We start from the raw sequence: 57,671 nt of genomic DNA on the forward strand, positions 1-57,671 counted from the left end.
ACGTTATCACCTCAGAATTTTGAAAATATTTTCAAGTTTTGAAAATATAATCTTATTGTACAAAATTGTTCGTAATGGCGTCAAACTATTGTTCTGATGTAAGCGTTTACTATAAAATCGATGGTAAATTGATCCATAATCATTTGAATAGAGAGATATTCAATTATCATAAGTGAATTATTTTGGAAATTTAGAAAAGGGGAACTTTATATGAATGCTATAAAGCGATTTGGAAGTGCAATGATTGTACCTGTATTGATGTTTGCATTTTTTGGTATTGTACTCGGTTTAGCAACATTATTTAAAAATCCTTCAATAATGGGGAGTATTGCTGAAGAAGGTACAAATTGGTTCAAAATATGGTCAGTGATAGAGTCTGGTGGTTGGACAATATTTAATCACATGGAAGTGGTATTTGTTGTTGGCTTGCCATTATCTTTAGCTAAAAAAGCACCTGGACATGCAGCACTGTCAGCATTAATGGGATACTTAATGTTTAATACCTTTATCAATGCCATATTAACGCAATGGCCGCATACATTCGGAGCAAATTTAGAAAAGGGTGTAGAAAATGTAACGGGATTAAAAGCGATTGCTGGTATAGAAACATTAGACACGAATATCCTAGGCGGTATTATTATTTCAAGCATTGTCACATGGATACATAATAGATATTATAGTAAAAAATTACCTGAAATGCTTGGTGTATTTCAAGGTTTGACATTTGTAGTAACGATTTCATTTTTTGTCATGTTGCCAATTGCTTTAATTACTTGCATCATATGGCCAACGGTACAAAATGGTATTTCTTCACTGCAAGGATTTATTATTGGCTCGGGTTATATAGGTGTGTGGTTGTATCATTTTTTAGAAAGAGTATTGATACCAACTGGATTACATCACTTTATATATGCACCAATAGAAGTAGGTCCTGTTGTTGTGAATCATGGATTGAAAGCAGAATGGTTCGAACATGTAAATGAATTTGCTAAAAGTAAAGAACCATTAAAAGAATTATTCCCATATGGCTTTATGTTACAAGGTAACGGAAAAGTCTTTGGTTCAATTGGTATTGCTTTAGCAATGTATGCAACGACGCCAAAAGAAAATAGAAAGAAAATTGCAGCATTACTAATTCCAGCAACATTGACAGCGATTGTTGTAGGCATCACTGAACCATTAGAGTTTACATTTTTATTTATTGCACCTTATTTATTCGTTTTACATGCAATTTTAGCAGCAACGATGGATACGTTAATGTATGGTTTCGGATTAGTAGGTAACTTTGGTGGAGGATTATTAGATTTCTTTGCTACGAATTGGATACCTTTAGCCCAAAATCACTGGTTAACTTATATTATTCAAATTGCAATAGGTTTCGGTTTTACAGCGATTTATTTCTTCTTGTTCAAGTTTTTAATTATAAAATTTGATATTCCACTTCCTGGACGTAAAAAAGACGATAAGGATATGAAATTATATAATAAAGATGACTATAAAAATAAAGACGGTAAAGCACAAGTTGCTAAAAAAACTGAGTCAGCAAACGAGTTTGAAGCTAAAGCAATCTATTATTTAGAAGGTCTAGGTGGCAAAGAAAATATTAAAGACGTTACAAATTGTACGACACGTTTAAGATTGACAGTGAATGATGTCAATAAAGTTGAGGATAGTGATTACTTTACGCATAAACAAATGGCACATGGCTTAGTGAAAAGTGGGAAAAATGTGCAAGTCGTAGTAGGTATGTCTGTACCTCAAGTCAGAGAAGCATTTGAAAATTTAGTATTTGAAGAAAAAACTAAATAATAACCAGATTGCATATAAAACTTATGCACAAAAAAGGACTAATCCATATGATAATCATTAATGGATTAGTCCAATTTTTTATCAATAACGCATCAATTAATTTTTGCATGCTTGTTAGTAGACATGGTATACACGGCGCGAAGATGGGTCTTACATTCTATTTTGTTTATAAGTGTCCACATAAAAAAACGTCATTTCTATACAATTACAATAAGAATAGACGTTTATGATTGGATGCTAGATTCTTGTATACATGATTTATGTTGATTAAATATCGTGAAATGGTAGCTAAATCAATTTTACTGTATATGTGAGTGATGTCGTACATTAATGTTTTTAAGAAATTCTCGTTTTATGCATTAAACGTGGTTGGTAGGTAGCACTGTAAACATCAATGTTGTGTGTTGCGATAGCATGAATTAATTTAGAGAATACTGTAGGCGAACAAGAAACGTTGATGGTATTTCGATTGAAGGTATAAACAATTGTTTCAGTGTGATTGAGTAAATTCATAATGTCGATAACTTTGTCTTTAATAAATGCATCATGAAGGCCGTCAACAGCGATTTCGAAACGCTTAGATGATAATAGTAAATGATCCAAGTCTAGTAGGTCTTGTGCATGATTATTTTCTAAAATTTGATAGATTAAATAATTGTGGAAGCTAAGAAAACTAATCAAATATGGTAGTTGTTGCTTAGGTAAATTCACTTCTAAAGCATATAAATGATTTTTTTTGAAAATAGTAAATTTGAACGATTTACAAAAGTGGACTTGTTTCAAAAGTTTTAACAAATTTTTGCGGATATGACGTTTATTTAAACCACTGATGTTTAAAACAAACGTTTCAGTTTTATCTAAAAACATATTATACCTCCATATCTATATAAAGTGACATACGTATATTAAAATTAATATTTAGTGCCCTTAAAATTATACATGTTTTAAATTCTATTAAATTGTACCACTCTTTTTAAAAGAAGACACTAGGTCTTTAGAACGAAGTATAAAATTTTTGGAAATTCCTAGGGTTTTAAAGTCAAAATATTTAGAAAATTCTGTTGTTTAGATGTTCAAAATATGATACATTCTTCTTTATTAATACAGAGAGGGAAGTGTTTTAGATGTTATCAAAAGTAAGTAAGTTTGCAACGAATACGTTCTTAGTATGGATGCTTATTGTAGCTGTTATTGGTTTTATATTTCCAATGCAACTTTCTACTTTAAGTAATTGGGTACCTTATTTACTAGGAATTGTTATGCTAGGTATGGGATTAACCATAGACCCCAAAGATTTTAAAATCATATTTCAAGCACCTAGATCTGTAATCATTGGTGTGGTTTTGCAGTATACGATTATGCCTTTAAGTGCATTTTTAATTGTTAAACTGTTTCATTTGCCTCCAGAAATTGCAATTGGTGTGATTTTAGTTGGATGTTGTCCAGGTGGTACATCTAGTAACGTTATGAGTTACTTAGCAAATGCAAATGTTGCATTGTCAGTAGCTATCACAAGTGTTTCAACATTACTAGCACCATTTTTAACACCAGCTTTAATATATTTATTTGCGCATGAATGGTTACAAGTTTCATTTATCAGTATGTTTTGGTCAGTCGTTCAAGTGATTTTAATACCAATAATCATTGGGTTTGTACTGCAAAAACTGTTCAAGACATTTGCTGACAAGACTGCCACTGCATTACCAATCGTTTCCGTTGTAGCTATTTCATTAATACTTGCATCTGTAGTTGGTAGTAGTAAAGCACAAATTTTAGCCACAGGATTGCTTATTTTTGCGGTTGTCATTCTTCATAATTTGATTGGCTATATACTTGGTTATACATTTGCCAAAATCCTAAAATTAGACCGACCGGACAAAAAGGAAGTATCGATAGAGGTAGGTATGCAAAATTCAGGGCTAGCAGTTTCTTTAGCTACAGTACATTTTAACCCATTATCTGCAGTTCCGGGAGCCGTGTTCAGCTTAATACATAATATTACAGGTCCAATACTTGCAAAATACTGGAATAAAAGGTAAGTATCATTGATTTTAAGATAAAATTAATATGAAGTTCTAAACTAAGAGGAAAACATTAATTTTTTCGTGTTTTTCTCTTAGTTTATATTATCTCTGTCTTTGATAGGCTAGAGAAGTATAAAATATGATACACTGACAATAATTTGATTCAATTTTGTTAAATTATAGGAGGGGAAATGTATGTATCGTGCTGTGATATTTGATTTTGATGGTACAATTATAGATACAGAAAAGCACTTGTTTGAAATAATAAATAAACATTTAAATCATTATGGTTTGGAAGAAGTTAGTTTAGATTTTTATCGTCAATCTATTGGGGGATTGGCTTCAGAATTGCATCAGTATCTAGAAGACCAACTAGGACAAGAACGTAAAGAAAAAATATATCAAGAGCATAATGAAACGAGTATAAATTTACCGATAGTTACACATATGAAACAACTTATGGATTATTGTAAAGTGCGCCATATACCCATGGCTATTGCGACAAGTAGTTTTAGAAACGATATTCAACCAACGTTTGATCAATTAGGATTAGATGCGTATATTGATGTTGTTGTTGGACGAGAGGATGTAGAAGAAATAAAGCCAAGTCCCGAACTATATTTAACAGCAGTTCAAAGATTAAACTATAATCCTGTTAATTGTTTAGCTATAGAAGACTCAGTCAATGGGGCAACTGCAGCGGTGAATGCTGGTTTAGATGTTATTGTAAATACGAATGATATGACGGAAAAACAAGATTTTAGTAACATAGTATATTTAGATAAAGACATATCAGGTACAGCTATCATTGAAAAATATTTTGAAAAAAGTAGAGGCTAACGTATGAATGGTTATTTAATTTTATTTTTTTTAGGAGGCCCAATTGTTTTAGCAATAGGAAATTTAGTTTTAGGACCTATTTTTAATAAAAAAGTCCCCTTAAAAATACAATTCCGGTCATTTATGGTTGGAAGTCTTATTTACTTATTGGGAGCTTTGGCCTTATATTATCTTATTTTACAAAATCAATTTTAATTTAAAACCCCTTATTTTGACATTGGAAAATGCTTCAATAAGGGGTTTTATAATATCGAAATGAAAAATGATAGTCTATTTTAAAAATTGAAGTATTAGTGTCACAATAACTAATACGAGTAATATAGAATCAATACCTACCATAATTGCAAAACGTGGATTTTTTTCTCCAGCAGCTTTAGATTTTTTTACAGCTTTTAAATTAGGGATTAAACTTACACTTAGTAAAATGATAACAACAATACCAATGAAAATACTCATGATTTATCACCACCATTTTTATGAGTATCGATATATTCCCAGATATACCCTGCAATGATACCAATAATCAATCCGGTTATGATACCGATTTTTAAAGCAGAAAACATAGCGCTGATTATGATTGCAATTAGTAGTGAAATAGGTAATGTAATACCAAATTTATATTTTCGCTCTGGTGAATTTACAATAGTAAAAATTAAGTAATATAGTATCCCAAATACAACAATCGTTAGTAAACTTTTTAGCATTAAATTTCCGGCAGAAACATCACTATCGCTAAAATAATTGATTAGGAAAAATAATATACCAAATATAATTGAAACTGTGATTGTACGTTTCAATAGATGTTTATTCATATTGAACTCCTTTATAATAAAATCTATTGAGCATTATATCATATAAAATTAGGAACTATAACTTCATGAACGTTAGACTCTAGCTCATCATTACAATAACGCAAGTTGTAGTCAATGTACTTTACTTTTTTGATATTGCTTATGGTCGTTTAAATAAGCATAGAACAAGCCTATTACTAAACCGCCTCCGATATAATTGCCGATACCTGCCCCCAGCAAATTGATTAAAGCAGGCATGGCTGAAAGTACATCACTTTGGTAAACGACTCCACCTGCGAATAATACGGTAAAACAACGTGTTCGTAACCCATAAATGCGAAAATGGATACACCAAACATCATGACAAACATTTTTGCCAAAACATCATCAATTTGCATAGCTATGACAAGCGATATATTTATAAAGAAATTAGCAAAAATACCTTTTATAAGAATGGCAACAAAACCTGCCGTTAGTGTTTTATGATCAATTGTAGCTTCTAATTGTTGCATCATCTCAGGTGTCATAATGTCTGAGGAACGAATCAATAAGAAGAACACCAATCCACCTAAGGCATTACCAATAAAACAGAGTACAAATATTTTAAAAACGCGGATTGGCGAAATGACGCGATAATACAGTCCAACTGTAAAATACATAAAGTTACTCGTTAATAATTCGGAATTTGTAAAAAGTATTAACACTAAAGCAAAACTAAATGCAATTGCCCCGACTAAATTTGCAACGCCCATTGGAATATCAGAGGCTAATGAAGCTTTAATGAGCAATACAAAAACTGTAATCACACCTAAAATAAAACCAGCCATTATGGCACGTAATAGATAACGTTTTAAATAAAAACTTTGTAAAATATCTTTGGCACGAATTGTCTCTACGACATGATGAACCCACGCTTTACCATAAAAAACTTTATCCCATTTAATATTTTTTTCGTTCAAAACTTTATCCTCACTTTCTATTAATTAAAAATAGTATACTATGTTACAGTATTTTTGTGAAATAATTCACAAAATAATCACAATTAAATAGTGACACTCAATTAACTAAAGATAGTATTTAATTGCTCTCTATCATATTGAAATGAAAATTTACATTGCGTTTTCTCTAAAAGTAATCTAAAATAAAAACATATGTAAGGGCTTACATAAATGAAAAATAATTGTTTTAATTTTTAGAATTTATAGTATAATAGCGTCATAATAAGTGAATTATTTTCACTTATATTTGAATGAGATGGGGTTTGAATGATGAATGAGAATAACGAATTACAAAGGGGACTAGGTGCACGTCAAATGCGGATGATAGCACTTGGTGGAACGATTGGTGTCGGACTCTTTATGGGGGCGACAAGTACGATTAAATGGACAGGGCCTTCAGTAATATTTGCCTATTTAATAGCTGGGCTGTTTTTATTTTTAGTGATGAGAGCTATGGGGGAAATGGTATATTTACACCCGACTTCAGGTTCTTTTGCAAACTTTGCAAGTGATTACATAAATCCAGTTGCTGGTTATCTGACAGCATGGAGTAATATTTTCCAATGGGTTGTTGTAGGTATGAGTGAGGTTATCGCCGTTGGAGAATATATGAATTATTGGTTTCCTGATTTACCACAATGGATACCAGGTATTATAGTTGTATTATTGTTGGCTGGTGCTAACTTAGTATCAGTTAAAGCTTTTGGTGAATTTGAATTTTGGTTTGCAATGATAAAAGTAGTAACTATTATCTTGATGATTATCGCAGGGTTCGGTTTGATTTTCTTTGGACTTGGTAATGGTGGAGAGGCTATAGGTCTTTCTAATTTATGGTCACATGGTGGCTTTATGCCTAATGGTTGGATTGGTTTCTTCTTCGCACTTTCTATTGTAATTGGTTCTTATCAAGGTGTTGAATTAATCGGTATTACTGCTGGTGAAACGAAAGATCCACAAAAAAATATTAAAAGTGCGGTTAATGGTGTTATATGGCGTATATTAATTTTCTATATCGGAGCCATTTTCGTTATTGTAACTGTTTATCCTTGGGATGAATTAGGAAACATTGGCAGTCCATTTGTTGCAACATTTGCAAAAGTGGGTATTACATTTGCTGCTGGACTCATTAACTTTGTAGTTTTGACTGCAGCGATGTCAGGATGTAATTCTGGTATATTTAGCGCTAGTCGAATGACGTTGAACTTATCTCAAAAGGGCATGTTACCTAAATTTTTCCGTAAAGTTATGAAAAATGGTGTTCCTATTTGGACGGTTACTGCAATAGCAATTGGTATTTTAGTTGGTGCGTTATTAAATGTTATTTTGCCTTTATTTATTAAAGGGGCAGATAGTATTTTTGTTTACGTATACAGTGCCTCGATTTTACCAGGTATGGTACCGTGGTTTATGATATTAATTAGTCATTTAAGATTCAGAAAAAATCACAGCGAAGAACTCAAAAATCATCCTTTTAAAATGCCAGGCGGCGCAATAACAAATTATATTACAATGGCGTTCTTTATCATGGTGTTAATCGGCATGCTATTTAATAAAGAAACAGTTGTTTCAGTTGTTATTGGTATCGTGTTCTTAGGTTTTATGACATTGTTCTATTATCTAAAAGGCTATCATAAATTAAGTGATGATCAGCAACTTTAAAAAATATAATAACACATCAATTTGTCAGCAATATTAAGTAGTCATAAATGATACATTTTTTTGTATCATTTATGACTTTTTTTTGTATATCCGTCATTATGTTGGTACACTTACATAAATGCTTTTACAAAAATTTAACAATAGAAAAATACTCACTCAAAACTCGTGCTTTAGAATAAAGTTGAGGTCATAATACATATCTAAAGGAGTTATTATATGAAAATACTTAATAAACTAGCTACTGCTACGATTGCAGGGACAATCATTGCCGGTTCATCATTAGGGAGTGTACAAGGGACTTATGCTGCAGGGAAAAAAGATGAGTCTAAAGATTCAAATCAGAATGCTGATGTAGCTTATATGGGTAATACAAAAAATCCTAAAAACGTTATCTTTTTAGTCGGTGACGGTATGGGACCTTCGTATAATTCTGCTTATCGTTATTTTGCAGATAATCCAGATACTAAAGAAATGGATCAGACCGCTTTTGATAAATATCTAATAGGGAGTCAACGTACAAACCCTAATGATCCAAAAGAAAATGTTACTGATTCAGCAGCTGGTGCAACAGCATTTAGTTCAGGACAAAAAACGTATAATGGAGCTATAGGCGTCGATGCTAATAAAAATAATGTTAAAACAGTATTAGAACAAGCTAAAGAAAATGGTAAATCAACTGGTCTCGTATCTACGGCTGAAATTACAGATGCTACGCCTGCTGCATACGCATCACACGTTGATGATCGTGATAAAAAGGATGAAATTGCTAAACAATTTTACAATGATAAAATTAATGGCAAGCATAAAGTCGATGTACTACTAGGTGGTGGTGCTGAGTATTTTGGGAAAGACAATGGCAATTTAAAAAACAAATTTAAAAAAGATGGTTACGATGTGGTTACAAATAAAAACGAACTACAAAATTCCAAAAGTAAACAAGTATTAGGATTATTTGCAGATAATGATATGCCATTACAGATAGACGCACCAGACAAAAATCCAAAATTAGTGGATATGACTGATAGTGCCGTAAATAAATTAAAACAAAACGACAAAGGATTCTTTTTAATGGTTGAGGGCGCTTCTATAGATAAATCAGGGCATCCAAATGATGTAACTGGGGTAATGTCAGAAATGTCTGGATTTGAAAAATCATTTGAATATGCTATGAATTATGCAAAAGAAAATCCAGATACACTTGTGGTAGCTACTGCAGATCATTCTACAGGTGGTATGTCTATTGCGAAAGGTAAAGATTACGTTTGGAACCCAGATGCCATTCACCAAATGAAACATTCAGGTAAATATATGACTGAAGAAATTAGCAAAGGCAAAAATGTGGAGAAAGTCATTAAAGATGGTTACGGTTTTGAAGTCTCAGAAGATCAAATGAATAAAATAAAAGATGAAGCTAAAAAACTTAAAGATCTTAAAAAAGATGAAAAAGCATATGAAAGTCAATTACAAAAGGTTCAAGATGCTGTACAAAAACCAATTAATGACAAATCAAATACTGGTTGGACTACTAATGGTCATACAGGAGAAGATGTAAATACTTATGCATATGGCCCTGGTAGTGATAAATTTAAAGGAAATATTGATAATACTGATAATGCCAAAAATATTTTCGACTTTTTTCAAAACGATGTAAAGTAAGCAACTAGCAAATAAATAGTGTTAGCGATAGATTAAAAACGAGAACGACATAGAAATNNNATTTCTATGTCGTTCTCGTTTATGATGTTATTTAAAAAGTGATGGCAGCAATGATTTAGTGTTTAAACTGGATTTTAGACAAATGTTTACGATAATTATCAAGTGCCATTTTAGACTGTGTGATTGAGTCTAACGAACGTTGATAATTTAAAGCAATAAATCGATAATAAAGAATATCTACCGTAAAAAGTTGTGCAAACAATGATGTTGTTGCGGCCATGCGTAGTTCATTCTCATCAGTTTGACCATAAATTAAAGTATAATCAGATATTTTAGCTACAGGATTATTATTCGAGCTTGAAATCGTGATGATAGGTATATTATAGTCAGTTGCAACTTTTGCCATAGATTGCATTTCACTATGACTACCTTGGTTGGTTACAAAAATAATACAATCTTGTTCATCATGAGTAGCCATGGTAGTCATTAATAAATGCGTTTCTTGTATTAAGCGCACATTTAAACCAATCCGAGATAATTTTTGATATAAATCTGTAACAATAACGAGTGATGCCCCATAACCAAATAAAAATATGGTACGCGCATGTTTTAATGTGTCACAGATGTCATCGATGTGATGTTGTTCAATTTGTGAAGCAACACAACTCATTGTATCTGTTGCTCGGGCTAACATTTTAGACTTGATAATATCGACGGATTCATTATCAATTAATTCCATATGATTATTGTTGATTGCATCTTCAGGCAAATAACGTGAAATTGTAATTTTAAGTTCTTGAAACCCTTTTTCTGTTATTTTCTTGCTAAAACGTACAATGGATGCTGTACTTGTATTAATTTCATTTGAAAGGTCTTGGACAGACATATTAATGATACGATGAGGTTCGTTTAAAATAAAATCAGCAATTTTTTTTTCACTTTTTGTAAAAGTTTCATATATATTATCAATTTTATAAAGTACGTTGGTCATAGTTTAACCACCTAAGTTATCAGATTCTCTCATTGATTTTGTTGTACCTAAAAAGAAGGTGAAGAGGAAACCACCGATGTAAGCAGCGATTAATCCTGCAATGTATCCTAAGTACATATGATCTGAAATCAAAGGTAACAATGAAATACCACTTGGTCCAATAGCGGTAGCACCGATGTGTCCAATACCACCAATCACTGCACCACCAATACCGCCACCAATACATGCGGTAAAGAATGGTCTACCAAGAGGTAACGTGACCCCATAAATCAAGGGCTCGCCAATACCAAGGAAACCGACAGGCAGTGCACCTTTAATTGCATTTCTCAAAGTAGTATTTTTCTTACATCTTACCCAAAGCGCTAATGCAGCACCAACTTGCCCTGCACCTGCCATAGCAGCAATTGGTAGTAAGTAAGTAGCACCAGATTGATTAATCATCTCAATATGAATAGGCGTAAATATATGATGTAATCCTAACATAACTAATGGTAGGAAGAAAGCACCAATAATAAAGCCACTAAAGACGCCACCAATATTAATAACACCATTCACTACGGATACTAAACCGTCAGAAACAAAACCAGCTAAAGGCATAATGATAAAGATTGTTGATAATCCGATAACAAACAAAGTAATCGTAGGTGTTACGATAATATCAATGGCATTTGGTACAATTTTATGTAATCTCTTTTCTACGAGACTCAATAACCAAACAGCAAAGATAACACCGATAATACCACCTTGTCCTGCTTGTAAAGGTTCGCCTGTAAAAATATTAGTGATCATATTTTCTTCTGTTAAACCTGTTAGTAATGTCGTTCCTCCAATAACACCACCTAAACCTGGTGTCGCACCAAATTCTTTAGCAGCATTGATACCAGTGAAAATGGCTAAATATGCTAACATACCATCTTTAATTACGTTAAAAACAGTAACAAGTTGCGTAATCCATGCGCCAGATATGACCTCTGCAGCTAGTAAGTTGCTTAAAACTGCAGCAATACCACCGATTAAACCTGCACCAATAAATGCTGGAATCAATGGGATGAATATATTAGCGATTGTTTTTAATAATTTATTGAATTTGCCACGTTTTTGTTTACTTTGAAAAGCGGCTTTGTTTTCTTTGGCTCTTGCTTCAGTTTCTGCTTTATAATCTTTAGTTTGGTGAGGGATGGTTTCACCTAAACGCACACCACTCATTTCAGATATATGAGCAGCTACCTTATTAACTGTGCCAGGTCCAACGACTACTTGTACACGGTCGTCTTTGACAACGCCCATTACACCTTCTGTCGATTTTAATTTATCATAGTTAACTTTATTTTCATCGTGCACCTTAATTCTTACACGCGTCATGCAATTTATAACATTTTCCATGTTCTCTAAACCGCCAACTGCATTTACAATACTTTCTGCAAGTTTTTGTTCTTTAGACATCATAAAACCCTCCTATATACATAAATTATTTTAAGTATTTGGTTTAATTTTTGATTGCTTGCTTAACGATGTGATTATTTTTTTCTAAACGCTGTTGTGCATCTGCTTTTGATGTATCACACATATGCATAACGATAGCAACTTTAAGGTTATGATCTGCAGCATGATATAGTTTTTCAGATTGTTGATAAGAAATGTCGCAGATATCTTGTATAATGCGTATGGAACGGTCAATTAATTTTTGATTTGTAGCTTTTACATCAACCATGAGGTTATCATAAACTTTACCGGCGCCAACCATTGTGATTGTTGAAATCATATTAAGCATTAATTTCTGAGCTGTTCCAGATTTTAATCTTGTAGAACCTGTTAAGACTTCAGGACCTACATTAACTTCAATTGCATTTTTAGCTATGCTACTTATTTTAGTGTTTGAATTGCATGAAATTGAAACAGTATGTGCACCAATGTGATTCGCATACTTTAATCCGCCGATAACATAAGGTGTATTACCACTAGCAGCAATACCGATTAAAACGTCTTTTTCATTAAGGTGAATATGATGTAAATCTTCTTCAGCCAAGGAGGTACTATCTTCAGCACCTTCAACAGCAACAGTCATGGCTCTTTGTCCTCCTGCAATTAATCCAATGACTTCATCTGGAGACGTATTGAATGTGGGCACACATTCAGCAGCATCAAGCACCCCCAACCTTCCACTTGTTCCAGCACCGATATAAATAATTCGACCACCAGCTCTAAATTGTTTTGTAGTGATTTCTATGACTTTAGTCAAGTCTGGTATGACTTTTCTAATTTGTTGTGGGACTTTTTGATCTTCATCATTCATTGTTTTAAGAATTTCTGTTATAGACATCTCATCTAAATGCATTGTCGCTTTATTTCTAGATTCAGTAGTTAAATCACTCATAAATTTCTACTCCCTTGTTTTTATAATAAATTTAAATGTATCATTGGGCTTCATACAACGAATCAATCTGCGCTCAGCTTCACAAATTTCACCTATAACATTAACGTGAGGATGCGCTGGTAAGTCAGTTTTCAAAAGTTGTAATTCTCCTTGATAACGTCCGTTCAGTTTATTATCGATGGTAACTGTACCAGTGTTTCGAACTGTTGTATTATAAGCATTAATTTCACTTGTACAATAGTGTCTAGCTTCTTGTGAGCGAATTACATCTTGCGGGTTGTCTGGTCGTACAGTGTGAGGTTGCTGTAATATCTTAGTTGCTTGGATATCTAATAAATCAATTGTGAGTGTGAAAGTTCTATGGCATAATACATTCATTAATTGTTCGTCTAGTGGTGCGCTAATTTTAGTATCACCAATCAAAATTTGTGTTGTCAGATGATCTAATAATAGCTGTGCACTTTCAATAGGGTGGTGTGCTCTCGTTGATTCTATGGTTGGTAAACCTTTAAAAAGGGGGCCACGTTTTGTAGTGCCTGGAATAAAACCGAAGATCGTTGCGTTTGGATTATACTTTAAAATTAGTGAGTTTTGAATATGAACAAATTCAGTTGTTAGACCTGTATCTGGCCGTGGATAATAGTTATGGCAATAGCATAAGTGTGTAAAATCATCTAGTTTTTCATAAAGCTGTTGAAGTAGTGATTCAGAAAGTATGCTGGCATTTAAGCAACAGTGAAAACCATGTTGGATAATGTCATTAATAATTTCTATAGAAGTACTGTGATCAATACGAATCATAAATTGCGCATGATGATATGATTGCAAGAATTCATAAAAAGATTGATCCAGCAATGAAGGATTGATATCAATCATATACGTAAGTTGTTCGTCTGATAAATAATTTAAAAGTTCTCCCAAATAGCGATATTTAGATGTTTCGTCTTCCTCTGGAATTTGTACAGATGTGAAAATGGTCGTATATCCCAAAGCAATCATTCGTCTAATATATGATTTATCAATGGGTTGTCCTAAATAAATAGAAAAGCCATGCATTGTTATCACTCCTATATTGCTGTAATCGATTTCATTTTACAACACATGAAAAAGTATTACAATTTTAATTTTAAAAAAATGTCATTTTGAAATATTATTACAAAAACGCTTGCAATAACTTTTGTGTTTCCAATAATTGATTTTGTAAGGTATCGAGGTACTTAATTGTATTTCCAATAGTGAGTTCTTCAATGGGGTTGGTGTCATGGGTTAAAAGGAATTGGTAATAATTATAATGGGGCAAAGAAAATCGTTGTAAGCTGATGTCTGAAAACACGATAAGTTCGTCTTTAATAAACTGTTGGATATCTTGTTTGTACTGTGCTTTCTTTTTATTTTGAGTAACGATAGCAAACTTATAAGTTTCAATTAAGTTTAATAGTTGGTTAATGCGTTGAGCGAGTTGATGAAATTCTAAATTATACATAAAATGCATCCTTTCTTAAAAAAATTTAAAATGATGAATATGATTTTCTGATTTTGTTAAGCATGGTAGGATATACACTATAAAATTAAAAATGAACTTAAAGGGGCTATTAAAAAAATGGAAAAAACAAAATATCGTTTTAAAGATATTGTATGGAAAGACTTTTTCCTTATTGCGATTTTAATTGTAAGTATGATTGTTTTTACAGTGATTGGTATTTTATTTAGTTTTGTTTTTGTAGATCATTTAACAGAAAAAATAGTGATCAAAATAAGTGTGGTTGTACAACTGCTATCATACGTAGTTACTGTGTTTAGCTTTTATTTTTTACATACCAAGGACTTTAAAATGAATTTGAAGAGAAATATAGCATTTATAAAGCAGCATTATTTATTTCTTATCATCGTGACGATTGTTATGATGGTTTGTAGTGGAATTTATAACATGGTGATGCAAATGTTACCCAATGGTATTGGGTTTAATGAAACTCAAAATGAATTAGAACTAATGAATTTATTTGATCAGCCGTCATTTTTACCGTTTACATTTTTGTTAATTGTAATTGGTGCACCATTAGTGGAGGAAATATTTTTTAGACATTTACTGATAGGTGAATTAGGGAAAAAATTTAATGCTATTGTAATGGGGGTTATTTCAGCCATTCTATTTTCACTAATGCATGTGATGGGAGCGGAATCTCCATTAGAAATAGGAAGTTATTTAATTTTAGCGATTGCTATGGTCTATGCATACATCAAATCAGGTTTTAAACTCATTGCAAGTGTAAGTATTCATATGCTCAATAATTTAATCTCATTTGTTTTTACGCTAATTACGTTATATACATAATGGACAAGGTTGAAAAAATCCCACTGAGTTTTTTTAGGACTCAGTGGGATTTAAAAATTGTTGATAGTTATTGATAGTAATATCTTGTGTTTTTATTTTTTTCTCAAATGAATATGAAATATCATGGATATCAACAATAGGTATTTCATTAGTTTTACCGAGACCAATTTCAAAAATAACTGCTTTCCATAATCCGTCTGTACATAATAAGCCTATAAAAATTACATTTTCAGTCATAATCTCATTATTTTTATTATACTCCATAGCCATCACATTTCTTTCGGTACAATAGATTAAGACTTCTGAAAAAATGGGCGGCAAGTCAACATGTGTTTGTTGATTGAATTTAATATATCGGTCTAGCTTTTTAAGCGCCCGTCTCATTTTCGTATAAGGTAAATTTAAACATTTTTTAATAATTGCGTTTATCTCTTCTTTATATGGAAGTGTAGTATATGATTGACTTTCATTCAATACTAAGAATAAAGCGGTGAGTTGTTTATCAGTTAATTCGAGCTCATAACTATTTGGCGTCTCTTGGAGTTGATAACCACCTAATTTTCCATGTTTTGCTAGAATTTTTACTCCCTGATCTTCTAAATCTTGAATATCTCTTAAAATTGTACGTTTCGATACATTTAAGTCTGTCGCGAGTTCTGAAGCGGTAATTTGCTTATTTTGTTGTATGGCTTGTACCAATTTATTTTGCCTTTCGCGTTTATTCATTAGAAAGTCACCTCCCAAATGATTACATATTACATTCATTATAGCATAAAAGTGACAATGACGACATTTATAAAGTTTTAAAAAAAGTTATAGAAAACGCTTACATTTTTTAGTTGTTTATGTTAGTATAATAATTAGTAACAAGGGGGTAGCGAAAAGATGACAAAGGGGTAGGCTATTACATATAGTTTTGTTAACATCTTTTTCGTACGAGTTACTAAGCAAACATCTTCAATATTTATTACTTACTTTCCTTTCTATAAGAGGCTGGGGCAATTAAATTGTCTCAGCCTCTTATCATTTTATTGAATATCATACTTATCGGTATAGAATAATGAAATCATTTATCGGACGATAGTGAATCGAATAGTTTGTTACCGTAATTATATTTATATGATAAAATAAAACAAATTATACATATGAAATAATTAAAATGAAAAAATTTAGTGATTCGCTTAAAGAGGAGGTCGCAAATGAATAAAGAAACATTATTAGATATAGATAATTTAGTTAGAGATTGGTTAACAACATTAGATGATATTATCCCACAATTAATAAAACAAATGGTTACTTCAACGAAAAAAAATCGATTTGATTTAGTGACTAATGTAGATAAATCTATTCAACAAAATTTTGAGCAATTTTTACAGCAACATTTTCCAAATCACCAACTTTTTGCGGAAGAAAAATCGAATGAAGGTATTCAAGCAAAAAAGGGTCATGTATGGGTCATGGATCCGATTGATGGTACTACAAATTTAGTTAAGCAACAGGAAGATTATTGCATTATATTAGGCTACTTTGTGGATGGTGAACCTACGTTGTCATACATTTATGATTATCCACACGGCAAGCTTTATAAAGCTATCAAGGGCCAAGGCGCATATATGAATGGTAAATTATTGCAACAGCCAGAAGATCTAAAATTAGAAGACGCGATTATTTCATTTAATACTTTGGTAATGAATGATGATACGATTCATGATTTAAATGATGCTTCATTTGGATATCGTTTCATTGGTTCATGTGGCTTAGATTCTGTGCGCGTAATTTTAGGACAATTTGGCGCACATGTAAATACAAATCCTAAACCATGGGATATCGCTGCACAGTTTTTATTCGCTGAAGAATTGGGATTGACAATGACGACGTTAAATAATTCAACTATAGATTTTGCGAAAGCGGGGCCATTTATTATAAGTAACAAAGCTTGTCATAAAGAAATGTTGACGATTCTAAATTCAGGATCTGGGTATCAAAAATAATTATTTTAAAATATTAATTATTTAACAATAGGTCTTAAGCACCATGTTCATTAAATAATTTTACTATATAATCTATAATTAATTGAAATAGAAAATCGAATATAGAATGGAGAATGAAAAAGGTGAATCGTTCTAACGAATATAATAAAAAGAAAATGGGGTTGCCCGCAAAAGTATTTTTGTGGTTTTTGGGTTTATTGTTAATTTTAGCAATTTTAGCCGTTGTGTATTTAGGTTTTAAAATATTTTCTGTCGGTGGTGCAATACATAATCCATTGGATAGGGATAAGTCATCTTTGAGGGAAAAAGAAGCCAACCTTAATAATGGAGATCCATTTACGATTGCTTTATTTGGTGTAGATTCAGATGCCAAAAGAGCTGCTAATGGCGGAGGACAGCGTAGTGATACGATTATGGTATTGTCTATCAACCCAGAGAAGAAATCTACTGAAATTGTGAGTATACCTAGAGATACTCAAGCAGATATCGTAGGTAAAGGTACAACTGAAAAAATAAATCATGCATACGCGTATGGTGGTCCTGACATGGCAGTGAAATCAGTAGAAAAACTATTGAATGTGCCGATAGATCACTATGCAACGATAGACATGGATGGAATGAAAGATATGATAGATACTGTTGGAGGTATTGATGTCACTAGTAACGCTACCTTCTCATATGATGGATTCCAATTTAATGAAGGACAAAAGTCTCGAATGGATGGAAAAGAAGCAATGGCGTTTATAAGAAGTCGTAAAGAAGAAGGTGCTGGTGGCGACTTTGGAAGACAAGAACGTCAACAATTAGTTATACAAGGTCTTGCCAACAAATTGACAAGTATCAGTTCAGTAACGCATTTTAACTCGTTGATGAATCACGTTGAAGATAATGTAAAAACTGATTTGACTTTAGGTGAGTTGAACAAAGTTAGAGGTAATTATAAAGATGCAAATGATAATGTTCACCGCCATCAATTAGAAGGTCAAGGTGGCATACAAGATGATGGTCTATATTATTTTGTACCTAGCCAAAGTTCATTATCTGAAATAGAAAGCGATATAAAAGATAATTTAGGTATCTAATTTAATAAATACACGCAACCACTGTATTGGTTGCGTGTATTTTATTTTTGTCACTAAAATAATAATTTTCAGAGAGAATATTTAACACTATAAATTAAAACTTATATTAAACAGTTAAAAATCAGTGGAAAGCCTTAACATTTTATTGATTTACATATACAATATAAATAACATTACCAAAAAGTGTGGGGCTTTTAAGATGGAATGTTGTCAGACATCTTTGATTCATAAACACGGGCTTTATAAAATTAATAGGGGTGAATAATATGCAAGAACATTTAATTATTACATTAGATGGCAAAGATTATCTTGTGGAACCCGGCACAAATTTACTACAATTTATTAAATCACAAGATACGTTTGTACCTTCTATATGTTATAACGAATCGCTTGGTCCAATTGAAACTTGTGATACGTGTACAGTAGAAATAGACGGTGTGATGCAACGTGCTTGTAGTACGACGATAGATAGACCAATGATTGTAAATACACAAAATGATAATGTACAAACAAGTCAAAAAGAAGCATTAGATCGTATTTTAGAAAAACACATGCTTTATTGTACAGTATGTGATTATAACAATGGTGATTGTGAGATTCATAATACAATGGATCAGTGGGGTCTCGAACATCAAACATATGAATATAAGGAAAAACCATATGAAAAAGACTATGGACCTTTCTATCGTTACGACCCAGACCAATGTATTCTTTGTGGAAGATGTGTGGAAGTGTGTCAAGACGTCCAAGTCAATGAAACTTTAACGATTGATTGGGAACGTCAACAACCACGCGTGATTTGGGATAATGATACAACAATTAACGATTCATCATGTGTTGGTTGTGGTCAATGTGCAACTGTATGTCCTTGTAACGCTATGTTAGAAGTAAACATGGAAGGAAACGCAGGCTATATGACAGATTTAGAGCCAGGTTCACTTGCTGCGATGATTGACTTAACTAAAAAAGCAGAACCAGGCTATGGCCCACTATTTGCAGTATCTGATTCTGAAGCGGCGATGCGTGAAGAACGCATCGAAAAAACTAAGACTGTATGTACATATTGCGGTGTTGGTTGTTCCTTTGACGTATGGACAAAAGGAAGAGAAGTATTGAAAGTTCAACCTCAACACGAATCTCCAGCCAACAAAATTGCAACTTGTGTGAAAGGTAAGTTTGGTTGGGATTACATTGATTCAGAGGAAAGATTAACTAAACCATTAGTACGTAAAAATAATCAATTCGAAGAAGTAGAGTGGGATGAAGCATTACAAGTAATTTCTGAAAACTTTAACAAAGTAAAAGCTTCTCACGGATCTGATGGTCTAGCATTTATTTCTTCTTCAAAAGCAACTAATGAAGAATCATATTTAATGCAAAAGCTTGCGAGACAAGTAATTGGTACGAATAATGTCGATAACTGTTCTCGTTACTGTCAAGCACCTGCGACAAAGGGATTATTTAGAACTGTAGGTCATGGTGGTGATTCAGGTTCAATCAACGATCTTGAAATTGCTGATATGGTTGTTTTAATAGGCACAAATACTGCTGAAGCACATCCAGTCATTGCTTCTCGCATTAAGCGTGGACATAAATTATATAACAACACATTAAATGTTTTTGATATTCGTAAACATGAAATGGCAGAAAGAGCTGACAACTTCTATCAACCTAAACCTGGTACTGACTTAGTTTGGTTATCAGCGGTGACAAAATATATTATAGATAATGACTTGCATGATAAAGCATTTGTAGATGAATGGGTAAATGGCTTCGATGAATATCATAAGTCTTTAGCACCATTTACGATGGAATTTGCCGAAGATACAACAGGTATTTCAAAAGAAGCACTCATAGATTTTGCACATCAAATGGTTAATGCTGAAACAGTGTCAATTGCGTGGGCTATGGGTGTCACACAACAAGATATTGGTAGTGACACGTCTACAGCAATTTCTAACTTATTATTAGCAACAGGCAATTATAGAAAACCAGGTACTGGTGCATATCCGCTTCGTGGTCACAACAACGTACAAGGATGTAGTGACATGGGTAGCATGCCTGATCAATTCCCTGGTTACCAAAAAGTAGCAGACGATGAAATTCGTGCAAAATTTGAAAGAGAATATGGTGAAACATTACCGAGTGTTCCTGGTAAAGATAATCACCAAATGATGGAAGGTATTCACGCAGGTGAAATTGACGCATTGTATTTATATGGTGAAGATACAGGTATTGTTGATTCAAATATCAACTATGTACAAGCTGCACTAGAAAAAGTTGGTTTTTTAGTCGTACAAGATGAGTTTTTCACTTTCACTGCTTCATATGCAGATGTAGTTTTACCAGCATGTCCTTCACTAGAGAAAACAGGTACATTTACGAATACTGAACGCCGTATCCAACGTTTATATCAAGCCCTTGAACCTAAAGGCGAATCTAAACCAGATTGGGTCATTATTCAAGATGTAGCTAGAACACTAGGTTATGATTGGAATTACACGCACCCAAGTCAAATTATGGACGAAATTGCTAAACTGACACCATCATATTCGGGCGTGAACTATGACAGATTAGATGGTTACAATAGTTTACAATGGCCTGTGGCTGAAGATGGCACGGATCAACCAACATTGTATTTAGATGGATTTAACTTTGAAGATGGTAAAGCGAATTTCTATCCTTTAACTTTCGATAATTTCTTTAAAGTGAATGAAAAATATGATTTACATGTAAATAACGGTCGTTTATTAGAGCATTTCCATGAAGGAAACATGACTTATAAAGTACCAGGTCTTGCATATAAAGTCCCTCAACCATTCGTAGAAGTATCTCCAGAACTAGCACAAGAAAGAGATATTCATGAAGGGGCAGAAGTTAAGTTGATTTCAGATAGTGGTGAAGCTGAACTAATTGCACATGTCACTGATAGAGTAAAAGGCAAAGAAATTTATATTCCACTTAATAACAATGCAATGATAAATGGTGATCAAGGTGCGATTAACTTATTGACGAACAGTGATGTGGATAAAGATACAGACACACCTTCTTATAAGCGTACAAGTTGTCGTATGGAAGTTAAAACACGTAGAGGAAAATCACCATTAAACCCTACAAACTTCCGAGTAGATAAACAAAGACAACCACAATATAGCGTACGTGTTGAAGGCAAATGGAAACGTGATGATTACACTTTCCCAGGAAGTCAGGTGAATAAATAATGGCTGAGAGAATAACGAAAATTAAGCGCATGCAAAAGTCTGAAGAACAAATCAAACAAGAAAGTTTAGCAGAAGTAACAGATGCAATTGCAGCAAATAAAGATAGTATCATGAAAGCTATTAACATTATTAGCACGTTGGACGATGCTAAGATACTAGATGCAGTATCAGGTATGGTCAATAGTCGAGGTGTTATCGCTAATAAATTCGCAGTTGAATTAAACAAAGAACAATACACAGGATTGATTACAAATATGGCATCACTTGTTTTCCTTTTAGGTGATTTGAATGTCAATGACTTGAGCATTATGTTAAATAAAGTAAATAAAGGATTAAGTGTTGCAAATCAAGCTAGTCCAAACCAAAAAACATCTATCACTGGCTTAATGAGTGTACTGAGAGATGACGAAATGAATCGTAGTTTAACTTATATGTTAAATATGCTCAGAGGCATGTCTAGATCATAAAATGAAGTGTATATATTGATGAAAAAAGCCCTTATTGTGAATTTTTATTCACATGAGGGCTTTTTGCTATGATAAATGACATATTGAAAATTAAGTAAATATGATACAATTTCAATAAACAGAATGATTTACTTAGAATATGATTACAAGGAGTGGAGTCTTATCAATCCGAAATTAATTAAAATCATGGCTATTATTTCAAATGTATTTTTAGTCATTGGTATTATATTTTTAATCACTTTAAATATTGCGATGGCGATTACAATGTTTGTTGTTTCATTGGCAATTAGCTTAGTGATTTTCAACACATTGTTTAGAAATCGAAAAGGCATGCGTATTGCAATTAATGTTTCCTTTATAATTGTACTTATTGCGATTATTTTTGCCTATTTCACATTGACTCAATAAAATGCAATGCAGGGAGATTTTAAAATATGAACGAGCGTGTTAAGCAACGTATACCGTTGATATTATTAATATTAATTATTGTTATATTTGCTATTTTATTAATAATAAATGAAACATCTTTATTTGAAAAACAAAGAACACATACCTTTAATGAAGCGGTAGATAAGCAAGTAAGTTCAGACGCATTAAATATGAAAGAACAGGAAGGTAAATTCATTAAAGCTTCTACTGCAGATGTGAAAAAAGCAATGGAGGTTAATAGTGATCAAGATGATTTAAACCATATGGATATTTCTGAAAAGGTATCTATGTCTGAAGCTGAAATAAATAAAATTTTAAAAAATAAAGGTGTATTAAAAGGGAAAGGTAAAACTTTTCTAGAAGCACAAGATAAGTATGAGGTTAATGTTTTATATTTAGTGAGTCATGCCTTAGTTGAAACAGGTAATGGTAAATCGGAATTAGCTAAAGGCATTAAAGATAAAGGTGAAAGGTATTATAATTTTTTTGGTATAGGTGCATTTGATGAAAATGCTGTACATACTGGTAGTAGTTTTGCAAAGAAACAATCGTGGACATCACCTGAAAAAGCAATTATGGGTGGGGCCAAATTTGTAAGAAAAAATTACTTTGATAATAAACAAATCTCACTTTATCAAATGAGATGGAATCCTAAGACACCAGGTGAACATCAATATGCAAGCGATGTGGATTGGGATGATAATATCGCTTGGTTTATGAAACATTTTTATAAAAATTTAGGCATTAAAAAAGATGACATTAACAAAGATTATTACTTGTAGTTGGATTATAGAGTATTGCAATCGCAATTTTTATAAGCTTTATTTAAGTTTTGTTATGTTATGATACAAATGTGAATATAATATTAAAAGATTAGGGAAAGTTGGAGTGAATAAAGATGAAAATAGCCATCGTTGGTGCAGGTATAGGTGGTTTAACTGCAGCAGCTTTATTAATAGAGCAAGGTCATGATGTAAGTGTATTTGAAAAAGAGGATACAGTATCTGAATTAGGTGCTGGTATTGGCATTGGTGGTAATGTCATTGAGAAATTGAATGGTCATGATTTGGCAAAAGGACTTAAAAACATTGGACAAGTCATCGATATGATGGAAGTTCGAGATGATAAAGACAAACTATTATCAAAACTTAAGTTGAAAAAAAATACAGTTAATTTAACGATGTCACGTCAAAGTTTATTAGAAGTGATTAAATCATATGTACCGGATAGTGCAATTTTCACCAATCATAATGTGACAGGAATTGAAAATGGGGATTTGAAAGTAACCTTACAATTTTCCGAGCAAACTTCACAATCATTTGATTTATGTATCAGCGCTGATGGTATCCATTCAAACATAAGGCAAGCAATAGTGCCAAATAGTAAGCCAATTTATCAAGGATACGCAGTATTCAGAGGCTTAGTTGATGATATTGATTTAAAAGATAACAATGTTGCTAAAGAGTTTTGGTCTACAAAAGGTAGAGTGGGCATTGTACCATTATTAAATAACCAAGCTTATTGGTTTATTTCAATTTCTGCCAAAGCCCATGATTCTAAGGTTCATGCTTTTGCGAAGCCACATTTACAGGCAAGATTTAATCATTTTCCTAATGAAGTCAGACAAATATTAGATAAGCAAAGTGAAACAGATATATTATTACATGATATGTATGATTTAAACCCATTGAAATCGTTTGTTTATCAACGTGTTGTACTTCTAGGTGATGCTGCACATGCAATGACGCCAAACATGGGGCAAGGTGCTGGCCAAGCGATGGAAGATGCTATTGTTTTAGCGAATTGTATGCAATCATATGATTTTGATTTAGCCTTAGAACGCTATAATAAATTGCGTGTAAAACATACAAAAAAAATAGTGAAACGTTCTAGAAAAATAGGAAAAACTGCTCAAAGAACAAATAAATTCGTCGTGAAAGCGAGAAATAAAATTGCTAAAATTTTACCTGATCGATTACTTTCAAATCAGACAAAATTTATTTATAAGTCGAAAGCAAAGTAAAACATATACATTGGCCAAAGCCTCAACATCACAAAACGTGTAAATGTAATTCAGAAAAATTATATTTACACGCTTTTTAATATCAAAATGTACTATTATTAGATAACTTTTCTAAGGTAATAATCTATTTTGTTATTTTCAGTGATTCAATTATGTCAGCTAGAACGATCCGCTAACATAAAAATATTTTAAATTTTTATTGAATCATCAACTTTGCTAATAGAAAAAACACTTTCGTACTGTTCATTTTAAATGAATTCTACGAAAGTGTTTTTATTTTAATCCCATTGATATAGGGCAATTTATATTTGATTTAATAAAAATTGATGTTTAAACATGAGTTAAAAATAAGTGATGTCGCTGCATTGTTATTTTGTTAAATTATCAATGATTAATTAACGACAAATTTAGGTTCATCACCATTAAGTTTACTTATTGTGTCATTTGCTACAATTTTTGACATCATATCACGTGATTCAAACGTAGCATTACCAATGTGTGGCGTAATGACAACATTCTCTAATGATTTCAGTTCATCATTAATTTCAGGTTCAAATTCAAACACATCTAATGCTGCACCTTCGATGTCTTTATTTTTTAATGCTTCTACTAGAGAGGCTTCATTTACGATAGGGCCTCGAGCTGCATTAATAAGATAACTTGTTGGTTTCATTGACTTGAATTGTTCTGTGTCAAAGAGATGGTGTAAATCTGGATTATATGCAGCATTAATTGTAATGAAATCTGAGTGCTGTATGAGTGTGTCAAAATCAACATATTTAGCACCAATTTCACGTTCTTTATCAACTTTTTGATGAGGACCTGTGTATAGTACATTCATATCAAATGCTTTGGCACGTTTTGCCACTGCACTTCCAATTTCTCCTAAACCAATAATACCTATTGTTTTACCAGAAACTTCTCTACCACGGAAGAATAATGGTGCCCATCCGTCAAATCCAGTTGTACGACATAATTTATCGCCTTCAGGGATGCGTCTTGCAACTGCCAATACAAGTGCGAAAGTTAATTCGGCAGTAGAGTTTGTTGATGCTTTTGGTGTATTGGTTACATCAATTTGCTTTTGACGTGCATGTTTAATGTCTACATTATTGAAACCAGCACCATAGTTTGTGATGATTTTTAAGTTTGAGCCTGCATCAATCACATCTTTATCAACATTAGTAGATAGAAGACTGATTAAAGCGTCGGCATCTTTAACACCTTGAATCAATGTTTCTTTATCAATAATTCCTTTACCTTCATACATATCAACTTCATAACCTTGTTCTTTTAGCAAGTTATACCCTACTTCTGGTATTGGGCCTGCAATAAATACTTTTACCATATATAATCACTTCCTTTACTTAAAGTATAGTAAATTTCATATAAGTAAACAAACTTTTACATTGCTCTCAATTCAAACAAAGTAAATATCACTTGTGATTATCATTGTAGCGTTATATAAGCATTTTATTTTAGTAGATACTGTACTAAATTTAAAAGTTACGTTAACCAACGATTTTTAAACCAACAATTGCTAAAACAATGACAACAATAAAGAAAATACGCTTGATATTTTTAGATTCATTATAGATAAGCATGCCAGCTAGCGTGCCTCCACCTGTACCTATACCGCTCCATACTGCATAAGCCGTTCCCATAGGTATACCCATTGTCATTGCTAGTTTAAGTGTGCTAAAACTACAAATAAAGGCAACTGCTAAAAGCACTACGAACAGTTTCTTTTTAGTACGAGCAATTTCATTTAGAATAATGACACCAACAACTTCTAATAAACCTGCCATAAATAGTATCATCCATGCCATTATTGTTCAGCCTCCTCTGTAGTTAATTTAAGACCGATAATTCCTATAACAAGTAAGATAACTAATGCTATTTTCATAATGTTAAAATGATCACCGAAAATTATCATATCAACCAGTACTGTTCCAATAGCACCAATACCTACAAATACAGCATAAACAGTACCAACAGGTAATGACTTACAAGCTGAAATGACTAAATAGAAACTCAAAATTAAGATAATAATCGTACCGGTCCAACTCAAAAATGAGTCAGCAGAGTTTAACCCAGTAACCCATAATATTTCTATAATCCCTGCCAAGATAACTTTAAACCACTGCATTTGCTTTAACCTCCTTTTTACATGAAACGCTACTATTTTCTCAAACTTTTTATTAGGCTGCAATATGTAAGCGTTAATTCAATATAAAAGAGTCTGGTATATACAGTACTTTGACAAGTGAAAAGTCAATTTTTATTGAAATCATATAGAAATTGCCTTTTTAAATATGGTTTTAGTTATATTTAGCTCATTGAGTCGCTACTTTTCTTTTATTAAATACCATTAATATAAAGAAATAATGATTATAATAGGACAATTGTTTTAGGATTTACTCTAAAATGATTTATTGGTTTATAAAAAGGCGGTTGATTTTGTGAGAGTCACATCATTCAGCTACGATCATTAAGCAATTTTTCTATTTTACGACTAGAGAATGATATTATGTGTACATATATATAGTGATTTTTAACCTCTTGTTAGTATGATATCGCACCACAAGATGTTTAAATGCATCGAATACATTTTCAGGGATTGTTTTATCGATTTCATTCATTAATATGTCGTGGCATATCATTTGTGAGAAAATGACCTGAAGTTTCCATTGGTAGTGTTTGTAGAGTCAAGTTATAATCTTATACATATATCGCTCGTTAATTTAATAGTGGCTATTAAATGATACGTATAAATCTTATTTTTTGAATGACAAAATATAAGTTGTATCGATTTTGTTATGTACTAACGCCCGTGGGAATCCGTATGAGTGAGAGACGACAGGCTCGCACAATCCCCCTAGTCAACTACGCACAGTCAAAATCGTAAAATTTTAAATATAAAGAGGACCAATCCATATTAAGGATTGGTCCTCTTATTTTAAGAATGGGGATTTATGTCCCAGACGCTTATATAAGTTACTACTTGTTATTAAAAACAGATTGTTATTGACATTTTTAATATAAATAACTGTATTTATCATACGCATAAAATCATGAAATAAGTATAAGAACTTATGTTTTGTATGACTCCCAATCGTGATGACTTAATGACAATATTAGTTTAAGTGAATATAGTTATATGAACTAGCTTCACCAGCCGAAATTGTACGTTCACTTACTGAGAATGGTCCACCATTATAGTTCATTTCAGAAACATTAACCGAACCATCACTGTTTACATTTTCAACATATGCTACATGGCCCATGCTACCTTCACTAGATTGTAAGATAGAACCTGCTTCTGGAGAATTATTAACTGTATATCCTGCTGAAGATGCTGCAGATGCCCAATTATTTGCATTTCCCCATGTAGAGCCGATTTGACCACCTGTTTTATCAAATACATACCATGTACATTGTCCAGCAGTGTACAAGTTTGCACTTGATCCTGATGTAGCTTGAGTAGTGTTTTGGTTAGCTTGAGTAGATTGTTCAGCTGCGTTTGCTTCATTTCCGTGATCTAAACCTACAATTGCTGCGCCGATACCTGCTGTTAATGTTGTTGCTGTTACTATTTTTTTCATAATAAAAAAGTCCTCCCAAAATTTAATTCATCTATTATTTTAATAAAATTTATTTTTATAATTACTTCGTTAGTTTCAACGACAATTTATACAATAACAGAAGATTATCACTTTGTGTGGAATGTTACGTATTTGTAAAACAATTAAAAAGACCTCACATATTGTTGTAATAAACAACACGTGAGGTTACAAAAGCAAATATTGTTGTAATATAGTATAAATTGCACAAGTATAAGGTTTAACACGATTATCAACACATATACTAAATTTGTATATTACAGAAGGTGTAAAGAATCACAAAATTTTGATATAAATTATTTGAAAAATCTAATAGATAACGGAGGTAAATAATCTTCGCCATTATATGCTTTTACGGCTGCTACTATTGTAAAAATAAAATTTAAAATTGCGAAAATAGGAAATAAAATAAAGCCTATGAGAATAAACATCAAAATAGTTGAAACGGTTAGCCAGATAACATATGAAATTAGAAAATTAAAATAGTTTTTACCAGCTCTATCAACAAATGCAGAATCTTCACGCTTAATAAGCCAAATGACTAGTGGCGCTAAAAATGTAGTGAAAAAACTAAGTACATAAATTAATGTAGCCATCAATCTTGCATCACTATTAGGTTCTTGATTTAATACTTCACGATTTGCGTAATCTTCAGTCATTATTATTCCTCCTTTTAATTTACTATTACTATAACAAAACCCAAAATGAGTTGTACATTATTTGAAAAATTTTATAAAAAGCCTGTTTACAAAGTGGCGATATTGTTAAAATATAGAAATGCACTTAAGTACCTTTAAATTGAGAAAATTAGATAGGTTGTATACCAGTGTTTATCATTTTTCTTAATAGGTTATACATGAGAGTAATGTTTAATACGAAAAAATTCAATGTTTAAAGAAAGAAGGGTGTTTATGAAGTTAGCTATTGTAGGATCAGGTAATGGTGCTGTTACTGCAGCACTTGATATGGTTAATAAAGGACATGAAGTCAAGTTATATTGTAGAAATCAGTCTATAGATAAATTTGACAAAGCCATTGAACAAGGTGGATTTACATTTAATAATGAAGGTGAAGAAACCTTCGTAAAATTTACTGACATAAGTGATGATATGGAATACGTGCTTGAAGGTGCTGATGTTATACAAGTTGTGATACCATCATCATTTATTGAACATTATGCGCACACAATGGCGCCATTTATCAAAGCGAATCAGTTAATTTTCTTTAATATTGCTGCTGCAATGGGATCAATACGTTTTATGAATGTGTTAGAAGATATGCATATTGATGTAATGCCTAAGTTTGCAGAAGTAAATACATTAACTTATGGTACGCGTGTCGATTTTGAAGCAGCACGTGTCGATTTATCTTTAAATGTTAGAAAAGTACATTTTTCAACATATGATAAAGAAGAGTTAAGTGATAGCTTTGATACAATTGAGCAGTTATATCCTCATATTGTAAAAGAAGAAAGCTTATGGAAAACAAATTTAGAAAATGGTAATCCTGAAGTTCATCCAGGACCAACATTATTAAATGTAGGAAGAATAGATTATGCTGATGAATTTGCGTTGTATGAAGAGGGAATCACAAAACATACTGTGCGTTTATTACATGCAGTAGAGTTAGAGAGACTAACACTAGGGCGAAAATTAGGATTTGAGTTATCTTCTGCAAAAGAAGCTCGAATTGAACGTGGTTATCTAGAAAGACAAGATGAAGATGAACCACTCAATCGTTTGTTTAATACGAGTCCTGTATTTTCTCAAATTAAAGGACCTAATCATGTAAAAAATCGTTATTTAACAGAAGATATTGCATATGGTTTAGTGCTTTGGTCAAGTTTAGGAAGAGAAATTGATGTGCCAACACCTAACATTGATGCGATTATCATTATTGCATCAACAATTTTAGAACGTGACTTCTTTGAAGAAGGATTAACGATAGATGAGTTAGGAAAAGATAAGTTAGGATTGTACTAATTATAATATTCATTCATATAAATAAGGGGAAATGTGTATGAAAAGACAACCAACTTTTTTAGAATCTATTTCAACAATCATAGTGATGATTATTATTGTAATAACTGGTTTTGTTGTGTTTGATATTCCAATTCAAGCATTACTTATTCTTTCTTCAGCTTATGCTGCAATTATTGCGAGACGCGTAGGTTTAAAATGGAAAGATTTAGAAGAAGGGATTACTAATCGTTTAGCGACTGCTATGCCAGCGATATATATTATATTATCTGTAGGTATTATTGTGGGTACTTGGATGTATTCGGGAACAGTGCCTGCACTGATTTATTATGGCTTAGAATTTTTAAATCCTAATCTGTTTTTAGTATCCGCATTTATTATTTGTGCAATTACATCAGTTGCTACTGGTACTGCGTGGGGGTCAGCATCTACAGCAGGCATAGCGCTGATGGCGATAAGTGCACAATTAAATATTCCAGCTGGTATGGCAGCAGGTGCGATTATTGCAGGTGCAGTTTTTGGTGATAAGATGTCACCACTATCAGACACGACTAATTTAGCAGCACTAGTTACTAAGGTGAATATCTTCTCGCATATAAGAGCGATGATATGGACAACGGTTCCAGCGTCTATCATCGGATTAATTGTGTGGTATTTTGCCGGTTTACAATTTAAAGGTAATGCGAATACTTCACAAGTTAATGCGATGCTTAAGGAACTATCAACGATTTATAACATTAACTTTTTCGTATGGTTACCGTTAATCATTATTATTGTATGCTTGTTGTTTAAAATTTCAACAGTGCCATCGATGTTAATCTCTAGTGTCAGTGCGATTGTTATCGGTGCATTTAATAATGGTTTTAAAGTGACAGATGGCTTTAAAGCAACATTTGATGGTTTTAATAAAAGTATGGTACCAAATTTACATGGCTCATTATCCGAAAAAGCGATTAATTTAATAGAACAGGGCGGTATGATGAGTATGACAGAAATTGTAGTCACAATCTTTTGTGGCTATGCTTTTGCTGGTATTGTGGAAAAAGCAGGATGTTTAGATGTAATCTTGAAGAAAATATCTAGTAATATTAATTCTGTAGGGACTTTAATTCTTGCTACAGTTGTAGGTGGATTAATGATGGTGTTAGCTGCAGGCGTTGCTTCTGTAGTGATAATCATGGTTGGTGTATTAATGATGGATATGTATAATAAAATGGGCTTGGATCGTTCAAATCTATCTAGAACATTGGAAGATTCAGGTACAATGATTATACCATTGATACCTTGGGGAACATCTGGTATTTATTATACCCAACAATTAGGCGTTTCTGTCGATCAATTCTTTATTTGGGCAGTGCCGTGTTATTTATGTGTCTTTTTTGCAATATTTTATGGATTTAGTGGTATTGGCATCAAGAAAGCTAAAGTTAGCGAAGAATAAAAGTAACATAGTATCATTGTGATAATAAATTAAGAAAAAAGTAGTAATGTATTCAAGTTGCAAACTTGTTTATATTACTACTTTTTTAGATAGATTTAAGTGGAATTATTAATAATATGTTTATGAGATAGCTAATTCGGCTAAACAAAACTATGGATGAGGTGGTTCCGTATTGAATTTAGTAATTATTGTAGCGATATTACTTTATGTTATAGGAATACATCAATATTTCAATATAGGTAAAGATTTTAAATATCCTTCTATTATCTATTTTATAGTCGGTTTTATATTGTATATTGTAGCGATGGTACAGTATAAAGCCGATTTATGTTAACAATACACAAATGATATATGTATAGTTATACTTGCATAAACCATAATTTAAATGGTTTTAATTCTCTAAATTAAATTAATCTATGATGGTAGTCATGTTATTTTTACAATGATACAAGTGAGTATTATATTGCTAATTTTAGATATAAGCTGATGAATCATTGAAGATTTATCACTTTAAAAGTGTACATAAAAGATGACTAGAATTGATAAAAGTACCAAATGGTGACCTAAGTTCCAGTCATCTAAGATGATATGAAACATACTAAGATTGCTTCAAAACTAATCTTAGTATGTTTTTTTATATTTTAAAGCGTATGTGTTGATGATCGTTGATGTAGCTGGATTGTGATAAAATACAGGTTTCCAACTTAGTAATTATACACACTATATAAATTTCATATAACTTCTAAGTCCGTATCACTTTGCCAAATCGCTAATATTGGTATGTATTAGAAAAAACAATACTAATTAAATATATCTAGAATAATTGTAAGTGATATTATCCAGTTAAAATCTAAAAGTGAAATAAAAAAGCAGCAATTTCTATATCGTTTCAATAGAAATTGCTGCTTGATTATGTCTAGCTATTTTTATGTGCTAACATTTAGTGAATGTAGTTATAGCTTGAAGCTTGGCTAGCTGAAATTGTACGTGAAGTAACAACACCAGGACCTTGACCATAGTTCATTTCAGATACACGGATTGAACCGTCGCTGTTTACACTTTCAACATATGCTACGTGTCCCATAGCACCAGTTGAAGATTGTAAGATTGAACCTTGTGAAGGTGAATTGTTTACTGTGTAACCTGAAGCAGCTGCAGCGCTTGCCCAGTTGTTAGCGTTACCCCAAGTTGAACCGATTTTACCACCGACTTTATCAAATACATAATAAGTACATTGGCCAGAAGTATATAGGTTGTTAGAAGAACCTGAAGTGCTAGAAATAGAACTTGATGAACTTGATGGCGCGCTTGTTGTAGTTACTTTGATGTTACGGTCTGAAGTTGAATTTGAAGCAGCTCCACCGCCACCAGTTGTATTATTATTAGCTGTATATGATTGAGTAGCGTTACCATATGTAGAACCATAATTACTGCTTTGACCATTACTTGCATAGCCATTGTTATTTGAATGAGCTTGGTCTGCTTGGCTTGGATTCCAATTACCTTGCCAAGTGTAGTGGTAATTACCTTGTTGATCTATTGTATATGAATAGCTATAAGAAGTTGGGTCATTAGGGTTATAACCATTATTATTTTCAGCAGCATCTGCTTCGTTTTGTGCAAATGCGAAAGTAGCGATTCCTGCAGTAGCGATTGTAGCTGTAGCGATTTTTTTCATTGTAAAATATCCTCCTAATAATGATAAAGCATTTAATTTATTATCTCAGTCTCTAAATGACAATAGTTTAAAATATTTTTTTCGTTGTTTTTTAACGACAAGCAATACTTTATCAGATAATGGTCGGTTTGTGTGCAATGTTATCATTTTGTAATTTAACTCTAATAATTAATCGTTAGATGTAACAAATAACATTAGTTTTATATAGTTCTCAGCGCCCATTGTTATCACATTTTAATGATTTCATGTGTAATCTTGCACTCTAATTTATTACAAATCTGTAAAATAACAGAAAATTACAAATGCTAATAAATGCTAAAATTTAGTTATTTAAATAATATATTATTTTCTAAAGTTAGAGATTATTTATTTTTTGAAAGAATTGAGAGTAATTTATACAAATACGGCTGTAATGTTCATGAGCAATGCTATTGACAGTTTATTTGAAAGGTTTTAAGATAATGAGTATAAAAAATATACTTGTTAAGCGAGGTGAATTAATGAAAATTGAGATTGGCTTAACATCATTTGCTGATAATAGTGAAATTTTCACCGATAAAGGTAAAACATCTGCAATTAGCAATGCTCAGAGAATAAGAAATATCATAGAAGAGATTGAAATTGCAGATGACTATGGTCTTGATGTTTATGGGTTAGGAGAGCATCATCGACCTGATTATGCCGTTTCTGATCCTGTTACAGTCTTAGCTGCAGCGTCTAGAAATACAAAGCAAATTAAATTGAGTAGTGCTGTAACTGTGCTATCCTCAGATGATCCTGTAAGAGTTTATGAAAGGTTCTCAACATTAAATGCAATTTCAAATGGTCGTGCCGAAATAATGGTAGGAAGAGGTTCATTTATAGAATCATTTCCACTATTTGGGTATAACTTAAATGATTATGAACAATTATTTAATGAAAAGATTGAATTATTAATGCAAATTAATCAAAATGAAATTGTAAATTGGACCGGTCAACTGAGACCCAATATACAAAATTTAGGTGTCTATCCTAGAGTTGAGCATGGTATTTTACCTATTTCTATAGCTACAGGTGGAACACCTGAATCTTCATTGAAAGCAGGAGCATTAGGATTACCCATCACTTATGCTATAATTGGCGGTGACCCCAAAAGATTCCGCAGAAATATTGATATGTATAAATCGATAGCCGAATCCTATGGTCATGATGTGAAAGAATTACCGATTGCTACGCATTCTTGGGGGTATATTGCTGAAACGGATGAACAAGCTTTTCGTGAATTTTTCCCTTCAGTAAAAGCAAGCCATGATGTATTAGCTAAGGAACGTGGCTGGCCACTATATGATGAAAATAGTTTCATTCGTGAAGCAGGCCCGAATGGTGCATTATATGTTGGAAGTCCGGAAACTGTGGCTAATAAAATTATTGAAACTGTTGAAACACTAGGTTTATCTCGCTTTATGTTGCATACACCTGTAGGTTCAATGCCACATGAGCATACAATAAACACCATTAAATTATTGGGTGAGCGGGTAAAACCTATTGTAGATAAATATTTTGAAAACAAATAGAAGGAGAGTAAAAATGATATTACGTTATTTAACAAATTTAAAATTAGCAAAAGAATTATATGGTGCAGCGAAACCTAAATTAAAAGGTGACAAATCTATGAAAGATACTTTTACTGAAGTATTTAATTTACCTGCAAATGCAGTACCTTTAGCTGGTGCTTTAGAATCATTAAGTGCAGTATTTTTCGTGCTAAGCTTTGCAAGTAAAAGATTATCACGTATTGCTTCGTTAATGACGATTACTGTGCTAGGTGTAGCAGCGTATAAACACTTTGAAGCTGGACATGGTAAAGCAGGTGCAAAACATGCACTTGATTTAACAGGATTAGCAGCGCTTAGCTTATTAGATACGTTAGATTGTAAAAAGAAATAATTATTTATTAAGGTATCGTCTAGATATCAATATGATAAAGTGTTTCTTTTTAAATAAAGAATAATAAGAAATGAAAATTAACACAACTTGGGACTTTAATAAATGTCTCAAGTTGTTTTTTTATACAGATTTTTTATGAGGAAATTACTTGTAAATAGTGATAATTGAAACATTTCGTTTTAAAAACGACATTACACTTTGAAAATGATAATTTGATATTTATGTGTTTATAATGAGAGAGTGCTACAACATAGCTCCATGACATTAGGCAGTTTGTTTGGTTAATATAGTTGTTTGGTTGACGTATATAACAATGCTTATTATTAGATATGCCGAAGTATTTTTAGTTGGTTTTAGTGATCTTCAATTTATTAAATTAAAAGCAAATGCTAATAATTTTAAAAATTTATATAAGCTATTAGTGAATTTTTAGTAACAAAAAGGATATATGTAGCACTAAATTTTAATAATAAAAAGTGATATTAAAAAAATAGTAGTAAAACCTAATATTTTTCATAGTAAGCCATATTGAATTCAATAGCATAAATAGGATAAAATTATATTACATAAAGACAGGCACACATTGAAATATATTAACAACATGAAAAAACATAAGGAGTGGTTTTATGGAAAAATTAAAAGAATTAAGTGAACTAAACGAATTAATAACTTTGTATCAAAAAGGGAAACAGTTTTTCAAAGAAACTAAGAAATATCACAAATTAAATTATGAAGAAATATTTATTTTGAATTATATACATGAGTGTCAATCTTATGAGGTTACCGCAAAAGAAATTGCGCAATATTCAGAGTTAAAACCGTACTACTTAACGAAAGCTTTGCAAAAATTAATTAAAATGGGTTATTTGAGTAAAAAGAGAAGTGATATTGACGAACGTACAGTTGTTGTATATATAAATGAAACACAACGTCAGAAAATTGAACATATGATAAAAACATTACAAGACTACTTAAAGTAACTCACTTTTGAAAATGAGTCGTGTTACATATATAAAAAAACGAATATTCTGAAAAGTGTAATTTTATTTTATTAATTATATATTGAACCAAAATATTATTTGAGTAAAACATTAAATGTGATATACTAATATTTGTTAAATGAAAGCGCATACAAATATTAGAAGGGTGTTTTTATGAATTTACTTTTAGGGGTTATATTTTTAGGTATTGTTTTATGTTTGTTTACACTTTTTACAAGTAAGGCACCAAATGGTGGAAAAGCAATGGGAGCGCTAGCAAATGCTGCAATTGCTTCTTTTTTAGTCGAAGCCTTTCATAAATATGTAGGTGGAGATTTAATGGGAATTCCATTTTTAGGCCAGTTAGGTGAAGCGGCAGGTGGCTTAGGCGGGGTTGCTGCTGCTGGTTTAGTTGCTTTAGCAATGGGCGTTTCTCCTGTATATGCATTTGTTATTGCCGTTGCATGCGGTAACATGGATTTACTACCAGGTTTTGTCGCAGGTTACATAGCCAGTTTTGGTATGAAATGGATAGAACAAAAATTTCCCGATGGTTTGGATTTAATAGGTTCAATTATTATCATTGCACCTATCACACGAATTATTGCAATTGGTGTAGCACCTGTTGTAGATGCGACATTATTGCAAATAGGTAATATCATTAAAGATTCGACAACTTCAAGCCCAGTACTAATGGGGATAGTGCTAGGGGGGATTATAACAGTTGTAGCAACTGCACCTTTAAGCTCAATGGCATTAACTGCGTTATTAGGACTTACAGGAACACCAATGGCAATTGGTGCATTGGCAGTTTTTGGATCATCGTTTATGAATTTTGTTTTGTTTAAACGAATGAAGTTCGGTGATCGTAAAACAACGATTTCTGTGGCTATTGAGCCGTTATCACAAGCAGATATCGTTACTGCCAATCCAATTCCTGTTTATGCTACAAATTTTGTAGGTGGCGTTGTATCGGGCGTTATTATTGCTATGTTTGGGCTCGTTAATGAAGCAACAGGCACTGCAACGCCAATTGCAGGCTTAATGGTGATGTTTGGCTTTAATAATGCATTGACTGTGATTATCGTTGCATTATTATGTGCAATAGGAAGTGCTGTTTGTGGTTACTTAGGATCTATTGTGTTCAAAAATTATCCTATTATAACTAAAGATGAATTACAAAATGGTAGAATGCCTAAAAAGGTTAAGAATTATTATAAAAGAAAAAGACAGTATGCCGAAAGTTTAGCAATGTAGCTATTAAAGACAATGTTATAGGAATAAATGAAAACTTAAAAAGACTGGAACGTCCATATCAATATCAAGGCCCGTAACTACATTTTGAAATAATGTAGTTACGGGCCTTTTTGATACTCATATTTTATATTGAGTGCTGATTTTTTGTCACTGTGAGATTGAAAAGAAAACGCATCATAAATGTTCAGTACATACGACTAACTATTATATTAACTGTAAAAAATAAGTCGTTTTGTATACATGTGTTAAGGTTAAAATTATAGATAAGCACATGGAGTATTGGAAATCGATAAAACAGAAAATTTAAATAAGTGTCTATATGAAAATGATTTTGTTCTATTGTGATTTATGCTGTGGTTTTTGAAGTCATATATTGTGCTGAACGGTTTTCAACTTTAGAAAATAGCAATTCTAGTACTATGGCAAGTAACCAATAAAATATTGCTGCTACACTATATACAGTTATAAAACGATAGCCTTCATTTGCAATAACATGACTAACTGCCATAATCTCAGTAACTTGTACTGCGAATGCTAGAGAAGTTCCTTTGATAAGCATTATAAATTGATTTTCAATATTGGGAAGCGCATAGCTGAATGCTTGCGGTAATATAATTTCTTTGTAAGTTCTAATTGTTGAAAGTCCTACAGTTTGAGCAGCTTCAATTTGATCGGTATCGACTGAAAGTAATCCCCCTTTAATAGATTCTGACAAATATGCAACAGCATGTAAGGAAAAAACAATAAATGCAATAACTAATGGTGAGAAAATATCAGGATTAATTGTCAATGTAAATTGTGCATTACTCCAAATCACTAATTTTGGTATGCCATAATACATAATAAATAATTGGACAATAAGTGGTGTGCTTCTAAAAAAAGAATTATATATCACTATAATTTGAGAGAGAATTGGAACATTTTTAGTTTGAATAAAAGCAAATAGTGTGCCGATAATTAAACCTACGATCATTGCTACAATTGAAATAATAATTGTATTTGGTACACCCTTAAGCACTTCTGAAACAGTATAAAGTATAAATGACAAAGTATTACCTCCTTAGACACGATATGGTTTTTGGGCTCGTTTATTGATGAGTGCAAATATAGTTTGTATGATAAGAGCGATTATCCAGTAAATAATAGATATGACGACATAAACTTCTAACATACCTAGTCCATAGTTATTTCCAATAATTAATTTAACTTGTCCCATCATATCAATAATCCCAATTGTAAAAGCTAAAGATGTGTCTTTAATTAGTTCAATCACTTGTGTCGTCAAGTTTGGAATACTGTTGCGTAACGCTTGTGGAATTATAATATCTACTAAAATCCGTGGGTAAGATAAACCGACAGATAGTCCTGCTTCAATTTGGCTATAGTCTACTGATTGGTATCCTGCCCGTATAATCTCTGAAAGATAAGCACCCGTATGCAATGTGAACGCTAAAATTACAAAAAACAGTCTGCTAAAATGATTGATATCGATTTGGATGAATAATAATAATTGCGGCAAAGCAAAATATGCCAAAAAAAGTTGTAAAATTAAAGGTGTACTTCGAATAAAAGACAGATAAATACGGACGATAGGTGATAATACTTTTACTTTTTTGATACGGATGGTTGCTAATAAGCACCCAAGTATTAAGGCAAAAAAGAGTGACAATATAAAGATGAATAGTGTTATGGGTAATTGTTGTAAAACTTGGCCGAATAAATCACCCCAGTTAACAGAATTTGTCATGATTGTACCTCCAATTTATCTTTTTGCTTGTTTATTTCATCCAAATCATCAAATACATTGATATCAAAATATTTTTCAGAAAGTTTTTGTAATTCACCTTCATCTATCAGTTCTTGAGTAGCTTGATCAATATCGTCATGCAATTTTTGATGCTTTTTATTATAGACAATATGCAATGATTCTTTTTTTATAATTCCGCCAATTTTAACATCAGCATTGATTTGTTTTTGAATCGCATTGTAAGTGTTCCAGTTTAAAATCATGGCATCACGTCTGTTGTTGCTAACCATTTTTAAATTGTCCCCGTTAGAAGGTTCTTGAATAGTATCGATATCAATTTTTGGAGAATGTGAATTATTATACTGAGATAATATAGAGTATAATCCGCCACTCGGTGCCATTGGTGTTAATTTTTTATCAGGTAAGTCATTGAGTGAATGTATATCAGAATTATTTTTATGAACAACAATTAAAGGCAATGCGTAACTATAAGGAACGTCTTGATAGAGAAATTGTTTTTCACGTTCAGGCGTTTTGAAAAACCAGTTAATTCCCATATCAAACTTTCCAGAACCAATACCTACAAGATTAGATTCTTCCTCGCCAACTTCATAGTTAAACTGATATTGCGGTAACTTTTTTTCTAATAGTTTTAGGTAGTCTATATCCAAACCGGCAAACTCATTTTGTTTATTTGTATACAAATAAGGCGGATTAACTTCTGCAGAAATTGCTACTTTGATTTCTTTTTTATTATTATGACTTGTGGATTCTTGTGTTTGACTACATCCACTAAATAACACCGTAATCAACAATGAAATGATTAAAATGCGTAACTTATTATTTTTCATAATAAGTCACGCTCCATTTCTACGGTGTTTAAAAAACGATTAATTCTTTTAGAATCAGAAGATTCTAAAACTGATTGTGGTGTACCTTGTTTCAATATTTTACCTTCATCTATAAATAGAATTTGATCTGCAATTGCTTTAGCAAATTGTATTTCATGAGTGACGATTACCATGGTCATGCCTTCTTGTGCAATAGATTTGATAAGTGACAATACGCCTTGAATTGATTCAGGATCTAACGCAGACGTAGGTTCATCTAATAGCAGTACTTCTGGATTAAGCGCTAAGGCACGTATGATTCCTATGCGTTGACTTTGACCACCAGATAGTTGTGAAGGATATTTATCTTTTTGGTTTAATAAATTAAAACGCTCTAAATAAGAAATGGCCATTTCATTTGCCTGTTTAGCAGGCATTTTTTTACCATGTATCAAGCCAACTGTAATGTTTTCAAGAATTGTTTTGTTTTTGAATAAATTATAGTTTTGAAACACCATCGCAGATTTCTTTCTTAACTGTGAAATATCTTTTTTTGAATGTTTATCGGCGACAAAATTTTGATTACCAATTTGAATTGTACCTGATTTTGGTATCGCTAACGCGTTCAATGTTCTAAGTAGCGTTGTTTTACCTGATCCACTTGGACCGATGATAGCAGTCACAGTTCCCTTATTTTGTGAAAAGCTAACGCCATTAAGAACAGTATGATTTTTATATTTATGTATTAAATGTTCAACTGTAATCATTTTAAACCCCCAGAATATCAATACGTACAAAGTATCACATTAATCCTTATCGGTAAAGTAAGATTTTGTAATCTAATAGCTTTTATTCGTTATAAGCGAGTGTTACACTAAGTTTAATAGAGAAAAGTCTAAAATGAGGTGGACACTGTGAATTATTCTGCATTAATACATACAGAGATACAAAAAAAGTGGATAGATAAATTTGATTCAATCAAAGCGCAGTTTAAAGAAAAAGCTGATTATAATGATAAACATTCAAGATTTCCATATGAAAATATTGATTGGTTGGTAAAAGAAGGTTATACGTTATTAACGTTACCTAAAGCATATGGTGGTGAGGGTGCGACTGTTGAAGATATGGTTGTACTACAGACATATTTAGGAGCTATAGATGGTGCGACTGCACTTTCAGTTGGCTGGCACCTTAGTGTTGTTGGGCAATTATATGAACAACATGCTTGGGAACAAGATATGCTAGAGCGCTTTGCAGTAGAAGTGAAAAAAGGTGCATTAGTTAACAGAGCTGTCAGTGAAGCCGAAACAGGTAGTCCTACACGCGGCGCAAGACCTGCTACACATGCAATAAAAAAAGATAACGGTTTTGTGATTAATGGGGTCAAAACCTTTACTTCAATGAGTAGAAGATTAAGCCATTTTATTGTAAGTGCCTATTATGAAGAAATTGATACTGTTGGTTTTTTCTTGATATCTGAAGATACGCCTGGTGTGGAGATTGCAGACAATTGGAATATGGTAGGCATGCGTGCAACTGAAAGTCACGATTTGATTTTAAATGATGTTTTCATTCCAGAAGAAAATTTTGTAGAAATAAGAGGTGCGGGTGGCAAGCAACCTAATGGCTGGATACTACATATCCCTAGTACATATCTAGGTATTGCACAAGCGGCGAGAGATTATGCCGTAGATTTTGCAAAAAATTATAGTCCTGCAAGTATTGATGGTGTGATTGGCGATATTTCAACTGTACAGCAAAATGTTGGTAAAATGGAATCATTACTATTGTCTGCACGCCACTTTTTATGGAGTACTGCAGCGTTATACAACCAACAGCAAGAGATACCGATTTGGAATGAAACTTCAGCAAGTAAAGTGTTGGTGATGAATCAAGGTTTAGAAGTAATAGATATTGCCATGCGTATTGTGGGCGCTAAGAGTTTAGAAATGGAACGACCATTGCAACGTTATTATAGAGATATGCGAGCTGGTCTGCATAATCCGCCGATGGAAGACATGGCCTATACTAATATTGCGCATAGTGTATTAGGCCACTTTAAATAAATGCCGAGAACATGGCTTGTCTTTATAGTCAATGAAATCTTTGAATAAACGATTTATATTGCAATGAGTATATGAAATCAATGATTAAAGTTGATTTTCTAACTCATTCCTTTTTTTATTTTTTAAAATAATAAAAATTTTAGGTTTTCTATTGTACAAATTTTATAATCATTATATAATTCAATGGTAATGATAATCATTTTCAATGGAGGAGACTTATGAAAAAATTAATATTTCCAATAATTATAATGGTTCTAATATTAGCAGCTTGCGGCAAAAAATCTGAAAGCGGCTCAGATAGTAACAAAGAAGACACAAAAGCTTATACATTAGATAGCGGAAAGAAAATTGATATACCTAAAAATCCTGAACGTATTGCAGTTGTTGCACCTACATACGCAGGCGGAATAAAATATTTAGGAGGTAAAATTGTAGCTGTCAATGAGCAAGTCGATAACAGTCATATTTTAAAAGATAAATTTAAAGATGTTGAAAAAGTTGGAGAAAATGATGTTGAAAAAGTTGCAAAAACAAAACCAGATTTGATTGTAGCTTACTCTACAGATAAAAACATTAAAAAGTATAAGAAAATTGCACCGACTGTTGTTTACGATTATGGTAAACATAAATATTTAGATCAACAAAGACAATTAGGTAAACTACTTGGAAAAGAAGATAAAGTAAAAAAATGGGAAGAAAAATGGAAATCACAAACTGAAAAAGATGGTGAAGCAATCAAAGCGAAAATTGGTGAAGATACAACAGTGTCAATTTTTGATGAATTTGATAAAAAACTTTACACTTACGGACCTAACTGGGGACGTGGAGGAGAAGTTATGTACCAAGCATTTGGATTAAAGATGCCTAACAAACTCAATGAGCTAGTTAAAAAAGAAGGCTGGGCTGAAATTAAACAAGAAAAACTAGCGGATTATGCTGGTGATTATATCGTTTCCACGAGTGAGGGTAAATCAAAACCAGGTTATAAAAAAACTGATTTATGGAATAACTTATCTGCAGTTAAAAATAATCATGTTATAGAAGTGCAAGCAGAAACTTATTGGTACAACGACCCTTATACATTGGAGTATATGAGAAAAGATTTGAAAGAGAAATTTTTAAAAACGAATTCATAATCTATTATTTACAGTAGTATTTTAGAGATTTAAATAAATATCACCAAAATAAAACATGAGCGTGTGACAAAGCAAAGATGTCTCAAGCTCATGTTTTTTTGTTTAGAAAAAGATTATAAATTTAAATTGTAAACTTTTTATTTTTAACAGTTTACATTTGTGGTATAATTTTTTCATCGAAGGAGGTTTGATGATGTCAACGAAATATTTAGTTTATACTGCTTTAATGACTGCTATTATTGCAGTTTTAGGTTTTGTACCTGCAATACCATTACCCATAATGCCTGTACCAATTGTGTTACAAAATATCGGTATATTTCTAGCTGCCATTTTATTAGGTCGTAAATATGGCACATTGAGTGTCGTTGTTTTATTACTTTTAGTTGTTGCTGGATTACCATTGTTATCAGGTGGCCGTGGTGGTATTGGTGTTTTTGCAGGACCATCAGCAGGTTTTTTATTTATGTACCCTGTTATTACATATCTTATTGGTCTTGTAAGAGACTTATATTTGAAAAAGATCAACTTTATTGTATTATTAATAACAACTGTATTGATAGGTGTCGTTTTGTTAGATGTTGTGGGTACGATTATAATGGGACTTATTACAAATTTGCCAATTTCTAAATCAATCATGTTATCTTTTGTCTTTATGCCAGGAGATGTTATTAAAGCGCTAATTGCTAGTTTAATAGGCAATATCATGTTAAACCATAGTCGATTCAAGCAATTACTTAAGTAGAATTAATTGAGACAAAGAGGAGGAGAAATGATGGTGAACATAACTTTGAGTAATATTTTCCAACCTGGGAATGTTTACGTTGAAGATGCATATAAAACTATTTATTTAACTCCTCAAATGCCTTTAATATTTGATGCAAATAAATGGGTGTATAAACAAATGCCTTCAATTCAACAATGGAAAGCGGATATAGCTACACAAACTGATTTTCATAAGCAACAAAACTCTAATCATTTAACTTTTACTTTTCCGGAAAACGTAGCATTAGACCAACAATGGTTAGGATTAATTAGCCAAGAGCAATTTGAATTAGGACTCATGGAGTTATATGCGATTGAACCTCAAAAATTCAAAAAGTATATAGACTCTGAAGTAGAAGTTAAAGTAGTGGATGCGCATACTATAGATGATTATATTAGTGTTCATAGCCAATTTGCAGCACCATATGGTGAGGGGTATGTTAAAGAAAGTACAAATATGATTAAAAATCAATATATTAATGATGCTAAAACCCGTCTTATAGCATATAGGCAGGGTGTTCCAGCTGGTATATTAGATTTGATCATAGATGAGACAACTGTGGAAATTGATGGATTTGGTGTTTTAACATGCCATCAAAGACAAGGCGTCGGTAGTGTGATGCAAAGTTTTGCTGCAGAATTAGCCATGCCCAAACCATTGATTTTGATCGCCGATGGAGAAGATAGTGCTAAAGATATGTACGTGAAGCAAGGTTATGTTTTTATCAGTTTTTGTTATCACATTGTAAAAGAAGATATTTGAAAAAGCCTCATTTTTACTTTAATTAAAAAATATGCTCGCAACGTGAGCGTACTATACTGTCGACAAAGCCATTAACTTTGTCGACATTTTTTTATGCATATTTTCTGAAGGTACTGTTTTATGGTGTAATATTTGGCTGATGTTTTTTGTAAGTATTAGCGTTAACCCACATCCAACATTAAATACATTATTAATTTTGAATGAGTGTAGATACTTTTATCAAAGCGCATCATTTAATAGATAAAAAGACAAACCTCAGGTGAATCATCACTTAAGATTTGTCTTTAATTTGGTATTTTTATGATGTAAAGGGCGTTTAACACATTATGATATTATGCGCTCTGGATGGCTATAAACATTAAAATTACCATCCCGAATAAAACCAATTGCTGTAATATTTAAATCATTGGCAAGTGTTACAGCTAATGTGGTTGGTGCGGATTTAGATAAAATCACACCAACGCCAATTTTCGCAGCTTTAATAAGGATTTCGGAAGATATACGCCCACTAAATATTAATACTTTATCTCGCACAGGTATATGATGTTGTATGCAATAACCATAAAGTTTATCTAAGGCATTATGTCTACCTATATCTTGTCTATGTTCAAAAAATGCCTCTCCATCACTGATGGCAGCATTATGCAATCCACCAGTTTGTTTGAAAATTTTACTTGCACTTTGTAAACGTGTCATCATGTTAAGGACTTGGTGAGGGGTGAGTTTAATTTTAGACATTGATGTTTTAGCTATTGCAGCATCATTGTGGAAATAAAATTCACGACTCTTACCACAGCAAGATGCAATCATCCGTTTAGTAGAATATTCAAACCGGTCATTAAGTGATTTGGTTAATTCGACATGTGCAAAGCCTTTACTATCATCAATTTGGATTGATTTCAAATCATCACTTTTTAAAATAGCACCTTCTGAAGCTAAAAAACCTAGTACTAATTCTTTCATATGATTTGGACTGCAAATGACCGTTGCAAATTCTTCACCATTGACCATAATCGTCAGTGGGAATTCTGTGACATAGTGATCTGTTGTTTCAATAAGTTTACCTTCTTCATATCTAACAATATGTTGGTTTGTTAAAACATCTTCGTTCATAGTATTTATCCCCCAGTTCCTATTCACTATCTATTTTAGCGTATTTTTTGTTGCAAAAAAATAAATTGCATTTATATCCAAAAGCTTAACTACAATATTTGTTTGATATATACCAAACTTAGAAGTAAACTTATAGTAAACACAATAGTGAGAGGTGATTCGCAAATGGCTAGTATAAGAGATATTGCGAAAGAAGCAAGGGTGAGTCCAGGAACGGTTTCGCGCGTATTAAATAATGATCCCACCTTATCTGTCGCGGAAGAAACGAGAAAAAGAATATATGACATAGCAGAAAATTTTCAATATAAAAAAGCTGAAAGAAAAAATAAAAGTATACAAATTATTACTTATGCATCAAGAGCCAAAGAAATGTCTGATCCGTATTATCGTGAGATTAGATTAGCTATTGAAGCAGAAGTAAAACGTTTAAATCTATCATTAAAAAGAACACTTCGCATTGATGGAGAACATGATGCGATTGATTTTACTAAAATAGCCAAAGCTGGCGCAATTATTGTTGTAGGTAATTTTGCTGCAGAAGCTATTCTAGAATTGCAGAGTTACAATCAGAATATTGTGGTTATTAATAACCCTAACACGCCTAAATCAGTTGATGCAGTGTATTCGGATTTATATGATGCAATGACTCAACTATTAGATGATATAGATCATTCAGAATTAAACGATATTGTTTACGTAGGTGGTACTCATACAATAAAAAACCTTGCAGGCATGCCAACACTAAATAATCAAAATTTTGAAGATAAACGGTATATCGCATTCAATGATTGGTGTAATAAGCACCAAAGAAAAGGTAAAGTATTAATGAATGGTTGGCATAAAGAAGATGGTATAAATGCAGTAAACGAAGTATTACAAAATCAACATCTACCTCAAGTTTTTATCGCAGGTAACGATATGATCGCTTTAGGCATATTGCAACAACTACAACTAAAAAAATACACTTTACCTGATGATATCAAATTGATAAGTTTTAACGATTTGGAAGTGATTCAGTATGCGGTTCCTTCTATAAGTAGCGTACATATACCGATAGACGATTTCGGAAAAATAGCAGTAAGAATGGCAGAAGAGAGAATAAATAAAACAAGGAAAATTGCTATTCATGTAATTGCAGAAGCACAACTGAAAGAAAGGATGACTTTTAAAGTTAATAAGTGAAGTGTATTGACAAAACATTTAGTAAACAAGTAAACTTTATTTAAGTTTACTAAGGGTTTTGATTTTTGTGTATATCGATTTTAAAAGGAGTGGGACGTTATGTTAGAAGCTATGCGCGAGAAATTCGAAAGTTTATTTGACGTGAAGCCTGAAGTGAGTGCATTTGCACCAGGAAGAATTAACTTAATAGGAGAACATACTGATTATAATGGGGGATATGTGTTTCCAGCAGCAATTGAATTAGGTACGTATGGTTTAGCAGTTAAACGAGAAGATAAATTGGTTCGCCTATATTCTAATAATTTTGAAACGGTTGGTATGATTTCCTTCGACTTAGAACATTTAGATTTTCATAAAGAGCATGATTGGGCGAATTATCCGAAAGGTGTTATTAAATATTTAGTAGAAGCTTTTTCAGAAATTAATCAAGGCTTTGATATTTTGGTAGAAGGTAATATTCCAAACGGCGCGAGCCTTTCATCTTCTGCATCAATCGAATTACTAACTGGTTGGTTGGTAAAGCAGTTATTTGACTTGAATTTAGAGAGATTAGAGCTTATTAAGATAGGGCAACGTACTGAAAATCAATTTATGGGTGTCAACTCAGGGATTATGGATCAATTCATTATAGGTATGGGGAAAGCAGAACATGCCATATTACTAGATACTGCAACGTTAGATTATGAATATGTACCTGCTAAGTTTGGAGACTATGTCATATCCATCATGAATACCAATAAACGTCGCTCATTAACTGAAAGTAAATATAATGAACGTAGAAGTGAATGTGAATCTGCACTGTCATCATTACAACAAAAATTAAATATTGAGTCTTTAGGTGAATTAACAATGGAACAATTTGAAAAACATCAAATGCTTATTAAAGATGATGTGAAACGCAAAAGAGCAAAACACGCTGTTTCAGAAAATGAACGTACGAAACTTGCTTATCAAGCATTATCTGTTAATGATTTTGAAAAATTTGGCCATTTATTAAATGATTCGCACGCCTCATTAAAAGATGATTATGAAGTAACAGGTATTGAGCTTGATACATTGGCGGAAACTGCGCAACAAGTGGAAGGCGTACTCGGTGCAAGAATGACTGGTGCTGGCTTTGCAGGATGTGCAATTGCTTTAGTGCACAAAAATCAAATTCAAGCACTAGAAGATGAAGTCTCAAATAAATATATAGAAAAAATCGGCTATGAGCCATCGTTTTATCATGTGGGCATTAGTGATGGTGTAAAAACAATTTAAAATAAATTTGAAAAAGAAAGGATTTTTCCATGAGCGTATTAGTATTAGGTGGCGCAGGTTATATTGGAAGCCATGCCGTAGACCAATTAATTCATAGAGGCTATGATGTTGTAGTTGTAGATAATTTAGGCACTGGACATAAAGCAGCAATACACAATAAAGCGAAATTTTACGAAGGTGATATTCGTGATAAAGCATTTTTAGAAAATGTATTTAATAGTGAAAATATTGAAGGTGTATTTCATTTTTGCGCATACTCATTAGTTGGTGAATCTGTAGAGAAACCATTAACATATTTTAATAATAATGTTAATGGTCTACAAGTATTGTTAGAAGTGATGTATGACCATGATGTCATGCATATTGTTTTCTCATCAACAGCAGCTGTATATGGTGAACCTGACTCTGTGCCAATTACAGAAAATGATTCTAAAACACCAACAAGTCCTTATGGTGAAAGTAAATTAATGATGGAAAAAATGATGCATTGGTGTCATGAAGCATATGGTGTGAATTTTGCTGCACTCCGATACTTTAATGTTGCAGGCGCTAAAGAACACGGCATAATAGGGGAAGATCATAGACCTGAAACACATTTAATCCCAATTGTATTACAAGTAGCGTTAGGGCAAAGAGATGAACTAACTGTTTTTGGTGATGATTATGATACGGAAGATGGCTCTTGCATACGAGATTATTTACATGTCGTTGATTTAATAGATGCGCATATTTTAGCGTTTCAACATTTAAAAAATGGTGGAGAATCAGGTGCGTTTAACTTAGGTAGTAGCCAAGGTTATTCAGTGTTTGAAATTTTAGAAGCAGCAAGAAAAGTCACAGGTAAAACAATAAACGCAGTTGTTGGTGAAAGAAGAGCTGGAGATCCTAGCAAATTAATTGCATCAAGTAATAAAGCACAGGAAGTATTAGGATGGAAACCTAAACATGATGATATACACGATATTATTGGTTCTGCTTGGCAATGGCATGAAAAGCACCCCAACGGGTATCAGGAGGTATAATGGATGTTATTGAATCACTACGCTGTTCAACTATTTGTATCTCACGCTATAGCACATGGAGATTATGAAGTGGAAGATGCCATTTATATTCAAAATAGATTGCTGAGTATTTTAAATGCTTCAGGCATAGAGGACACAACATCTTCCAAATTTAATTCTGAGACTACAGCGCTTGAGATAACGCAATATTGGATTCAAGAAGCAATCAATGCGAAATGTATAGATGACGCTTTATATAGCAAAGAAATCATTGAAGCACAAATATTAGATTTAATCACACCACGACCATCTGTACTGAACTATAAGTTTTATGAATTATATCAACAGAGTCCAAAGAAAGCGACAGACTATTTTTATAACATAACCAAACGCAATCATTATGTGAAAGAAGATGCAATTGCGCATAATATAAATTTCAACACAGCAAGTGAGTATGGTGATATGGAAATAACAATCAATTTATCCAAACCAGAAAAAGATGCTAAACAAATTGCCAAAGCGAAAGAAGCGCCTGCAACAGATTATCCTAAATGTGCACTATGCATGGAAAATGAAGGTTTTAAAGGGTCTGTAATACAAGCAGCGAGAACAAATCACCGTATCATCAGATTGAACTTAGGACAAGAACAATGGGGATTTCAATATTCTCCATATGCCTATTTCAAAGAACATAGTATTGTGTTATCTCAATCACATGTTCCTATGAAGATAGATAAGCAAACATTTGTACAACTGTTGGATTTTGTAGATAAATTTCCGCATTATTTTATTGGTTCAAATGCAGATATTCCGCTTGTTGGCGGTTCAATATTGACACACAATCATTATCAATCGGGTAGACACACATTTCCGATGGATAATGCTAAGGAAATGAACAATTTTAACTTAAAACAATTTTCAACAGTAACGGCTTCTACATTGTATTGGCCTATGAGTGTTATTCGTTTGAAAAGTGAAGATAAAAATGATTTGGTGGCAGCGGCAGAATTTATTAGAAAAGCATGGAATAGTTATTCAGATGAAACTGTAGATATAAGAGCATACAGTAAAAATGGTGAGCGTCATCATACTGTAACGCCGATTGCCCGTTATAGGGAACAACAATATGAACTTGATATTGTTTTAAGAGACAATCAAACATCGGAACAATATCCAGATGGTATATTTCATCCCCATCAAGACGTTCAACATATCAAGAAAGAAAACATTGGATTAATAGAAGTAATGGGGACTGCCATTTTGCCTGGTAGATTAAAACAAGAATTACAACAGGTTAAAGCATTTTTATTAGGTGAACAACAACAAGTGCCAAGCATACATCAACCATGGGCAGAAGACATGACACAACGATATGATATTCATGAGAAAAACGTAAATGAAATTATTGAAAAAGAACTTGGTTTCAAATTCAAACGTGTACTTGAAGACGCAGGTGTATTTAAAAACACATCACAAGGCCAAAGTGCATTTAAAACATTTATAGCATCGTTACAATAAATATTTTGAAAATTGAGCTATACGAAGTACCTTTTACTTTTGTATACGCTCTTTTTTTTTGAAATAAATAGGCATATAATTATATGAAAAAGGAGACAATCAAATGAAAAACACTTGGAAATTTTTAATGATTGCAACGATTATGGCATGTATATTAATAACTGGATGCTCTAATAGCGATAAGAAGCAGAGTGAAAAAGATGCTAGCACTCAGGATGATCATAAGAAAGAAATACATATTTCAGCTGCAGCAAGTTTAACAGATGTCACTAAAGATTTAGAACGAGCATTTAACAAAAAACATAAAAATGCTAAAATCACCTTTAATTATGGTGGGTCAGGCGCATTGAGACAACAAATAGAAAAAGGCGCACCTGTAGATGTATTTATGTCTGCAAATACAAAAGATGTAGATGCTTTAGGTAAGCAAGCTCAAAATAAATATGAATACGCACAAAATGACTTAGTGCTTATAGGTGAAGATAATAGTACATATAAGAATGTGTCTGATTTAAAACAAGGTGAAAAATTGGCTATCGGCGAGACTAAATCTGTGCCTGCAGGGAAATATGCTGAGCAATACTTAAAAGATCATCAATTATATGATGATGTTAAACCACATTTAGTTTTTGCAAAAGACGTGCGACAAGTATTAAATTATGTTGAAAAAGGCAATGCTCAATTAGGTTATGTTTATAAAACAGATTTATATCAAAGTCAAAAAAATGGTGATAGTAACGTAAAAGAAATTCAAACCGCTAAATTAAAACAGCCAATCACATATAAGTCAGCGACAGTTTCAGATAAAAAATTAGCAACAGCGTGGATTGAATTTTTAAAAACAGATGAAGCGCAAGAAATTTTAAAAAAATATAAATTTAAAGTATAGGGGGTAGCAGAAATGCCAGATGTCACGCCGTTTTGGATATCATTAAGGGTTGCAATTATCAGTACGATTATCGTTACGATACTAGGTGTTTTTATATCAAGATGGTTGTATAAGCGTCGTGGCTTTATAACGAGACTTTTAGAAAGTTTCATTGTCTTACCAATTGTGTTACCACCGACAGTGATGGGTTTTATTTTACTGATTGTATTTTCACCACATAGTGTGGTTGGAAGATTTTTTAGCGATGTATTACATTTGCCAGTTGTATTTACTTTAACTGGTGCCATAATAGCCTCCATCATTGTCAGCTTTCCGCTGATGTATCAGCATACTGTACAAGGATTTAGGAGTATAGATCCTAAAATGTTGAATACTGCAAGAACGATGGGTGCAAGTGAAAATAAAATTTTTATGAAATTAGTTTTACCGTTATCTAAGCGCTCAATACTTGCTGGTGTAATGATGAGTTTTGCACGGGCAATTGGAGAATTTGGTGCTACGTTAATGGTAGCAGGTTATATTCCTAATAAAACTAACACGTTACCTTTAGAAATATATTTTTTAGTAGAGCAGGGAAAAGAGAATCAAGCATGGTTATGGGTGATTGTATTAGTTGCATTTGCTATCACTGTAATTGGTACAATCAATCTATTGAATAAAGATGGTTATCGGGAGGTTCGTTAATGCTTAATATATCTTTGAATCATCTTTTAAATAGTACACAATTACATGTAAAAATAGATGATACTACACCTAAAATTTATGCCATTAAAGGACCTTCAGGTATAGGTAAAACAACAATTTTAAATATGCTTGCTGGTCTACAGCAACCAGATCAAGCGTATATACAGATTAACGACCATATATTGACAGATACTACTTCAAATGTTGATGTAAAAATTCAAAAACGCAATATCGGTTATTTATTTCAAGATTATCAATTATTTCCAAATATGACTGTGTTTCAAAACATCACTTTTATGACACAGTATTCACAGCATATAGACAATTTGATGAATCAATTAAACATTGTTCACTTAAAGGATAAATTTCCAATACGTTTATCTGGTGGTGAATCCCAACGTGTTGCATTAGCTAGAACATTAAGTACTAAACCAGACTTGATGTTACTAGATGAGCCGTTTTCTAGTTTAGATGATACAACAAAAGCAGAAAGTATTTTGTTAGTAAAACGAATCTTTAAATTATGGAATATACCTATTATTTTTGTTACTCATTCTCAATATGAAGCAGAAGTACTGGCACATGAAATTATTAATATCGGATGATATGCAACTATAATTTATGAGAGGTTGCGTAAGAATTATGATCACATTTATAAATAAGTAGGGGGTGATCCAATGATAATCGAATGTTTGGGAACTTCTGGGGGTGTACCAACACTTTATCAATCAGTTTCACAGCATAAAGATGCACAAAAACGAACAGGGCCTGGTATCTTCATTCATGATTTACAATTACTAATCGACACTTCGGAAGATATATTTCAACAACTAAGACAATCAAAAATTTATGATATAAAATATGGCATTTATTCTCATTGGCATCCAGATCACACGATGGGGATGAGGATATGGGAAACACTCAATTTTGATTTTATTCACAAAGTACCTAAGTCCAAAACGACAACGGTTTATATTACAACTCAAGAAGTGGAAGATTTTAAAGCATATTTTGCGCGTTGGGAATATGTTCAATATTTAGAATCATTAGGCGTAATTAACCTAGTAATTGTTGACAATGATGCAGAAATTAGTTTTGAAGACACAACGGTAGAGTGGATTCAATTAGCAGAGCAATTCGCGTTTGGTTTTTATTTAACTACAAATACCAAACGTATACTTATTATTCCAGATGAAATTAAAGGCTTTCGACCAACGGAGAAGTTGAAAAATGTTGATGTTGCTATTTTACCTTTTGGTAGCAATGAAGTTAATCCTATAACTAATGAACGTATTCATCCAGAAGGTATGTTAAATGCTTTAGGAGAGGTTACATTCGATGAATGTGTGACTATTGCTAAAACTATTAATGCTAAGCATACATATTTTACTCATATTGAAGCTACTGAAAGTTTAACGAAGGCACAAATTAAACAATTAGAAGAGCGATTAGAAGAAGATGGCTTAAAATCAACCATTGCATTTGATGGATTGAAAATTCAAATTTAAATAATGATTAGTGATTTTAATACCAAAAATCAAAGTATCAGCAATCGCCATAAATGTATCATTATATCTTTTGAAACTGTTTTGCGATAAGGAGTAGGACTATGAAATCAATATCTAGTTTTGATTTTGTACCTACTCTTTTATTTTGCCTTTTGGGTAATATGAATAAAAGTGGTGTACATGATTTTTGATTAATGAATTCAAACCGTTGTTACATAGATCGCCAAGATTTATAATGAAAATAATGACGCAAAGTGAGGGATTTCATAGTGAATGAAGAACGTTATTCAAGGCAAATGCTATTTAAGCATATAGGCACATCTGGGCAAGAGAAAATTATGAATGCACATGTGCTAATTATAGGTATGGGTGCTTTAGGAACACACCTTGCGGAAGGACTTGTGAGAGCTGGTGTAGGTGAGTTGACGATTGTCGATAGAGATTATATTGAATTTAGTAACTTGCAGCGCCAGACGATGTATACAGAAAGGGATGCAGTAGATAAGTTACCTAAAGTAATCGCAGCAGAACGAAATCTAATGGCAATACGTCAAAATCTGAACTTGCACATACACATTGCACATGTTGATCGATTATTCCTAGAAACATATGCGCAAGATGTTGAACTTATACTAGATGCTACAGATAATTTTGAAACAAGACAATTGATTAATGATTTTGCTTATAAAAATACCATACCATGGATTTACGGTGGCGTCGTACAGAGTACTTATGTGGAAGCAACATTTATACCTAAACAAACACCATGTTTTAACTGTTTAGTTCCACAGTTACCTGCAATTAATATGACTTGTGATACAGTAGGTGTTATTCAGCCAGCAGTCACTATGACGACCAGTTTACAATTAAGAGATGCATTAAAAATATTAACTGGCGCAACAATAGCGACTAAAGTTACTTACGGTGATATTTGGGAAGGTACACACTTTACATTTGGCTTTAGTAAACTGCATGATAGTGCTTGTACAACTTGTGGTACACAACCGACATATCCTTATCTCAATACAACACAAAGACAATTTGCAAGTTTATGTGGCAGAGATACTGTTCAATATGAAAACCCAGAAATTTCCCAGGAAATGTTAGAAGCATTTTTACAACAACAAGAAATACCATATCAACGTAATCCTTACATGTTACATTTTGAATACAAAAAACATAGAATTGTTAGCTTTAAAGGCGGGAGATTATTAATTCATGGTATGACTCATCCACAACAAGCGATAACGTTGATCAACCAATTATTCGGCTAAGGAGGTTTAATATGCATACAAATGTAAAGCTTGATAGAAATATTAGATGTGCAGTATTAACTGTTTCTGATACAAGAGATTATGAAACCGATAAAGGTGGTAAATTAGTTAAAGAGTTACTTTCAACATTAAACGTTATGATTACAGAATCACATTATAAAATTGTTAAAGATGAACAAACTGTAATTACTGAGCAATTAAAGCATTGGCTAGCAGAGGATATTGATGTCATTATCACCACAGGAGGTACTGGTATAGCACAAAGAGATGTAACGATAGAAGCTGTTTCCAGTTTGATTACGAAGGAAATTGAAGGATTCGGAGAATTATTTAGATATCTAAGTTATACAGAAGATGTTGGGACTCGTGCGTTGTTATCTCGAGCAATTGCTGGCACGGTAAATAATAAATTGATTTTCAGTATACCAGGCTCTACTGGTGCAGTTAAATTAGCATTAAATAAGCTCATTAAACCAGAATTGAATCATTTAGTGCAAGAGATTACAAAATAAATTAGAGCCCAACATTTTAAGTTTGTTGGACTCTATTTCTTACATATTAATATTTATGACAACTATCTTTGATAGTCACCAGATTTACCGCCTGTTTTAGAGAGTAGATAAGTTTCTCCAATGACCATGCCTTTATCTAACGCTTTTGTCATATCATAAACAGTAAGTGCTACAGCTGAAGCGGCAGTGAGCGCTTCCATCTCCACACCAGTTTTTCCAGTTGTAGAGACCGTTGCCTGTATATTTAAAGTGTATGCTTGTGTTTTTTCTTGCCAATCAAATGTAATATCTATACCAGTTAAAGGTAATGGATGACACATTGGTATAATATCAGATGTGTTTTTTGCAGCCATAATACCAGCAATTTGAGCAGTATTAAGCACATTCCCTTTTTGGTTAGTATGATCAACGATTTGTTTATAAATCGCTGGATTTACCGTAATACTAGAATGCGCAGTAGCTGAGCGTTTTGTTGTGTTTTTGTCAGAGACGTCTACCATTTTCGCATTTCCTTGTTTGTTTATATGGGTGAATTCAGTCAAAGTATCCCTCCTAATCGTGTTCTAGTATATCATGAAATTATTAATTATAAGGAGTAGATTTACGATGCCTGTAGAGAAAAGAAATCCGATTCCAGTGAATGAAGCAATTCAACGTGTGGTAAAGCAAAATATTTTTACAAATAGAATCACTTTACCTTTAGCAGAAAGTTTAAACTATATTTTAGCTGAAGACATTGTAGCAACTCATGAGATACCAAGGTTTGATAAATCACCATATGATGGTTTTGCATTAAGAAGTATTGATACAAAAGAGGCGAGCGGTGACAATCGCATTAAATTTAAAGTCATTGACCACATTGGAGCGGGATCAGTTTCAACTAAAAAAGTTGGAGCATTTGAAGCTGTAAGAATTATGACAGGTGCACAAATACCTGAAGGCGCCGATGCTGTAGTTATGCTTGAACAAACTGTCGAAGGTGAACATGATTTTACGATAAGAAAAACTTTTAGCGAAAATGAGAATGTTTCGTTAAAGGGTGAAGAAACCAAAGTTGACGATATTGTATTAGAAAAAGGACAATGTGTTAATCCAGGTGCAATCGCTGTTTTGGCAACATATGGCTATACAGAAGTTCCAGTTTTTGAAAAACCTAGCGTGGCTGTGATTGCTACAGGAAGTGAATTGTTGGATGTTAGCGACGATTTAGAACCGGGAAAAATTCGTAATTCAAATGGTCCTATGATAACTGCATTAGCAAAAAAGCATCAGTTAGATGTCAATGCATATAAAATTCAACAAGATGATTTAAATAGTAGTATTCAAGTGATGCGTGAAGCAATGGTTGAGCATGATATTGTCATTACAACTGGAGGTGTGTCAGTAGGCGATTTCGATTATTTGCCTCAAATTTATGAAGCGGTCAACGCTAAAGTCTTGTTTAATAAAATCGCCATGCGTCCAGGAAGTGTCACTACGGTAGCTATTGCAAATAACAAATATTTATTTGGATTATCAGGTAACCCCTCTGCTTGTTTCACCGGGTTTGAACTCTATGTCAAACCTGCAATACAGCATATGATGGGCGCTAAAGCGATATATCCACAAATTGTGCAGGCCACACTCATGGAAGATTTTAAAAAGCCAAATCCATTTACTAGATTTATTCGAGCAACAGTGACTTTTAATGGTAAAGAGATGACGGTTGTGCCATCAGGATTTAATAAGTCCGGTGCAGTAGTAGCGATTGCGCATAGTAATGCAATGATTGTGTTACCTAGTGGTACAAGAGGATATCAAAAAGGCCACACAGTTGATGTCATTTTAACTGAATCACAAGCATATGAAATGGATA

Annotated in this window: 58 protein-coding genes and 1 pseudogene (2 of these 59 cut by a window edge); 36 read left to right on the forward strand and 23 right to left on the reverse strand. The window is 32.6% G+C overall.

The features are described 5' to 3' along the window. Position 1: a 1-nt sliver of a MurR/RpiR family transcriptional regulator gene (locus KA883_RS11890; protein WP_046208498.1), read on the reverse strand. The gene continues 770 nt to the left of window position 1, outside the view; just 1 of its 771 coding nucleotides falls inside the window; only part of the start codon is in view: it crosses the left edge, with 1 base visible at position 1; its stop codon lies off the left edge, out of view. Between the two features lie 209 nt (positions 2-210). Here KA883_RS11890 and KA883_RS11895 point away from each other — a divergent pair, with 209 nt between their 5' ends. Further along, positions 211-1,809 (forward strand): alpha-glucoside-specific PTS transporter subunit IIBC, encoded by a 1,599-nt coding sequence (locus tag KA883_RS11895; RefSeq protein ID WP_046208497.1) that lies wholly within the window; start codon positions 211-213, stop codon positions 1,807-1,809. A gap of 336 nt (positions 1,810-2,145) precedes the next feature. On the opposite strand, the gene KA883_RS11900 is transcribed toward KA883_RS11895, so the two are convergent. Next, the gene (locus KA883_RS11900; RefSeq protein WP_046208496.1) at positions 2,146-2,676 is read right to left on the reverse strand and encodes a hypothetical protein; all 531 of its coding nucleotides are present in this window, start codon (positions 2,674-2,676) and stop codon (positions 2,146-2,148) included. A 257-nt stretch (positions 2,677-2,933) separates the two neighbouring features. Between KA883_RS11900 and KA883_RS11905 the strand changes: the two genes are divergently transcribed. The 3 genes from KA883_RS11905 to KA883_RS11915 all read left to right on the forward strand — a co-directional run bounded on the left by KA883_RS11905 (position 2,934) and on the right by KA883_RS11915 (position 4,868). Further along, positions 2,934-3,848, forward strand: a complete 915-nt coding sequence (locus KA883_RS11905) for a bile acid:sodium symporter family protein (RefSeq protein ID WP_210139998.1) — start codon at positions 2,934-2,936, stop codon at positions 3,846-3,848. A gap of 180 nt (positions 3,849-4,028) precedes the next feature. Beyond that, positions 4,029-4,673 carry an HAD family hydrolase gene (locus tag KA883_RS11910; protein ID WP_210139999.1) on the forward strand — a complete coding sequence of 215 codons (645 nt, stop codon included), beginning with the start codon at positions 4,029-4,031 and terminating at the stop codon, positions 4,671-4,673. A 3-nt stretch (positions 4,674-4,676) separates the two neighbouring features. Beyond that, a complete protein-coding gene (locus tag KA883_RS11915; protein ID WP_046208493.1) occupies positions 4,677-4,868 on the forward strand; it encodes a hypothetical protein in 192 nt (63 codons plus the stop codon). A gap of 75 nt (positions 4,869-4,943) precedes the next feature. Here the strand turns inward: KA883_RS11915 and KA883_RS11920 are convergent, their stop codons facing one another. The 3 genes and pseudogenes from KA883_RS11920 to KA883_RS11930 all read right to left on the reverse strand — a co-directional run bounded on the left by KA883_RS11920 (position 4,944) and on the right by KA883_RS11930 (position 6,423). After that, positions 4,944-5,129 (reverse strand): hypothetical protein, encoded by a 186-nt coding sequence (locus tag KA883_RS11920; protein ID WP_046208492.1) that lies wholly within the window; start codon positions 5,127-5,129, stop codon positions 4,944-4,946. Then, positions 5,126-5,485, reverse strand: a complete 360-nt coding sequence (locus tag KA883_RS11925; RefSeq protein WP_046208491.1) for an SND2/TMEM208 family protein — start codon at positions 5,483-5,485, stop codon at positions 5,126-5,128. The genes KA883_RS11920 and KA883_RS11925 overlap by 4 nt, the downstream gene beginning before the upstream one ends. Positions 5,486-5,596: 111 nt before the next feature. After that, positions 5,597-6,423, reverse strand: a pseudogene (locus KA883_RS11930) (formate/nitrite transporter family protein). A 309-nt stretch (positions 6,424-6,732) separates the two neighbouring features. Between KA883_RS11930 and KA883_RS11935 the strand changes: the two are divergent. Further along, the gene (locus KA883_RS11935; protein WP_046208490.1) at positions 6,733-8,121 is read left to right on the forward strand and encodes an amino acid permease; all 1,389 of its coding nucleotides are present in this window, start codon (positions 6,733-6,735) and stop codon (positions 8,119-8,121) included. 216 nt (positions 8,122-8,337) lie between these two features. After that, a complete protein-coding gene (locus tag KA883_RS11940) occupies positions 8,338-9,777 on the forward strand; it encodes an alkaline phosphatase (RefSeq protein ID WP_046208489.1) in 1,440 nt (479 codons plus the stop codon). A gap of 115 nt (positions 9,778-9,892) precedes the next feature. On the opposite strand, the gene KA883_RS11945 is transcribed toward KA883_RS11940, so the two are convergent. The 5 genes from KA883_RS11945 to KA883_RS11965 all read right to left on the reverse strand — a co-directional run bounded on the left by KA883_RS11945 (position 9,893) and on the right by KA883_RS11965 (position 14,625). Continuing rightward, entirely contained in the window at positions 9,893-10,768 is an 876-nt protein-coding gene (locus tag KA883_RS11945) for a MurR/RpiR family transcriptional regulator (RefSeq protein WP_046208488.1), read from the reverse strand. Positions 10,769-10,771: 3 nt separating this feature from the next. Next, a complete protein-coding gene (locus KA883_RS11950) occupies positions 10,772-12,211 on the reverse strand; it encodes a PTS transporter subunit EIIC (RefSeq protein ID WP_046208487.1) in 1,440 nt (479 codons plus the stop codon). Between the two features lie 43 nt (positions 12,212-12,254). Further along, the gene (murQ, locus tag KA883_RS11955; RefSeq protein ID WP_046208486.1) at positions 12,255-13,142 is read right to left on the reverse strand and encodes an N-acetylmuramic acid 6-phosphate etherase; all 888 of its coding nucleotides are present in this window, start codon (positions 13,140-13,142) and stop codon (positions 12,255-12,257) included. Positions 13,143-13,148: 6 nt separating this feature from the next. After that, entirely contained in the window at positions 13,149-14,198 is a 1,050-nt protein-coding gene (locus KA883_RS11960; protein ID WP_046208485.1) for a MupG family TIM beta-alpha barrel fold protein, read from the reverse strand. Between the two features lie 97 nt (positions 14,199-14,295). Then, positions 14,296-14,625 carry a hypothetical protein gene (locus KA883_RS11965; RefSeq protein WP_046208484.1) on the reverse strand — a complete coding sequence of 110 codons (330 nt, stop codon included), beginning with the start codon at positions 14,623-14,625 and terminating at the stop codon, positions 14,296-14,298. 117 nt (positions 14,626-14,742) lie between these two features. On the opposite strand from KA883_RS11965, the gene KA883_RS11970 reads away from it, so the two are divergent. Further along, positions 14,743-15,474: a CPBP family intramembrane glutamic endopeptidase gene (locus KA883_RS11970; protein WP_046208483.1), complete on the forward strand. Its 732-nt coding sequence runs from the start codon at positions 14,743-14,745 to the stop codon at positions 15,472-15,474. A 33-nt stretch (positions 15,475-15,507) separates the two neighbouring features. Here KA883_RS11970 and KA883_RS11975 read toward each other — a convergent pair whose 3' ends face one another. Continuing rightward, the gene (locus KA883_RS11975) at positions 15,508-16,200 is read right to left on the reverse strand and encodes a helix-turn-helix transcriptional regulator (protein ID WP_046208482.1); all 693 of its coding nucleotides are present in this window, start codon (positions 16,198-16,200) and stop codon (positions 15,508-15,510) included. 473 nt (positions 16,201-16,673) lie between these two features. On the opposite strand from KA883_RS11975, the gene KA883_RS11980 reads away from it, so the two are divergent. From KA883_RS11980 to KA883_RS12010, 7 genes are all read left to right on the forward strand, one after another. Next, on the forward strand, positions 16,674-17,465 hold the full coding sequence (locus KA883_RS11980) for an inositol monophosphatase family protein (RefSeq protein ID WP_046208481.1): 792 nt from the start codon (positions 16,674-16,676) through the stop codon (positions 17,463-17,465). A gap of 113 nt (positions 17,466-17,578) precedes the next feature. After that, positions 17,579-18,547 carry an LCP family glycopolymer transferase gene (locus tag KA883_RS11985; RefSeq protein ID WP_225792135.1) on the forward strand — a complete coding sequence of 323 codons (969 nt, stop codon included), beginning with the start codon at positions 17,579-17,581 and terminating at the stop codon, positions 18,545-18,547. 266 nt (positions 18,548-18,813) lie between these two features. Then, the gene (gene fdhF / locus KA883_RS11990; protein WP_046208479.1) at positions 18,814-21,768 is read left to right on the forward strand and encodes a formate dehydrogenase subunit alpha; all 2,955 of its coding nucleotides are present in this window, start codon (positions 18,814-18,816) and stop codon (positions 21,766-21,768) included. Continuing rightward, positions 21,768-22,235 (forward strand): helical membrane plugin domain-containing protein, encoded by a 468-nt coding sequence (locus KA883_RS11995; RefSeq protein ID WP_019468329.1) that lies wholly within the window; start codon positions 21,768-21,770, stop codon positions 22,233-22,235. The genes fdhF and KA883_RS11995 overlap by 1 nt, the downstream gene beginning before the upstream one ends. A 123-nt stretch (positions 22,236-22,358) precedes the next feature. After that, positions 22,359-22,643, forward strand: a complete 285-nt coding sequence (locus KA883_RS12000; protein WP_071560236.1) for a hypothetical protein — start codon at positions 22,359-22,361, stop codon at positions 22,641-22,643. 26 nt (positions 22,644-22,669) lie between these two features. Continuing rightward, a complete protein-coding gene (locus tag KA883_RS12005) occupies positions 22,670-23,446 on the forward strand; it encodes an N-acetylglucosaminidase (protein WP_046208478.1) in 777 nt (258 codons plus the stop codon). Positions 23,447-23,562: 116 nt separating this feature from the next. Further along, positions 23,563-24,687 (forward strand): FAD-dependent monooxygenase, encoded by a 1,125-nt coding sequence (locus KA883_RS12010; protein WP_046208477.1) that lies wholly within the window; start codon positions 23,563-23,565, stop codon positions 24,685-24,687. Between the two features lie 391 nt (positions 24,688-25,078). Here the strand turns inward: KA883_RS12010 and KA883_RS12015 are convergent, their stop codons facing one another. The 5 genes from KA883_RS12015 to KA883_RS12035 all read right to left on the reverse strand — a co-directional run bounded on the left by KA883_RS12015 (position 25,079) and on the right by KA883_RS12035 (position 28,969). Further along, a complete protein-coding gene (locus tag KA883_RS12015; protein WP_046208476.1) occupies positions 25,079-26,035 on the reverse strand; it encodes a 2-hydroxyacid dehydrogenase family protein in 957 nt (318 codons plus the stop codon). A 163-nt stretch (positions 26,036-26,198) separates the two neighbouring features. Then, complete coding sequence (locus tag KA883_RS12020; RefSeq protein WP_046208475.1) at positions 26,199-26,516, reverse strand: DMT family transporter; 318 nt, start codon at positions 26,514-26,516, stop codon at positions 26,199-26,201. Next, positions 26,516-26,836 (reverse strand): DMT family transporter, encoded by a 321-nt coding sequence (locus tag KA883_RS12025; RefSeq protein ID WP_046208474.1) that lies wholly within the window; start codon positions 26,834-26,836, stop codon positions 26,516-26,518. Before KA883_RS12025 ends, KA883_RS12020 begins: the two co-directional genes overlap by 1 nt. Positions 26,837-27,824: 988 nt before the next feature. Then, the gene (locus KA883_RS12030) at positions 27,825-28,292 is read right to left on the reverse strand and encodes a CHAP domain-containing protein (RefSeq protein ID WP_046208473.1); all 468 of its coding nucleotides are present in this window, start codon (positions 28,290-28,292) and stop codon (positions 27,825-27,827) included. Positions 28,293-28,606: 314 nt separating this feature from the next. Beyond that, a complete protein-coding gene (locus KA883_RS12035; protein WP_046208472.1) occupies positions 28,607-28,969 on the reverse strand; it encodes a DUF4870 domain-containing protein in 363 nt (120 codons plus the stop codon). 252 nt (positions 28,970-29,221) lie between these two features. Between KA883_RS12035 and KA883_RS12040 the strand changes: the two genes are divergently transcribed. From KA883_RS12040 to KA883_RS12050, 3 genes are all read left to right on the forward strand, one after another. Continuing rightward, positions 29,222-30,292 (forward strand): NAD/NADP-dependent octopine/nopaline dehydrogenase family protein, encoded by a 1,071-nt coding sequence (locus KA883_RS12040; protein ID WP_046208471.1) that lies wholly within the window; start codon positions 29,222-29,224, stop codon positions 30,290-30,292. Between the two features lie 37 nt (positions 30,293-30,329). Then, positions 30,330-31,730 carry a Na+/H+ antiporter NhaC gene (gene nhaC / locus KA883_RS12045; protein WP_046208470.1) on the forward strand — a complete coding sequence of 467 codons (1,401 nt, stop codon included), beginning with the start codon at positions 30,330-30,332 and terminating at the stop codon, positions 31,728-31,730. A 172-nt stretch (positions 31,731-31,902) separates the two neighbouring features. Next, complete coding sequence (locus KA883_RS12050; RefSeq protein ID WP_155390677.1) at positions 31,903-32,064, forward strand: hypothetical protein; 162 nt, start codon at positions 31,903-31,905, stop codon at positions 32,062-32,064. A 606-nt stretch (positions 32,065-32,670) separates the two neighbouring features. Here the strand turns inward: KA883_RS12050 and KA883_RS12055 are convergent. After that, on the reverse strand, positions 32,671-33,408 hold the full coding sequence (locus KA883_RS12055) for a CHAP domain-containing protein (protein WP_046208469.1): 738 nt from the start codon (positions 33,406-33,408) through the stop codon (positions 32,671-32,673). Between the two features lie 500 nt (positions 33,409-33,908). Here KA883_RS12055 and KA883_RS12060 point away from each other — a divergent pair, with 500 nt between their 5' ends. The 4 genes from KA883_RS12060 to KA883_RS12075 all read left to right on the forward strand — a co-directional run bounded on the left by KA883_RS12060 (position 33,909) and on the right by KA883_RS12075 (position 37,571). Next, entirely contained in the window at positions 33,909-34,961 is a 1,053-nt protein-coding gene (locus tag KA883_RS12060; RefSeq protein ID WP_046208726.1) for an LLM class flavin-dependent oxidoreductase, read from the forward strand. Positions 34,962-34,974: 13 nt separating this feature from the next. Next, positions 34,975-35,334, forward strand: coding sequence for a DoxX family protein (locus KA883_RS12065; RefSeq protein WP_046208468.1), 360 nt, complete (start codon positions 34,975-34,977; stop codon positions 35,332-35,334). A 626-nt stretch (positions 35,335-35,960) separates the two neighbouring features. Continuing rightward, the gene (locus KA883_RS12070) at positions 35,961-36,314 is read left to right on the forward strand and encodes a transcriptional regulator, SarA/Rot family (protein ID WP_046208467.1); all 354 of its coding nucleotides are present in this window, start codon (positions 35,961-35,963) and stop codon (positions 36,312-36,314) included. Positions 36,315-36,488: 174 nt separating this feature from the next. Then, positions 36,489-37,571, forward strand: coding sequence for a PTS sugar transporter subunit IIC (locus tag KA883_RS12075; RefSeq protein ID WP_210140000.1), 1,083 nt, complete (start codon positions 36,489-36,491; stop codon positions 37,569-37,571). A 346-nt stretch (positions 37,572-37,917) separates the two neighbouring features. On the opposite strand, the gene KA883_RS12080 is transcribed toward KA883_RS12075, so the two are convergent. From KA883_RS12080 to KA883_RS12095, 4 genes are read right to left on the reverse strand one after another with little or no spacing between them, the layout of a single operon-like run. Then, a complete protein-coding gene (locus KA883_RS12080) occupies positions 37,918-38,619 on the reverse strand; it encodes an amino acid ABC transporter permease (RefSeq protein WP_046208465.1) in 702 nt (233 codons plus the stop codon). A gap of 12 nt (positions 38,620-38,631) precedes the next feature. Then, positions 38,632-39,318 (reverse strand): amino acid ABC transporter permease, encoded by a 687-nt coding sequence (locus KA883_RS12085; protein ID WP_046208464.1) that lies wholly within the window; start codon positions 39,316-39,318, stop codon positions 38,632-38,634. Further along, a complete protein-coding gene (locus tag KA883_RS12090; protein ID WP_046208463.1) occupies positions 39,315-40,169 on the reverse strand; it encodes an amino acid ABC transporter substrate-binding protein in 855 nt (284 codons plus the stop codon). The genes KA883_RS12085 and KA883_RS12090 overlap by 4 nt, the downstream gene beginning before the upstream one ends. Then, positions 40,166-40,915 carry an amino acid ABC transporter ATP-binding protein gene (locus KA883_RS12095; protein ID WP_046208462.1) on the reverse strand — a complete coding sequence of 250 codons (750 nt, stop codon included), beginning with the start codon at positions 40,913-40,915 and terminating at the stop codon, positions 40,166-40,168. The genes KA883_RS12090 and KA883_RS12095 overlap by 4 nt, the downstream gene beginning before the upstream one ends. 147 nt (positions 40,916-41,062) lie before the next feature. On the opposite strand from KA883_RS12095, the gene KA883_RS12100 reads away from it, so the two are divergent. From KA883_RS12100 to KA883_RS12115, 4 genes are all read left to right on the forward strand, one after another. Beyond that, positions 41,063-42,214, forward strand: a complete 1,152-nt coding sequence (locus tag KA883_RS12100; protein WP_046208461.1) for an acyl-CoA dehydrogenase family protein — start codon at positions 41,063-41,065, stop codon at positions 42,212-42,214. A gap of 218 nt (positions 42,215-42,432) precedes the next feature. Then, on the forward strand, positions 42,433-43,350 hold the full coding sequence (locus KA883_RS12105; RefSeq protein WP_046208460.1) for an ABC transporter substrate-binding protein: 918 nt from the start codon (positions 42,433-42,435) through the stop codon (positions 43,348-43,350). Positions 43,351-43,543: 193 nt separating this feature from the next. After that, a complete protein-coding gene (locus KA883_RS12110) occupies positions 43,544-44,092 on the forward strand; it encodes a biotin transporter BioY (protein ID WP_046208459.1) in 549 nt (182 codons plus the stop codon). A 30-nt stretch (positions 44,093-44,122) separates the two neighbouring features. Further along, a complete protein-coding gene (locus KA883_RS12115) occupies positions 44,123-44,875 on the forward strand; it encodes a GNAT family N-acetyltransferase (RefSeq protein WP_046208458.1) in 753 nt (250 codons plus the stop codon). A gap of 324 nt (positions 44,876-45,199) precedes the next feature. On the opposite strand, the gene fdhD is transcribed toward KA883_RS12115, so the two are convergent. Further along, a complete protein-coding gene (gene fdhD, locus KA883_RS12120; protein ID WP_046208457.1) occupies positions 45,200-45,988 on the reverse strand; it encodes a formate dehydrogenase accessory sulfurtransferase FdhD in 789 nt (262 codons plus the stop codon). Between the two features lie 165 nt (positions 45,989-46,153). Between fdhD and KA883_RS12125 the strand changes: the two genes are divergently transcribed. The 10 genes from KA883_RS12125 (at position 46,154) to KA883_RS12170 (ending at position 55,816) form a co-directional block, all read left to right on the forward strand. Next, positions 46,154-47,170, forward strand: a complete 1,017-nt coding sequence (locus KA883_RS12125; RefSeq protein WP_046208456.1) for a LacI family DNA-binding transcriptional regulator — start codon at positions 46,154-46,156, stop codon at positions 47,168-47,170. Between the two features lie 99 nt (positions 47,171-47,269). After that, positions 47,270-48,430, forward strand: coding sequence for a galactokinase (locus tag KA883_RS12130; RefSeq protein ID WP_046208455.1), 1,161 nt, complete (start codon positions 47,270-47,272; stop codon positions 48,428-48,430). Positions 48,431-48,459: 29 nt separating this feature from the next. After that, positions 48,460-49,452 carry a UDP-glucose 4-epimerase GalE gene (gene galE / locus KA883_RS12135; protein ID WP_046208454.1) on the forward strand — a complete coding sequence of 331 codons (993 nt, stop codon included), beginning with the start codon at positions 48,460-48,462 and terminating at the stop codon, positions 49,450-49,452. Between the two features lie 3 nt (positions 49,453-49,455). Beyond that, positions 49,456-50,949 (forward strand): UDP-glucose--hexose-1-phosphate uridylyltransferase, encoded by a 1,494-nt coding sequence (gene galT / locus KA883_RS12140; RefSeq protein WP_046208453.1) that lies wholly within the window; start codon positions 49,456-49,458, stop codon positions 50,947-50,949. A 103-nt stretch (positions 50,950-51,052) separates the two neighbouring features. Then, positions 51,053-51,838, forward strand: a complete 786-nt coding sequence (modA, locus tag KA883_RS12145; RefSeq protein WP_046208452.1) for a molybdate ABC transporter substrate-binding protein — start codon at positions 51,053-51,055, stop codon at positions 51,836-51,838. 12 nt (positions 51,839-51,850) lie between these two features. Then, positions 51,851-52,522: a molybdate ABC transporter permease subunit gene (modB, locus tag KA883_RS12150; protein WP_046208451.1), complete on the forward strand. Its 672-nt coding sequence runs from the start codon at positions 51,851-51,853 to the stop codon at positions 52,520-52,522. Beyond that, complete coding sequence (locus KA883_RS12155) at positions 52,522-53,127, forward strand: ATP-binding cassette domain-containing protein (RefSeq protein ID WP_046208450.1); 606 nt, start codon at positions 52,522-52,524, stop codon at positions 53,125-53,127. Before modB ends, KA883_RS12155 begins: the two co-directional genes overlap by 1 nt. Positions 53,128-53,199: 72 nt before the next feature. Further along, positions 53,200-54,030, forward strand: a complete 831-nt coding sequence (locus KA883_RS12160) for an MBL fold metallo-hydrolase (protein ID WP_046208449.1) — start codon at positions 53,200-53,202, stop codon at positions 54,028-54,030. A gap of 269 nt (positions 54,031-54,299) precedes the next feature. After that, entirely contained in the window at positions 54,300-55,304 is a 1,005-nt protein-coding gene (locus KA883_RS12165) for a ThiF family adenylyltransferase (protein ID WP_046208448.1), read from the forward strand. A gap of 11 nt (positions 55,305-55,315) precedes the next feature. Beyond that, positions 55,316-55,816 (forward strand): MogA/MoaB family molybdenum cofactor biosynthesis protein, encoded by a 501-nt coding sequence (locus KA883_RS12170; RefSeq protein WP_046208447.1) that lies wholly within the window; start codon positions 55,316-55,318, stop codon positions 55,814-55,816. A gap of 62 nt (positions 55,817-55,878) precedes the next feature. Here KA883_RS12170 and moaC read toward each other — a convergent pair whose 3' ends face one another. Beyond that, on the reverse strand, positions 55,879-56,358 hold the full coding sequence (gene moaC, locus KA883_RS12175; RefSeq protein ID WP_046208446.1) for a cyclic pyranopterin monophosphate synthase MoaC: 480 nt from the start codon (positions 56,356-56,358) through the stop codon (positions 55,879-55,881). Positions 56,359-56,422: 64 nt separating this feature from the next. Between moaC and KA883_RS12180 the strand changes: the two genes are divergently transcribed. Further along, positions 56,423-57,671, forward strand: partial view of a molybdopterin molybdotransferase MoeA gene (locus tag KA883_RS12180; RefSeq protein ID WP_046208445.1) — the 5' portion only. It continues 11 nt past the right edge of the window; only the first 1,249 of its 1,260 coding nucleotides appear in the window; it begins with the start codon at positions 56,423-56,425; the stop codon falls past the right edge of the window.

Source organism: Staphylococcus sp. GDY8P54P, from assembly GCF_017892645.1.
GTDB classification, from domain to species: Bacteria; Bacillota; Bacilli; order Staphylococcales; family Staphylococcaceae; genus Staphylococcus; species Staphylococcus ureilyticus.

Coding starts and splice junctions, on each gene's coding strand:
- KA883_RS11895 (WP_046208497.1), top strand. CDS start 211: ATGAATGCTATAAAGCGATTTGGAAGTGCAATGATTGTACCTGTATTG.
- KA883_RS11900 (WP_046208496.1), bottom strand. CDS start 2,676: ATGTTTTTAGATAAAACTGAAACGTTTGTTTTAAACATCAGTGGTTTA.
- KA883_RS11905 (WP_210139998.1), top strand. CDS start 2,934: ATGTTATCAAAAGTAAGTAAGTTTGCAACGAATACGTTCTTAGTATGG.
- KA883_RS11910 (WP_210139999.1), top strand. CDS start 4,029: ATGTATCGTGCTGTGATATTTGATTTTGATGGTACAATTATAGATACA.
- KA883_RS11915 (WP_046208493.1), top strand. CDS start 4,677: ATGAATGGTTATTTAATTTTATTTTTTTTAGGAGGCCCAATTGTTTTA.
- KA883_RS11920 (WP_046208492.1), bottom strand. CDS start 5,129: ATGAGTATTTTCATTGGTATTGTTGTTATCATTTTACTAAGTGTAAGT.
- KA883_RS11925 (WP_046208491.1), bottom strand. CDS start 5,485: ATGAATAAACATCTATTGAAACGTACAATCACAGTTTCAATTATATTT.
- KA883_RS11935 (WP_046208490.1), top strand. CDS start 6,733: ATGAATGAGAATAACGAATTACAAAGGGGACTAGGTGCACGTCAAATG.
- KA883_RS11940 (WP_046208489.1), top strand. CDS start 8,338: ATGAAAATACTTAATAAACTAGCTACTGCTACGATTGCAGGGACAATC.
- KA883_RS11945 (WP_046208488.1), bottom strand. CDS start 10,768: ATGACCAACGTACTTTATAAAATTGATAATATATATGAAACTTTTACA.
- KA883_RS11950 (WP_046208487.1), bottom strand. CDS start 12,211: ATGTCTAAAGAACAAAAACTTGCAGAAAGTATTGTAAATGCAGTTGGC.
- murQ (WP_046208486.1), bottom strand. CDS start 13,142: ATGAGTGATTTAACTACTGAATCTAGAAATAAAGCGACAATGCATTTA.
- KA883_RS11960 (WP_046208485.1), bottom strand. CDS start 14,198: ATGCATGGCTTTTCTATTTATTTAGGACAACCCATTGATAAATCATAT.
- KA883_RS11965 (WP_046208484.1), bottom strand. CDS start 14,625: ATGTATAATTTAGAATTTCATCAACTCGCTCAACGCATTAACCAACTA.
- KA883_RS11970 (WP_046208483.1), top strand. CDS start 14,743: ATGGAAAAAACAAAATATCGTTTTAAAGATATTGTATGGAAAGACTTT.
- KA883_RS11975 (WP_046208482.1), bottom strand. CDS start 16,200: ATGAATAAACGCGAAAGGCAAAATAAATTGGTACAAGCCATACAACAA.
- KA883_RS11980 (WP_046208481.1), top strand. CDS start 16,674: ATGAATAAAGAAACATTATTAGATATAGATAATTTAGTTAGAGATTGG.
- KA883_RS11985 (WP_225792135.1), top strand. CDS start 17,579: ATGAAAAAGGTGAATCGTTCTAACGAATATAATAAAAAGAAAATGGGG.
- fdhF (WP_046208479.1), top strand. CDS start 18,814: ATGCAAGAACATTTAATTATTACATTAGATGGCAAAGATTATCTTGTG.
- KA883_RS11995 (WP_019468329.1), top strand. CDS start 21,768: ATGGCTGAGAGAATAACGAAAATTAAGCGCATGCAAAAGTCTGAAGAA.
- KA883_RS12000 (WP_071560236.1), top strand. CDS start 22,359: ATGATTTACTTAGAATATGATTACAAGGAGTGGAGTCTTATCAATCCG.
- KA883_RS12005 (WP_046208478.1), top strand. CDS start 22,670: ATGAACGAGCGTGTTAAGCAACGTATACCGTTGATATTATTAATATTA.
- KA883_RS12010 (WP_046208477.1), top strand. CDS start 23,563: ATGAAAATAGCCATCGTTGGTGCAGGTATAGGTGGTTTAACTGCAGCA.
- KA883_RS12015 (WP_046208476.1), bottom strand. CDS start 26,035: ATGGTAAAAGTATTTATTGCAGGCCCAATACCAGAAGTAGGGTATAAC.
- KA883_RS12020 (WP_046208475.1), bottom strand. CDS start 26,516: ATGGCATGGATGATACTATTTATGGCAGGTTTATTAGAAGTTGTTGGT.
- KA883_RS12025 (WP_046208474.1), bottom strand. CDS start 26,836: ATGCAGTGGTTTAAAGTTATCTTGGCAGGGATTATAGAAATATTATGG.
- KA883_RS12030 (WP_046208473.1), bottom strand. CDS start 28,292: ATGAAAAAAATAGTAACAGCAACAACATTAACAGCAGGTATCGGCGCA.
- KA883_RS12035 (WP_046208472.1), bottom strand. CDS start 28,969: ATGACTGAAGATTACGCAAATCGTGAAGTATTAAATCAAGAACCTAAT.
- KA883_RS12040 (WP_046208471.1), top strand. CDS start 29,222: ATGAAGTTAGCTATTGTAGGATCAGGTAATGGTGCTGTTACTGCAGCA.
- nhaC (WP_046208470.1), top strand. CDS start 30,330: ATGAAAAGACAACCAACTTTTTTAGAATCTATTTCAACAATCATAGTG.
- KA883_RS12055 (WP_046208469.1), bottom strand. CDS start 33,408: ATGAAAAAAATCGCTACAGCTACAATCGCTACTGCAGGAATCGCTACT.
- KA883_RS12060 (WP_046208726.1), top strand. CDS start 33,909: ATGAAAATTGAGATTGGCTTAACATCATTTGCTGATAATAGTGAAATT.
- KA883_RS12065 (WP_046208468.1), top strand. CDS start 34,975: ATGATATTACGTTATTTAACAAATTTAAAATTAGCAAAAGAATTATAT.
- KA883_RS12070 (WP_046208467.1), top strand. CDS start 35,961: ATGGAAAAATTAAAAGAATTAAGTGAACTAAACGAATTAATAACTTTG.
- KA883_RS12075 (WP_210140000.1), top strand. CDS start 36,489: ATGAATTTACTTTTAGGGGTTATATTTTTAGGTATTGTTTTATGTTTG.
- KA883_RS12085 (WP_046208464.1), bottom strand. CDS start 39,318: ATGACAAATTCTGTTAACTGGGGTGATTTATTCGGCCAAGTTTTACAA.
- KA883_RS12090 (WP_046208463.1), bottom strand. CDS start 40,169: ATGAAAAATAATAAGTTACGCATTTTAATCATTTCATTGTTGATTACG.
- KA883_RS12095 (WP_046208462.1), bottom strand. CDS start 40,915: ATGATTACAGTTGAACATTTAATACATAAATATAAAAATCATACTGTT.
- KA883_RS12105 (WP_046208460.1), top strand. CDS start 42,433: ATGAAAAAATTAATATTTCCAATAATTATAATGGTTCTAATATTAGCA.
- KA883_RS12110 (WP_046208459.1), top strand. CDS start 43,544: ATGTCAACGAAATATTTAGTTTATACTGCTTTAATGACTGCTATTATT.
- KA883_RS12115 (WP_046208458.1), top strand. CDS start 44,123: ATGGTGAACATAACTTTGAGTAATATTTTCCAACCTGGGAATGTTTAC.
- fdhD (WP_046208457.1), bottom strand. CDS start 45,988: ATGAACGAAGATGTTTTAACAAACCAACATATTGTTAGATATGAAGAA.
- KA883_RS12125 (WP_046208456.1), top strand. CDS start 46,154: ATGGCTAGTATAAGAGATATTGCGAAAGAAGCAAGGGTGAGTCCAGGA.
- KA883_RS12130 (WP_046208455.1), top strand. CDS start 47,270: ATGTTAGAAGCTATGCGCGAGAAATTCGAAAGTTTATTTGACGTGAAG.
- galE (WP_046208454.1), top strand. CDS start 48,460: ATGAGCGTATTAGTATTAGGTGGCGCAGGTTATATTGGAAGCCATGCC.
- galT (WP_046208453.1), top strand. CDS start 49,456: ATGTTATTGAATCACTACGCTGTTCAACTATTTGTATCTCACGCTATA.
- modA (WP_046208452.1), top strand. CDS start 51,053: ATGAAAAACACTTGGAAATTTTTAATGATTGCAACGATTATGGCATGT.
- modB (WP_046208451.1), top strand. CDS start 51,851: ATGCCAGATGTCACGCCGTTTTGGATATCATTAAGGGTTGCAATTATC.
- KA883_RS12155 (WP_046208450.1), top strand. CDS start 52,522: ATGCTTAATATATCTTTGAATCATCTTTTAAATAGTACACAATTACAT.
- KA883_RS12160 (WP_046208449.1), top strand. CDS start 53,200: ATGATAATCGAATGTTTGGGAACTTCTGGGGGTGTACCAACACTTTAT.
- KA883_RS12170 (WP_046208447.1), top strand. CDS start 55,316: ATGCATACAAATGTAAAGCTTGATAGAAATATTAGATGTGCAGTATTA.